The sequence below is a fragment of the Lelliottia sp. GFLA7 genome (assembly GCF_056490165.1).
The window spans coordinates 343,806-395,938 of sequence record NZ_JBWLAQ010000004.1 but is presented as its reverse complement, the minus strand read 5'-3'; the positions used below and the strand labels follow the sequence as shown (position 1 = coordinate 395,938).

50 protein-coding genes, 1 tRNA gene and 1 riboswitch (1 of these 52 only partly in view) are annotated in these 52,133 nt (G+C 55.3%); of the genes, 23 read left to right on the top strand and 28 right to left on the bottom strand.

Going from position 1 to position 52,133, the window contains the following annotated elements:
- Positions 1–196 precede the first annotated feature (196 nt).
- The 3 genes from AC07RN_RS14960 to lsrR all read right to left on the bottom strand — a co-directional run bounded on the left by AC07RN_RS14960 (position 197) and on the right by lsrR (position 5,458).
- Entirely contained in the window at positions 197–2,218 is a 2,022-nt protein-coding gene (locus AC07RN_RS14960; RefSeq protein ID WP_478336719.1) for an oxidoreductase, read from the bottom strand.
- A gap of 649 nt (positions 2,219–2,867) precedes the next feature.
- The gene (gene lsrK, locus AC07RN_RS14955) at positions 2,868–4,454 is read right to left on the bottom strand and encodes an autoinducer-2 kinase (protein WP_478336718.1); all 1,587 of its coding nucleotides are present in this window, start codon (positions 4,452–4,454) and stop codon (positions 2,868–2,870) included.
- Between the two features lie 32 nt (positions 4,455–4,486).
- On the bottom strand, positions 4,487–5,458 hold the full coding sequence (gene lsrR, locus AC07RN_RS14950; protein WP_478336717.1) for a transcriptional regulator LsrR: 972 nt from the start codon (positions 5,456–5,458) through the stop codon (positions 4,487–4,489).
- 216 nt (positions 5,459–5,674) lie between these two features.
- On the opposite strand from lsrR, the gene lsrA reads away from it, so the two are divergent.
- From lsrA to lsrG, 6 genes are read left to right on the top strand one after another with little or no spacing between them, the layout of a single operon-like run.
- Entirely contained in the window at positions 5,675–7,162 is a 1,488-nt protein-coding gene (gene lsrA, locus AC07RN_RS14945) for an autoinducer 2 ABC transporter ATP-binding protein LsrA (protein WP_478336731.1), read from the top strand.
- Positions 7,159–8,190 carry an autoinducer 2 ABC transporter permease LsrC gene (lsrC, locus tag AC07RN_RS14940; RefSeq protein WP_449545181.1) on the top strand — a complete coding sequence of 344 codons (1,032 nt, stop codon included), beginning with the start codon at positions 7,159–7,161 and terminating at the stop codon, positions 8,188–8,190. The genes lsrA and lsrC overlap by 4 nt, the downstream gene beginning before the upstream one ends.
- On the top strand, positions 8,191–9,174 hold the full coding sequence (gene lsrD / locus AC07RN_RS14935; protein WP_133631499.1) for an autoinducer 2 ABC transporter permease LsrD: 984 nt from the start codon (positions 8,191–8,193) through the stop codon (positions 9,172–9,174). It begins immediately after the preceding gene.
- Positions 9,171–10,172: an autoinducer 2 ABC transporter substrate-binding protein LsrB gene (gene lsrB, locus AC07RN_RS14930; RefSeq protein WP_015960517.1), complete on the top strand. Its 1,002-nt coding sequence runs from the start codon at positions 9,171–9,173 to the stop codon at positions 10,170–10,172. Before lsrD ends, lsrB begins: the two co-directional genes overlap by 4 nt.
- 11 nt (positions 10,173–10,183) lie before the next feature.
- Entirely contained in the window at positions 10,184–11,071 is an 888-nt protein-coding gene (lsrF, locus tag AC07RN_RS14925) for a 3-hydroxy-5-phosphonooxypentane-2,4-dione thiolase (protein WP_015960516.1), read from the top strand.
- On the top strand, positions 11,068–11,361 hold the full coding sequence (gene lsrG, locus AC07RN_RS14920) for a (4S)-4-hydroxy-5-phosphonooxypentane-2,3-dione isomerase (protein WP_015960515.1): 294 nt from the start codon (positions 11,068–11,070) through the stop codon (positions 11,359–11,361). The genes lsrF and lsrG overlap by 4 nt, the downstream gene beginning before the upstream one ends.
- A gap of 38 nt (positions 11,362–11,399) precedes the next feature.
- Here lsrG and AC07RN_RS14915 read toward each other — a convergent pair whose 3' ends face one another.
- Positions 11,400–12,086 (bottom strand): B3/B4 domain-containing protein, encoded by a 687-nt coding sequence (locus tag AC07RN_RS14915; protein WP_478336716.1) that lies wholly within the window; start codon positions 12,084–12,086, stop codon positions 11,400–11,402.
- Between the two features lie 42 nt (positions 12,087–12,128).
- On the opposite strand from AC07RN_RS14915, the gene AC07RN_RS14910 reads away from it, so the two are divergent.
- Complete coding sequence (locus AC07RN_RS14910) at positions 12,129–12,731, top strand: helix-turn-helix domain-containing protein (protein ID WP_015960513.1); 603 nt, start codon at positions 12,129–12,131, stop codon at positions 12,729–12,731.
- A gap of 35 nt (positions 12,732–12,766) precedes the next feature.
- Here the strand turns inward: AC07RN_RS14910 and ygjG are convergent, their stop codons facing one another.
- Positions 12,767–14,146 carry a putrescine aminotransferase gene (gene ygjG / locus AC07RN_RS14905; protein ID WP_478336715.1) on the bottom strand — a complete coding sequence of 460 codons (1,380 nt, stop codon included), beginning with the start codon at positions 14,144–14,146 and terminating at the stop codon, positions 12,767–12,769.
- A 434-nt stretch (positions 14,147–14,580) separates the two neighbouring features.
- On the opposite strand from ygjG, the gene AC07RN_RS14900 reads away from it, so the two are divergent.
- Together AC07RN_RS14900 and AC07RN_RS14895 are read left to right on the top strand one after the other, a co-directional pair.
- Entirely contained in the window at positions 14,581–16,101 is a 1,521-nt protein-coding gene (locus AC07RN_RS14900) for a methyl-accepting chemotaxis protein (protein WP_478336714.1), read from the top strand.
- Between the two features lie 339 nt (positions 16,102–16,440).
- Positions 16,441–18,000 carry a methyl-accepting chemotaxis protein gene (locus AC07RN_RS14895; RefSeq protein WP_478336713.1) on the top strand — a complete coding sequence of 520 codons (1,560 nt, stop codon included), beginning with the start codon at positions 16,441–16,443 and terminating at the stop codon, positions 17,998–18,000.
- Here the strand turns inward: AC07RN_RS14895 and AC07RN_RS14890 are convergent.
- The gene (locus tag AC07RN_RS14890) at positions 17,997–18,542 is read right to left on the bottom strand and encodes a PadR family transcriptional regulator (RefSeq protein WP_478336712.1); all 546 of its coding nucleotides are present in this window, start codon (positions 18,540–18,542) and stop codon (positions 17,997–17,999) included. The two genes, AC07RN_RS14895 and AC07RN_RS14890, sit on opposite strands and share 4 nt — an antisense overlap.
- 233 nt (positions 18,543–18,775) lie before the next feature.
- Between AC07RN_RS14890 and AC07RN_RS14885 the strand changes: the two genes are divergently transcribed.
- Positions 18,776–19,540 (top strand): siderophore-interacting protein, encoded by a 765-nt coding sequence (locus AC07RN_RS14885; RefSeq protein WP_478336711.1) that lies wholly within the window; start codon positions 18,776–18,778, stop codon positions 19,538–19,540.
- Here AC07RN_RS14885 and AC07RN_RS14880 read toward each other — a convergent pair whose 3' ends face one another.
- Positions 19,541–20,716 (bottom strand): DNA repair protein, encoded by a 1,176-nt coding sequence (locus AC07RN_RS14880; protein WP_235134100.1) that lies wholly within the window; start codon positions 20,714–20,716, stop codon positions 19,541–19,543.
- A 77-nt stretch (positions 20,717–20,793) separates the two neighbouring features.
- Between AC07RN_RS14880 and AC07RN_RS14875 the strand changes: the two genes are divergently transcribed.
- Positions 20,794–20,916, top strand: a complete 123-nt coding sequence (locus tag AC07RN_RS14875; protein WP_478336710.1) for a hypothetical protein — start codon at positions 20,794–20,796, stop codon at positions 20,914–20,916.
- Between the two features lie 124 nt (positions 20,917–21,040).
- Positions 21,041–21,340, top strand: coding sequence for a DUF1889 family protein (locus tag AC07RN_RS14870; protein ID WP_407440147.1), 300 nt, complete (start codon positions 21,041–21,043; stop codon positions 21,338–21,340).
- 122 nt (positions 21,341–21,462) lie between these two features.
- Here the strand turns inward: AC07RN_RS14870 and AC07RN_RS14865 are convergent, their stop codons facing one another.
- Together AC07RN_RS14865 and AC07RN_RS14860 are read right to left on the bottom strand one after the other, a co-directional pair.
- Entirely contained in the window at positions 21,463–22,038 is a 576-nt protein-coding gene (locus tag AC07RN_RS14865) for a hypothetical protein (protein ID WP_478336709.1), read from the bottom strand.
- Positions 22,039–22,097: 59 nt separating this feature from the next.
- Positions 22,098–22,670 (bottom strand): TetR/AcrR family transcriptional regulator, encoded by a 573-nt coding sequence (locus tag AC07RN_RS14860; protein WP_478336730.1) that lies wholly within the window; start codon positions 22,668–22,670, stop codon positions 22,098–22,100.
- A 153-nt stretch (positions 22,671–22,823) separates the two neighbouring features.
- Between AC07RN_RS14860 and AC07RN_RS14855 the strand changes: the two genes are divergently transcribed.
- On the top strand, positions 22,824–23,219 hold the full coding sequence (locus tag AC07RN_RS14855) for a RidA family protein (protein ID WP_478336708.1): 396 nt from the start codon (positions 22,824–22,826) through the stop codon (positions 23,217–23,219).
- A gap of 105 nt (positions 23,220–23,324) precedes the next feature.
- Here the strand turns inward: AC07RN_RS14855 and AC07RN_RS14850 are convergent, their stop codons facing one another.
- Positions 23,325–24,278 carry an MBL fold metallo-hydrolase gene (locus tag AC07RN_RS14850; RefSeq protein ID WP_478336707.1) on the bottom strand — a complete coding sequence of 318 codons (954 nt, stop codon included), beginning with the start codon at positions 24,276–24,278 and terminating at the stop codon, positions 23,325–23,327.
- Positions 24,279–24,358: 80 nt separating this feature from the next.
- Between AC07RN_RS14850 and AC07RN_RS14845 the strand changes: the two genes are divergently transcribed.
- On the top strand, positions 24,359–25,285 hold the full coding sequence (locus AC07RN_RS14845) for a LysR family transcriptional regulator (protein ID WP_478336729.1): 927 nt from the start codon (positions 24,359–24,361) through the stop codon (positions 25,283–25,285).
- Positions 25,286–25,547: 262 nt separating this feature from the next.
- Here AC07RN_RS14845 and AC07RN_RS14840 read toward each other — a convergent pair.
- Positions 25,548–25,623, bottom strand: a tRNA-Ile gene (locus AC07RN_RS14840).
- 125 nt (positions 25,624–25,748) lie between these two features.
- Here AC07RN_RS14840 and mug point away from each other — a divergent pair.
- Positions 25,749–26,255 carry a G/U mismatch-specific DNA glycosylase gene (mug, locus tag AC07RN_RS14835; protein WP_015960460.1) on the top strand — a complete coding sequence of 169 codons (507 nt, stop codon included), beginning with the start codon at positions 25,749–25,751 and terminating at the stop codon, positions 26,253–26,255.
- A gap of 114 nt (positions 26,256–26,369) precedes the next feature.
- Here the strand turns inward: mug and rpoD are convergent, their stop codons facing one another.
- The 3 genes from rpoD to rpsU form a co-directional block, all read right to left on the bottom strand.
- Entirely contained in the window at positions 26,370–28,265 is a 1,896-nt protein-coding gene (gene rpoD / locus AC07RN_RS14830) for an RNA polymerase sigma factor RpoD (protein ID WP_015960459.1), read from the bottom strand.
- A gap of 214 nt (positions 28,266–28,479) precedes the next feature.
- The gene (dnaG, locus tag AC07RN_RS14825) at positions 28,480–30,225 is read right to left on the bottom strand and encodes a DNA primase (protein WP_478336706.1); all 1,746 of its coding nucleotides are present in this window, start codon (positions 30,223–30,225) and stop codon (positions 28,480–28,482) included.
- Positions 30,226–30,407: 182 nt separating this feature from the next.
- The gene (gene rpsU, locus AC07RN_RS14820) at positions 30,408–30,623 is read right to left on the bottom strand and encodes a 30S ribosomal protein S21 (protein ID WP_001144069.1); all 216 of its coding nucleotides are present in this window, start codon (positions 30,621–30,623) and stop codon (positions 30,408–30,410) included.
- 351 nt (positions 30,624–30,974) lie between these two features.
- Between rpsU and tsaD the strand changes: the two genes are divergently transcribed.
- Positions 30,975–31,988, top strand: a complete 1,014-nt coding sequence (gene tsaD, locus AC07RN_RS14815; protein ID WP_133631456.1) for a tRNA (adenosine(37)-N6)-threonylcarbamoyltransferase complex transferase subunit TsaD — start codon at positions 30,975–30,977, stop codon at positions 31,986–31,988.
- A 39-nt stretch (positions 31,989–32,027) separates the two neighbouring features.
- Here tsaD and ureG read toward each other — a convergent pair whose 3' ends face one another.
- The 8 genes from ureG to plsY form a co-directional block, all read right to left on the bottom strand.
- A complete protein-coding gene (gene ureG / locus AC07RN_RS14810; RefSeq protein WP_186752148.1) occupies positions 32,028–32,645 on the bottom strand; it encodes an urease accessory protein UreG in 618 nt (205 codons plus the stop codon).
- 9 nt (positions 32,646–32,654) lie between these two features.
- Positions 32,655–33,329 carry an urease accessory protein UreF gene (locus AC07RN_RS14805; RefSeq protein ID WP_015960455.1) on the bottom strand — a complete coding sequence of 225 codons (675 nt, stop codon included), beginning with the start codon at positions 33,327–33,329 and terminating at the stop codon, positions 32,655–32,657.
- 7 nt (positions 33,330–33,336) lie between these two features.
- Positions 33,337–33,795, bottom strand: coding sequence for an urease accessory protein UreE (ureE, locus tag AC07RN_RS14800; RefSeq protein ID WP_133631453.1), 459 nt, complete (start codon positions 33,793–33,795; stop codon positions 33,337–33,339).
- A 9-nt stretch (positions 33,796–33,804) separates the two neighbouring features.
- The gene (gene ureC, locus AC07RN_RS14795; RefSeq protein WP_478336705.1) at positions 33,805–35,508 is read right to left on the bottom strand and encodes an urease subunit alpha; all 1,704 of its coding nucleotides are present in this window, start codon (positions 35,506–35,508) and stop codon (positions 33,805–33,807) included.
- Entirely contained in the window at positions 35,501–35,821 is a 321-nt protein-coding gene (locus AC07RN_RS14790) for an urease subunit beta (protein ID WP_235134086.1), read from the bottom strand. The genes ureC and AC07RN_RS14790 overlap by 8 nt, the downstream gene beginning before the upstream one ends.
- Positions 35,822–35,829: 8 nt before the next feature.
- Positions 35,830–36,132 carry an urease subunit gamma gene (locus AC07RN_RS14785; RefSeq protein WP_015960451.1) on the bottom strand — a complete coding sequence of 101 codons (303 nt, stop codon included), beginning with the start codon at positions 36,130–36,132 and terminating at the stop codon, positions 35,830–35,832.
- A gap of 9 nt (positions 36,133–36,141) precedes the next feature.
- Positions 36,142–36,966 carry an urease accessory protein UreD gene (locus AC07RN_RS14780; RefSeq protein WP_478336704.1) on the bottom strand — a complete coding sequence of 275 codons (825 nt, stop codon included), beginning with the start codon at positions 36,964–36,966 and terminating at the stop codon, positions 36,142–36,144.
- A gap of 135 nt (positions 36,967–37,101) precedes the next feature.
- Entirely contained in the window at positions 37,102–37,713 is a 612-nt protein-coding gene (gene plsY / locus AC07RN_RS14775) for a glycerol-3-phosphate 1-O-acyltransferase PlsY (protein WP_015960449.1), read from the bottom strand.
- 107 nt (positions 37,714–37,820) lie between these two features.
- Here plsY and folB point away from each other — a divergent pair, with 107 nt between their 5' ends.
- Positions 37,821–38,189, top strand: coding sequence for a bifunctional dihydroneopterin aldolase/7,8-dihydroneopterin epimerase (gene folB / locus AC07RN_RS14770; RefSeq protein WP_015960448.1), 369 nt, complete (start codon positions 37,821–37,823; stop codon positions 38,187–38,189).
- A gap of 106 nt (positions 38,190–38,295) precedes the next feature.
- Positions 38,296–39,117 (top strand): undecaprenyl-diphosphate phosphatase, encoded by an 822-nt coding sequence (gene bacA / locus AC07RN_RS14765; protein WP_015960447.1) that lies wholly within the window; start codon positions 38,296–38,298, stop codon positions 39,115–39,117.
- A 10-nt stretch (positions 39,118–39,127) separates the two neighbouring features.
- Here the strand turns inward: bacA and AC07RN_RS14760 are convergent, their stop codons facing one another.
- Complete coding sequence (locus tag AC07RN_RS14760; RefSeq protein ID WP_478336703.1) at positions 39,128–40,369, bottom strand: multifunctional CCA addition/repair protein; 1,242 nt, start codon at positions 40,367–40,369, stop codon at positions 39,128–39,130.
- Between the two features lie 61 nt (positions 40,370–40,430).
- Positions 40,431–41,051 carry a TIGR04211 family SH3 domain-containing protein gene (locus AC07RN_RS14755; protein ID WP_041689721.1) on the bottom strand — a complete coding sequence of 207 codons (621 nt, stop codon included), beginning with the start codon at positions 41,049–41,051 and terminating at the stop codon, positions 40,431–40,433.
- A gap of 229 nt (positions 41,052–41,280) precedes the next feature.
- Between AC07RN_RS14755 and AC07RN_RS14750 the strand changes: the two genes are divergently transcribed.
- The 3 genes from AC07RN_RS14750 to hldE all read left to right on the top strand — a co-directional run bounded on the left by AC07RN_RS14750 (position 41,281) and on the right by hldE (position 47,049).
- Complete coding sequence (locus AC07RN_RS14750; RefSeq protein WP_478336702.1) at positions 41,281–42,582, top strand: CYTH domain-containing protein; 1,302 nt, start codon at positions 41,281–41,283, stop codon at positions 42,580–42,582.
- 20 nt (positions 42,583–42,602) lie between these two features.
- Entirely contained in the window at positions 42,603–45,443 is a 2,841-nt protein-coding gene (gene glnE / locus AC07RN_RS14745) for a bifunctional [glutamate--ammonia ligase]-adenylyl-L-tyrosine phosphorylase/[glutamate--ammonia-ligase] adenylyltransferase (protein ID WP_478336701.1), read from the top strand.
- Between the two features lie 175 nt (positions 45,444–45,618).
- The gene (gene hldE, locus AC07RN_RS14740) at positions 45,619–47,049 is read left to right on the top strand and encodes a bifunctional D-glycero-beta-D-manno-heptose-7-phosphate kinase/D-glycero-beta-D-manno-heptose 1-phosphate adenylyltransferase HldE (protein ID WP_478336700.1); all 1,431 of its coding nucleotides are present in this window, start codon (positions 45,619–45,621) and stop codon (positions 47,047–47,049) included.
- Positions 47,050–47,138: 89 nt separating this feature from the next.
- On the opposite strand, the gene ubiK is transcribed toward hldE, so the two are convergent.
- On the bottom strand, positions 47,139–47,435 hold the full coding sequence (gene ubiK, locus AC07RN_RS14735) for a ubiquinone biosynthesis accessory factor UbiK (RefSeq protein ID WP_449554001.1): 297 nt from the start codon (positions 47,433–47,435) through the stop codon (positions 47,139–47,141).
- A gap of 179 nt (positions 47,436–47,614) precedes the next feature.
- Positions 47,615–47,765, top strand: a riboswitch (FMN riboswitch).
- Between the two features lie 105 nt (positions 47,766–47,870).
- Between ubiK and ribB the strand changes: the two genes are divergently transcribed.
- Positions 47,871–48,524, top strand: coding sequence for a 3,4-dihydroxy-2-butanone-4-phosphate synthase (ribB, locus tag AC07RN_RS14730; protein WP_235134080.1), 654 nt, complete (start codon positions 47,871–47,873; stop codon positions 48,522–48,524).
- 30 nt (positions 48,525–48,554) lie between these two features.
- Here the strand turns inward: ribB and zupT are convergent, their stop codons facing one another.
- Positions 48,555–49,328 carry a zinc transporter ZupT gene (gene zupT, locus AC07RN_RS14725; protein ID WP_235134079.1) on the bottom strand — a complete coding sequence of 258 codons (774 nt, stop codon included), beginning with the start codon at positions 49,326–49,328 and terminating at the stop codon, positions 48,555–48,557.
- 196 nt (positions 49,329–49,524) lie between these two features.
- On the opposite strand from zupT, the gene ygiD reads away from it, so the two are divergent.
- Entirely contained in the window at positions 49,525–50,313 is a 789-nt protein-coding gene (ygiD, locus tag AC07RN_RS14720; protein WP_015960438.1) for a 4,5-DOPA-extradiol-dioxygenase, read from the top strand.
- A gap of 34 nt (positions 50,314–50,347) precedes the next feature.
- On the opposite strand, the gene AC07RN_RS14715 is transcribed toward ygiD, so the two are convergent.
- Together AC07RN_RS14715 and AC07RN_RS14710 are read right to left on the bottom strand one after the other, a co-directional pair.
- Entirely contained in the window at positions 50,348–51,508 is a 1,161-nt protein-coding gene (locus AC07RN_RS14715) for a glutathionylspermidine synthase family protein (RefSeq protein WP_478336699.1), read from the bottom strand.
- Between the two features lie 2 nt (positions 51,509–51,510).
- Positions 51,511–52,133: the 3' portion of a DUF1190 family protein gene (locus AC07RN_RS14710; protein ID WP_235134078.1), read on the bottom strand. The gene runs 43 nt beyond the window's last position; 623 of the gene's 666 nt are visible here — the last part of the coding sequence; its start codon lies beyond the right edge, outside the window; the stop codon is at positions 51,511–51,513.

Genomic DNA, 52,133 nt, shown 5'->3' with positions numbered 1-52,133 from the left:
TACGTAATGACATGGTATCTCTCGCATCCCACGGCATAAGCGACTCCGGAAAAGGGGTTCGTATGCCTTAGTTGTAAGTGTCTACCATGTCCCCGAACAAGTGTTCATGATGTCCCCGGACCGTACACCCGGGGAGAGGGTGCAAAGACTAAAAACGGTCACGGTTGTGACCGTTTTGCTTTTACCTCCAGAAATGCTAAATAGTCAGCGCCAGTTTCGTACCCTGCGCAATCGCGCGCCGGGCATCCAGCTCCATCGCCACGTCGCACCCGCCAATCAAATGCACCGTTATTCCCGCTTCGCGAAGCGGATCCGCCAGCTCACGACGCGGCTCCTGTCCGGCACACAAAATGACCTGATCCACGCGTAACAGCTGCGGCTCCCCGCCGATCGATACATGCAATCCGTCGTCATCGATCTTCTGATAACTCACCGCCGGGATCATCTTCACGCCGCGTGAAAGCAGGGTAGTGCGATGGATCCAGCCGGTGGTTTTGCCCAGCCCTTCGCCCGGTTTGCTGGCTTTACGCTGCAGCATCACAATCTGGCGCGGGCTTTTTGGCAACTGCGGGCCTTCCGGGCGCAGGCCGCCGGACTGATTCAGGCTGGTGTCGATCCCCCATTCCACGCAGAACTCGGCGATATTCTGACTGGTCGCCTCGCCCGGCTGGCTGAGGTACATCGCGGTATCAAAGCCGATCCCGCCGCAGCCGATAATCGCCACTTTTTCACCCACAGGCACTTTGTCGCGTAAGACATCGAGATAACTTAGCACCTTAGGATGATCGATACCCTCGATCTCTGGCATGCGTGGGGCGATCCCGCTGGCTAAGATCACTTCGTCAAATTCCGTCAGATCCGCTGAGGTCACGAAATGATTGAGGCGCAAATCCACACCCGTTAGCGCGATCATTTTGCGGTAATAGCGCAGCGTCTCGTAAAACTCCTCTTTGCCGGGGATCTGTTTGGCGATATTAAACTGCCCGCCGATCTCCGCGGCGGCATCAAACAGCGTGACCGCATGCCCACGCGACGCGGCATTCACCGCAAAGGCCAGGCCTGCCGGGCCTGCACCCACCACCGCCAGACGCTTGATTTTCACTGCCGGCACAATCGGCATTTTGGTTTCGTGACAGGCCCGCGGGTTGACCAGACAAGAAGTGACTTTGCCGACGAAAATCTGATCCAGACAGGCCTGATTACAGCCGATGCAGGTATTAATCTCATCGGCGCGATCGCTTTGCGCTTTGGACAGCAGCTCGGCATCGGCGAGGAACGGACGCGCCATCGACACCATATCCGCATCGCCATTTGCCAGCACATCGTCTGCGACCTGCGGATCGTTAATGCGGTTAGTGGTCACCAGCGGAATCGACACTTTGCCTTTCAGCTTGCGCGTCACCCAGCTAAACGCCGCGCGAGGTACGGCGGTGGCGATGGTGGGAATACGCGCTTCGTGCCAGCCGATGCCGGTATTAATGATCGTTGCTCCCGCCGCTTCGATCGCCTGCGCCAGCCGTACGGTTTCGTCAAACGTTCCGCCGCCTTCCACCAGATCGATCATCGACAGGCGGAACACGATAATAAAATCGGTGCCGACGCGCACGCGCACGGCACGTACCACTTCGATGGCAAAGCGCATTCGGCGCGCATAATCGCCACCCCATTCGTCGTCGCGCTGGTTTGTGCGTGCGGCCAGAAATTCGTTAATCAAATAGCCTTCGGACCCCATGATTTCGACGCCGTCGTAGCCTGCTTCACGTGCCAGCGCAGCGCAGCGGGCAAAGTCATCAATCAGCGTGAGAATTTCGTCATGCGTCAGGGCGTGGGGTTTGAAACGGTTGATCGGCGCCTGAATCGCTGAGGGCGCGACCAGATGCGGCTGATAGCTGTAGCGCCCGGTATGCAGAATTTGCAGGGCGATTTTGCCGCCCTCTTTGTGGACCGCGTCCGTCACTACGCGATGATGCGGCAGCTGGCTGACATCGTTCAGCACCGCACCGCCTTCCATGCCGACGCCCGACAGCGCAGGCGCGACGCCACCGGTCACAATCAGTGCCACGCCGTGACGGGCGCGCTCGGCGTAAAACGCCGCCAGCCGTTCAGCGCCATCCGGGTGTTCTTCCAGACCGGTGTGCATCGAGCCCATTAACACGCGGTTTTTGAGCGTAGTAAAGCCCAGATCAAGCGGGGCGAATAACGACGGGTAGCGGCTCATAATCTCTTCCAATGTAAAATTATTGTTATGTGGTCGGATGAGTTACTAATTTAGCCAGTCGCCGGGAAAAGGGAAAAGGGGAGTGTGGCGAATGTGATGGGATTCAAAGATTGCTTTCCCCTCACCCCGGCCCTCTCCCCATAGGGGCGAGGGAGAAAGGCCGACGGAGCAGTTCCCTCTCTTCTGTGGGGAGAGGGGTAGGGCGAGGGAGAAAGGCCGCACGGAGCAGTCCCCTCTCCTCTGTGAGGAGAGGGGTAGGGCGAGGGAGAAAGGCCGACGGAGCAGTTCCCTCTCCTCTGTGGGGAGAGGTGTAGGGCGAGGTAGAAAGGCCGCACGGAGCAGTCCCCTCTCCCCTATGGGGAGAGGGGTAGGGCGAGGGAGAAAGGCTGACGGAGCAGTTCCCTCTCCTCTGTGGGGAGAGGGGTAGGGCAAGGGAGTAAGGCCGACGGAGCAGTTCCCTCTCCTCTGTGGGGAGAGGTGTAGGGCGAGGGAGAAAGGCCGCACGGAGTAGTCCCCTCTCCTCTGTGGGGAGAGGGGTAGGGCGAGGGAGAAAGGCCGACGGAGCAGTTCCCTCTCTTCTGTGGGGAGAGGGGTAGGGCGAGGGAGAAAGGCCGCACGGAGCAGTCCCCTCTCCCCTATGGGGAGAGGGTTAGGGTGAGGGGCGAGTGTCACGCACCAGCCCCGGAGCTTGCCACATCGACGTGGTCAGGCCGCTATCGACCAGGCCAAGCTGATCGGCATACACCGCCTGCCACTTCTGCATCATCCCGTCGTACAGCTCGCGATGGTCTGGATTCGGCGTGAATTCCCGGCTCCATTTCACTAACTTTTCACCCGTTGCAGCCATATCGCCATACAGCCCCGCGCCCGTTCCCGCCGCGATTGCACAGCCGAGCGCTGTCGCTTCTTTGACTTCCGGCACGCGCACCGGCAAGCCGGTGACGTCGCTTAAAATCTGGCTCCACAGCGCGCCTTTCGCGCCGCCACCGGCGAACACCAGGCTCTCAAAGGTCACGCCGGAAAAGCGTGAAATCTGCACCAGATTGCAGGCTGAGACAATCGCCGCGTTCTCTTCCAGCGCGCGGAACAGCGTCGCTTTGTTGCACTTTTCCGGGTCAATGGAAAGATTAATAAACGACGGCGCAGCGTGATACCACTGCTTAAAATGCATGGCGTCAGAAAATATCGGCATCACGCCGTGGGAACCTGCCGGAACGCGATGGGCCATCTCCTCAAGCAGAGCATAGGCGTCCATTCCCATGCGCTCGGCAATCAGTTTTTCTTCCGCACAAAAGGCGTCGCGGAACCAGCGCATCGTCAGTCCGGTAAAGAAACTGATCGACTCCGCCTGCGCCATGCCGGGAATCACGTGAGGATTCACCCGAATGTTCATGTCTGGATCGGTACGCACCTGCGGCAGATTCACCACCTGCTGCCAGAACGTTCCGCCGAGAACCGCCGTTTGCCCGGCACGCACGACTCCCAGGCCCAGACAGCCCAACTGCACATCGCCGCCGCCCATCACCACGGGCGTGCCTTCGCGCAGGCCACTTTGTGACGCGGCGGCTTTTGTGACCGCCCCCAGCACGGTGCCCGTTTCTTTAACCGGAGAGAGAATATCGGCGCGCAGCCCGGCCATATCCAGCAGGGCTGGACGCCAGTCGCGGCTGAACAGATCGAGCATGCCGGTGGTGCCGGCATTCGACGGGTCCACCGCCAGTTCGCCGGACAGCTTCGCCGCCAGCCAGTCGCTGATCATGGTGATGGTCGCCGCGTTGCGATAAATATCAGGGCGATGATGCGCTAGCCACAGCAGGCGCGGCATGGCGCTCAGCGCCAGCGTTTGGCCGGAGACGTCATACACTTCGGATTCGAAGCGGTAGTCGTGAATTTCTTTGAGTTCTGCCACTTCGCGGCTGGCGCGAGCGTCGACGTTGGCGCAAGCCCAGATGGCGTCGCCGTTGCGATCGTATAACACGATGCCTTCGCGCATGGAGCAGCAGGCGACGGATTGAATATCGGCGGCATTAAGGTGCGCGCGCTCCAGCGCCTGGTGAATGCACTGACAGGCGAGCCGCCAGTTGGTGTCGAGATCAAACTCCATTGAGCCGGGCACGTTTTCCACGCTCAGGTGTTTCCACTCCGCCTGCCCGACCGAAATCTGATTGCCGTGCAAATCAAACACAACGGCGCGAACGCTTCCCGTCCCTGCATCTAACGCTAAAAGGTAACTCATCAGCTTGCCTCGTGTCAGGCGCAGGGCGACTCTTATCCAGCCAGAGCCAGCACCGCGCGGGCTGTCGTCTCTTCCGTCACCAGGCCATTGATAAGGCGACCTTTCAGTGCGGCATAAATCGCATCTGCTTTTTCTTCCCCTCCCGCCACGCCGACGATGGTAGGCAACTGCGCCAGTTCATCGAGCGTCACGCCGAGTAATTCGTGGTGGATCTCAAGATCGGATACCCGTTCGCCCGCGGCATTCAGGAAATAGCCGAGGATATCGCCCACTGCGCCTTTGCGGGCGTACATCAGCTGTTCACCTTCACTGATATAACCGGCGCGTAAAATCGTTGCATCACGACGCTGATTAACCGAGCCAATGCCAACGACGGCGGCGTCGGCTGCGGTTGCCGCAAGGATCACGTCCCGCACGCTGGCTTCGCGTTTTAAAATTCCCGCCACTTCTGCGGAGGAAACGCGCAGCGGGGCAGGGATCATACTGACGCTACAGGCGGCATCTAGCTGGCCGATGCCGGTCATATACGGCCCCACACCGCCCGAGAGCGTCACCAGCCGCACCTGCTGCGAGCTAATAAAACCGCTTAAGTGCTGAATACAGCTCATGGTGGTTTCACCAAATCCAACGGCCAGCAATTGCCCCGGTTCCAGCACGCCCATCAATGATTGCGCTGCGCCAATCCCCAGACGCACGTTCATGGGGACGGTGTTCAATGCGGGCAGCACGCGAATCAGCTTCAGCCCAAAACGCTGCTGTAATTCGGTTTCCAGCGCCAGACAACCCTCGTACCGAGAATTTATCTGTACGCGAATCACGCCTGACTGACGCCCTTTTTCCAGCAAGCGCGAGATTTTCAGGCGCGGCAGACCCAGGCGCTCGCCAATATCGTTCTGCGTTAAACCGTCGTGGTAATAACACCACGCCACCCGCGCCACCAGTTCCTCTTCCGTTAGCGCCAGTCCGGCAAATCGACTCTCTTCGGCAATGCGTTTATCGCTCATAAGTGAACTCTTATAAAAATTTAGATCATATGTTCGTGATGACGCGGATTGAAAATGTGAGCCACGCGGCAAAACGGATCTTTTAAAAAGGTTTTTAGCTGAATTGGATCCTAATCAATAAAACTGTGATCCCTGCACGGTTGTAAATATAGTTCACCGTCTACGCTTTTGAACATTATTAAATCAAAAAATCATTTGTTCAATAGCGGAGCGATGATGACAGTACTAATCGAAGCGCACGGCATCCACAAACAGTTCTCCGGTGTCCCGGTGCTAAAGGGCATTGATTTCACTCTGCTTTCCGGCCAGGTGCATGCCCTGATGGGCGGCAACGGCGCCGGAAAATCGACGCTGATGAAAATCATCGCCGGGGTGGAAACCCCCGACAGCGGTGAACTTAACGTCGAAGGCAAACCCTTTGCGCGTCTCAAACCTGGCCAGGCGCATCAGTTAGGCATTTATCTTGTTCCGCAGGAGCCGATGCTGTTCCCCAATCTCACGGTGCGCGAAAACATTCTCTTTCGCCTACCGCGCGGCAACGATCCTGAAAAACGGCTTGCCGATAAGCTCCAGCAGTTGCAGTGCCAGCTCAATCTCGATGCCGCCGCCAGCACGCTGGAAGTGGCGGATCAGCAGATGGTGGAGATCCTGCGCGGGCTGATGCGTGACGCGAAGATCCTCATCCTCGACGAACCGACGGCGTCGCTCACGCCGGGCGAAACCGAACGCCTGTTCCGCCAGATCCGCGCGTTGCAGGATCTGGGCGTCGGCATTGTTTTTATCTCGCATAAATTGCCGGAAATTCGCCAGCTCGCCAGCCACGTTTCGGTGATGCGCGACGGTGCAGTAGTGCTGAGCGGCGAAACCACCCAGTTTGACGACACGGCGCTGATTACCGCCATGACCCCCGTCAGCCGTGAGCAAGGCTTAAGCGACACGCAAAAGCTGTGGCTGGCGCTGCCGGGAAATCGCCGCACGCAGGCGCAGGATTTCCCGGTGTTACGCGTGGAAGATCTGACGGGCGAAGGGTTTATCGATCTGAGTCTTGAGATCTACGCCGGCGAGATCGTGGGCCTCGCCGGGCTGGTGGGATCCGGACGGACTGAATTTGCCGAAACGCTGTACGGGCTGCGACCGACGCGTGGTGGACGGATCTGGCTTGAAAATCAGGAGATTGGCGGGGACTCGGTGCTAACCCGGCTGGAAAAAGGGCTGGTCTATTTGCCGGAAGATCGGCAGGTTTCCGGTTTGTTCCTGGATGCGCCTGTTCGCTGGAATACCGTCGCGCTGAATGAGCCGTCGCTGTGGCAGCAACGCAAGCGCGAAGCGGCGGTGGTTGAGCGCTACCACCGGGCGCTCGGGATCAAACTTAATCATCCGGATCAAATCGTGCGCACGCTGTCCGGCGGCAATCAGCAAAAAGTGCTGCTGGCGCGCTGTCTGGAGGCAAATCCCCTGCTGCTGATCGTCGATGAACCGACGCGCGGCGTGGACGTTTCGGCGCGTGCCGACATTTATCAACTGATCAAAAGCGTGGCGGCACAAAATGTGGCGGTCCTGATGATCTCCAGCGATCTCGACGAATTCCCCGGACTGGCGGACCGCGTGCTGGTGATGCATCAGGGCATGTTCAGCGGCGAACTGCCGCGTCACGTCGTGAGTCTGGATCGGATGATGGCGCTGGCCTTTGGAGGGCAATCATGAAGACGTTGCTAAAAAACCGCGAGCTGAGCGCTTTCCTGGCCATTCTGGCACTGTTTGGCGTGCTGGTGGCACTGAATCCGGCGTATTTGAGCTTTCAGACGCTGGGGATGATTTTTGCCAGTTCGCAGATTTTAATCCTGCTGGCGCTGGGTGCGACGCTGGTCATGCTCACGCGCAATATCGACGTGTCGGTGGGGTCGACCGTGGGGCTGTGCGCCATTGCCGTCGGGGTGGCGTTGAATAACGGCTACAGCCTGCCGGTGTCGATGCTATTTGCGCTGGCGATCGGCGCGCTGGCGGGGGCGTTTAACGGCCTGCTGGTGGTGGGATTACGCATCCCGGCGATCGTCGCCACACTCGGGACGCTGGGGCTGTATCGCGGCGCAATGCTGTTGTGGACGGGCGGAAAGTGGATCGAGGGGCTGCCGTCGAGCCTGAAATCGCTCTCGGAACCTGTTGCGCTGGGCGTTTCACCGCTCGGGATGGCGGTGCTGTTTCTCGTACTCATCGGCGCGTGGACGCTGTCGCGCACGGTGTCTGGCCGCGATTTCTACGCCGTGGGCGACAATCTTGCTGCCGCACGCCAGCTCGGCGTCGCGGTGAATCGCACGCGAATGCTGGCCTTCACGATCAACGGCATGCTGGCCGCCTGCGCCGGAATTGTCTTTGCCTCACAAATTGGATTTGTGCCGAATCAGACCGGCAGCGGGCTGGAAATGAAAGCGATCGCCGCCTGCGTGCTGGGCGGGATCTCGTTGCTCGGCGGAACGGGTACGCTGATCGGCGCATTTCTCGGCGCGTTCTTCCTGACGCAAATCGACACCGTACTGGTGCTGTTCAGACTGCCGGCCTGGTGGAACGATTTTATCGCCGGACTGGTTTTGCTGGGCGTGCTGGTGCTTGACGGGCGACTACGCCAGGCGCTGACGCGTCATCAACGCGCGCTGAAATACAGCCGGTTCCAGCCGGGCAATAAAGGGGGAAAGCACGTCACCCCGTTTCCCAAACGCAAAAAAGAGGTGGCGTAAATGAAGCTTAACTGGGAATCCACGCTGTTGATTTTGCTGGTGCTCGAAATCCTGCTCTTCGGGGCGATTAACCCGCGCATGCTGGATATCAACATGCTGCTGTTTAGCACCAGCGACTTTATCTGCATAGGCATTGTTGCGCTGCCGCTGACGCTGGTGATTATCAGCGGCGGGATCGACATTTCGCTCGGCTCGACCATCGGCCTGTGTGCTATCGCGCTGGGCGTCATGATGCAGTTTGGCCTGCCGATGTATCTGGCGGTTCCGCTGACGCTGCTGCTCGGCCTGCTGTGCGGTTTGTTCAACGCCGCACTGATCCATTACACCGGCATCAGCCCTTTGGTTATCACCCTCGGTACGCTGTATCTCTACGGCGGCGGGGCGTTGCTGCTCTCCGGTTTTGCCGGCGCGACTGGTTACGAAGGCATCGGCGGCTTCCCCGACAGTTTTACCGCTTTCGCTAATCTGACGGTGTTGGGCCTGCCGATCCCGCTGGTGCTGTTCGCGGTGATTACTTTCTTTTTCTGGCTGATCACCCATCGCGGGCGTTTCGGTCGACATCTTTTCCTGATCGGCCAAAACCCGCGCGCGGCGCGCTATGCCGCTCTGTCGGTCAACGGCATGCCGTACGCCCTGTATGGCCTGGTAGGCGTGGCATCGGCCATTGCTGCGCTGGTGATGGTCTCTTATTTCGGCTCGGCGCGTTCCGATTTAGGGCGTGATCTGCTGATGCCTGCGCTGACTGCGGCCGTGCTTGGCGGCGCGAATATTTACGGTGGTTCAGGTTCGGTTATCGGTACTGCGCTGGCGGCGTTGCTGGTGGGGTATCTGCAGCAAGGTTTACAGATGGTCGGCATCCCTAACCAGGTGTCGAGCGCGCTGTCAGGGGCGCTGTTGGTGGTGGTGGTCATGGGACGTTCGCTGAGTTTGCACCGTGAATGGGTGCGTAATTTCTTCACAAAACATACCCGGAGCTTGAGATGAAAACAAAACTGTTAGTCCTGGCGGTAGCGCTCAGCGTGGCGTCGGCACAGGCCGCCGATCGTATCGCCTTTATCCCAAAACTGGTGGGCGTTGGCTTCTTTACTAGCGGCGGAAACGGTGCGAAAGAGGCCGGTAAAGAATTGGGTGTGGATGTCACTTACGATGGCCCGACTGAGCCGAGCGTTTCCGGGCAGGTGCAGCTGATCAACAACTTCGTCAACCAGGGCTTTAACGCGATTATTGTCTCCGCGGTGTCGCCAGACGGGCTGTGCCCGGCGCTGAAGCGCGCGATGCAGCGCGGTGTCAAAGTGCTGACCTGGGATTCCGACACCAAACCCGAATGCCGCAGCATCTACATCAACCAGGGTACGCCGGAACAGCTCGGCAGTTTGCTGGTCGATATGGCGTCAAAACAGGTGACGAAACCCGCGGCCAAAGTGGCGTTTTTCTACTCCAGCCCGACCGTGACCGACCAGAATCAGTGGGTGAAAGAGGCGAAGGCCAAAATCGAAAAAGAGCATCCTCAGTGGCAAGTGGTGACCACGCAGTTTGGCTATAACGACGCCACCAAATCCCTGCAAACCGCCGAGGGGATTTTGAAAGCTTACCCGGATTTGGACGCGATTATCGCCCCGGACGCCAACGCGCTGCCAGCCGCTGCGCAGGCAACGGAAAACCTCAAGCGTGAAGGCGTAGCGATTGTCGGATTCAGTACGCCAAACGTGATGCGCCCTTACGTGGAACGTGGCACGGTGAAAGCCTTTGGTCTGTGGGATGTGGTGCAACAGGGCAAAATTGCGGTCAATGTCGCCGATCATTTACTGAAAAAGGGCGATCTTAACGTAGGTGATAGCGTGGACGTCAAAGGCATTGGTGTGCTGAAGGTCGAGCCGAACAGCGTGCAGGGCTATCAGTATGAAGCGAAGGGTAACGGCATCGTGCTGCTGCCGGAGCGCGTGGTCTTTACCAAAGAAAACATCGACAAATACGACTTCTGACGGGGGAAGCAATGGCTGATTTAGATGACATCAAAGACGGCAAAGATTTTGGTATTGGCACGCCGCAGACAAACACACCCTACACCCTGAAGGGCTGCGGTGCGCTGGACTGGGGCATGCAGTCCAGGCTCGCGCGCATCTTTAACCCAAAAAGCAATCGTACGGTGATGCTGGCCTTTGATCATGGCTATTTTCAGGGACCGACTACCGGGCTTGAGCGTATCGATCTGTCGATAGCGCCGTTGTTCGCTGAAACCGATGTGCTGATGTGTACGCGCGGAATTTTGCGAAGCACCGTGCCGCCCGCCACCAATAAACCGGTGGTGCTGCGCGCATCTGGCGGTAACTCGATTTTGGGCGAGCTGTCGAACGAATGCGTGGCGGTGGCAATGGAAGATGCGCTGCGCCTGAACGTCTGTGCGGTGGCGGCGCAGGTGTATATCGGCAGCGAATTTGAGCACCAGTCGATCAATAACATTATCAAGCTGGTGGATGCGGGCAATCGCTACGGCATCCCGACGCTGGCTGTGACCGGTGTGGGCAAAGAGATGGCACGCGACGCGCGCTATTTCTCACTCGCCAGCCGCATCGCCGCTGAGATGGGGGCCCAGGTCGTTAAAACCTATTTCGTGGAAGAGGGGTTTGAAAAAGTGACTGCCAGCTGTCCGGTGCCGATTGTCATCGCCGGAGGCAAAAAACTGCCGGAACACGAAGCGCTGGAGATGTGCTTCCGCGCCATCGATCAGGGCGCATCCGGCGTCGATATGGGACGCAATATTTTCCAGTCCAGCGCGCCGCTGGCGATGCTGAAGGCCGTTAAAAAAGTGGTTCACGAGAACATGAGCGCCCGCGAGGCGTTCCAGTTCTGGCAGGAAGAAAAACAGGGAGAAGGGCAATGAACGTGACGCTAGTGGAGATCAACATTAAGCCGGAGCGCGTGGACGAGTTTCTGGACGTGTTCCGCGCCAATCATGAAGGCGCGATTCAGGAGCCGGGCAATCTGCGCTTTGATGTCCTGCAGGATCCGCGCGTGAAAACGCGATTCTTTATCTACGAAGCCTACAAAGATGAAGAGGCGGTCATGGCGCATAAGAAAACGCCGCACTATCTGGCCTGCGTGGATAAGCTCGAAGCATTGATGTCGGAGCCGCGCAAGAAGCGCTGTTTTGTGGGGCTGATGCCGGAATAAAAAATAGCCGGGCAAGCCACGTGCTGCCCGGCCACGTATCAAAGAGCAATGATTTCGCGGTGTGCCACGGCACCAGGCATGAGCTGTTGCAGGTGGTTGATTAACGCCTCACCCGCCGCTTCCAGCGCTTCGTAAGGCATCGCGGGCAGGCTTTCAAGAATGAACCACATCGTTTTGGCCTGACTATCCAGACGCGTTCTCACGCCCTGTCGCCAGTTCCAGCGGCGACAGGTTACGCCGATGTCATCGCGCCAGATAACTTCTCCCGCATCCGGGTATTCGACAATCGGCTGGCCCTCTTTCAGGGTATCAAACGGTTCGCTGCCGTCGGCAATCGTCAGGCGAGGCACTCCGGAATACGCTGCGAAATTTTCGCCACCCACAGGGATGGCGTAGCGTACGCTGATGGCATTGTAGATATCGACTATCGGATCGAGCGAAGGCAATTCGCCCTCTTTCAGCACGCGTTTTCGCAGGGCGTTAGCTGAACAAGGTGTACGTTTAGGCTTTGCGCCAAAGGTTTTGAAGACGTCGTCCCAGGCGGTGAGATGCGCATCAGCCCAGGCAACATCATCGTTTAAAACCTGCTGACAGGCGCGCGCTAGCGCTGCGGGGGCGACCTCGGGATGAAGAATGGGCGCAGCCTCAACCATGATGCTCAGGGCGCGGAACCCTGGCGCGATTGACGCAAGACGAGGATCTATTGACGGCGTGACAAGAGACATAAATAATCCTGTAATGACTGTTTTATACCATGGTAGTGACCAATGACTGATAAAGTCAATATAATGACCGAATCGGGTGCTGATATCGCCCAAGTGAGTTTGGCTGTCGCCAGCCGTATCCGCAGCTGGCGTAAAGATAAAAAGTTGTCACTGGATGAGCTGTCCCGCCGCGCGAGCGTCAGTAAAGGGATGCTAGTGGAGATCGAAAAAGGGGCTGCCAATCCCAGCATTGCGATTCTCTGTAAGCTGGCGGCGGCGCTTGGCGTTTCGGTGGCTGACATTGTGAATGTGTCCAGTGAACCGCTGGTGCATGTTATCGAGGAAACGGCTATTCCCGTGTTGTGGCAGGGGGAGCAGGGCGGTAGCGCGAAACTGCTGGCGGGAACGGCGGGGCCTGACATGATTGAGCTCTGGTGCTGGGAGATGTATCCGGGGGAACGTTTTCACTCATCCGGGCATCCAGCCGGAACTGTCGAGTTACTGCATGTAAATGCCGGTGAATTGACGCTCACGGTGGGCGAGACGGTGACGAAAATCACGGCGGGCGCATCGGCAGTGGCTAAAACGGAATCGACGCACAGCTACGCCAATCAAGGGGAAAGCGTGTTGCGCTTTACCATGACCGTCGCGGAGTATCACCGCTAAGAAACCCCCTCTCAGGACCGAGAGGGGGCCGAATACTAAGCCTCTTCAACGGATACACGCAGTGCGGCCAGCGCTGTACGCGTCGCTTTCAGTACTTGCTCACACTGCTCAATCGTCAGCGTTAACGGCGGTTCGATACGAATGGTTTTCGAGTTGTTGAGCGTTCCGGCCACCAATATCCGCTGGCGGAACATCTCGCTCGCGAAGCTATAGCCGATTTCGTTATCCACAAATTCAATCGCCATCAACATCCCTTTGCCGCGTGCGTCCTGCACCAGATCCGGGTATTCGCGGCCTAACTGCAAGAACCCATCCAGCAGCATGTCACCTTTCTGTTCTGCCTGAGCGGGTAAGTTCTGCTCAAGTAAAACATTGATGGTGGCCAGCGCCGCCGCACAGGAGAGCGGGTTGCCGCCAAACGTAGTGGTGTGCAGGAACGGGTTATCGAACAGTACCGAGAACACCTCTTCAGTGGCCACCGTCGCCCCAATCGGCATCACGCCGCCGCCGAGCGCCTTCGCCAGACAGAGAATGTCGGGCTGGACGTTTTCATGCTCGCAGGCAAACATTTTGCCCGTGCGGCCCATACCGGTCTGGACTTCATCCAGTATCAGCAGCGCGTCGAACTCGTCACACAGCTTACGGACCGCCGGTAAATAGCCTAACGGTGGCAGGATCACGCCGCCTTCACCTTGGATAGGTTCCAGGATCACCGCTGCCACGTCATCACCGGTTTTACGGCATTCGGTCAGCATGGTGCGCATCGCGTTGATATCCCCGAACGGCACATGGAGGAAACCCGGCAGCAGCGGCATAAACGGTTTGCGGAAAGTGGATTTGGCGGTTGCCGAGAGTGCACCCAACGATTTACCGTGGAATGCGCCGCTGGTGGCGATAAAGGTAAATTTGCCGCGCGGAGACTGGTAGGCTTTGGCGAGTTTAAGCGCCGCTTCGACCGATTCCGTGCCGCTATTGCTGAAGAAGCTGTATTTCAATTTGCCAGGCGTGAGCGCCGCCAGCGTTTTCGCGAGCATCGCGCGAAGCGGGTCGAGCAATTCCTGGCTGTGAAGGGGTTGTTTGGCGAGCTGATTCTGTACGGCGGAAACCACAACTGGATTACGGTGCCCCACGTTGAAAATTCCAAAACCACCCAGGCAATCGATAAATTCCTGTCCTTGGGTGTCAACAAGCGTATTCAGACTTCCCGCTTGCCACTCTACGGCTCCGTAATCCCCGCCAGCGGTAACAGATTTTCGGTACTCTAAAAAACCCGGGTTCACATGTTCTTTGAAGTAATCAATCACCTCTCGGTTAAGTTGTTTCATCTCCTCATGATCAAGCGTTCGCTTTTCAATGAGATTCAGTGCGTGCGCGGTGCAGGCAAGAGCCGAGGCGCTGGAAGGTAACCTGTTCAAAATAAGCTCCGGGGTATCGCGTATCACATGATACTGAATTAATTATTGCAGGGTTTACGCCACATCTCGGGGCACGCTGAAAATCGGGATAAACGCCAGGTTAAAATAATGTTGCGCAAAATTTAATCGCGCCGGGCAGTGAATTCGAGGTTTGCGGGTGGGCTTTTTTGCGGACCATTTGCTCCGAATAAGGTCAATTGCACTGTAGTAGTGCATAATCACATTATTAAGGGGTGCTTAACAGTTAGGTCTTTGTGGGTAATTTCTGAAGGAAAGTATTACAAATCAATTAATTATAAAAGCGTACAAAAAGTGCGGTTTAAACGCAAATTGCGATCTGGATCAATTTTAACAACTAAAGATAAATTGGTAACCGCCGAAAAAGGATCAAGACACAAAATTAACAATCAAATAACCTGCAAGGTATAGCCATAATGTCCTCTCAAACGTATGTCACTCAGAATGAATATCCTCTGAACGACGATACCACCTTGATGTCCACCACCGATCTCAACAGTTATATGACTCACGCCAACGATACGTTCGTAAAAGTGAGTGGCTACCAACTGGAAGAGTTGATGGGACAACCGCACAACATGGTGCGCCATCCGGATATGCCAAAAGCGGCCTTTGCTGACATGTGGTTCACCCTGCAACAGGGCGAGCCGTGGAGCGGAATTGTTAAAAACCGTCGCAAAAATGGCGATCACTATTGGGTGCGTGCCAATGCCGTACCGATGGTGCGTGGTGGGAAGGTGACAGGCTATATGTCCATTCGTACCCGCGCCAAAGCGGAGGAGATCGCGGCCGTAGAGCCGCTGTATAAAGCCCTCAACGAAGGACGATGCAATAAGCGTGTGCACAAAGGGCTGGTGGTCAGTAAGGGCTGGCTGGGGAAATTACCGGCGATGCCGCTGCGCTGGCGTGTGCGCGGTGTGATGACGGGATTATTTGCCATGCTCGTTGTGTCGTTGGTCGCGACGAATGCCAGTTGGGCTGCACTGGGCGTGAGTGCAGCGGTGATGCTGCTCGGCACAATGCTCTTTGAGCAGCAAATTGTGCGTCCGGTTGAAAACGTTGCGCGTCAGGCGCTAAAAGTCGCCACGGGCGATCGCAACAGCGTCGAGCATCTTAATCGCAGCGATGAACTGGGATTGACCCTGCGCGCCATCGGCCAGTTAGGCCTGATGTGCCGCTGGTTGATCAATGATGTGTCAAACCAGGTGGTCAGCGTGCGTGACGGGAGCGATCGTCTGGCTAAAGGCAATGAAGACCTGAACGATCGCACCCGTCAGACGGTCGAAAATGTGCAGCAGACGGTGGCGACCATGAATCAGATGGCCGCATCGGTGCAGAGCAATTCTGAAACCGCCGCGGCAGCAGACAAACTCTCGATGGTGGCCAGCGGTGCGGCGTCTGAAGGCGGGAATGCGATGCAGACCGTGGTGAAAACAATGGACGAAATCGCCGACAGCACCCAGCGCATCGGTTCTATCACCAAGTTGATTAACGATATCGCTTTCCAGACCAACATTCTGGCGCTGAATGCGGCGGTTGAAGCGGCACGCGCGGGGGAGCAAGGGAAAGGTTTTGCCGTCGTGGCGGGTGAAGTGCGTCACCTGGCGAGCCGTAGCGCCAATGCTGCCAATGATATTCGCAAGCTGATCGACGCCAGCGCCAGCAAGGTGCAGTCGGGGTCCGATCAGGTTCATGCTGCGGGGCGCACGATGGATGACATCGTCGAGCAGGTGCAAAACGTCACGCGCCTGATCGCGCAAATCAGCCATTCAACGTCTGAACAGGCGACCGGGCTTTCTGACCTGACGCGTGCGGTGGCAGAGCTGAACAGCATTACGCAGAAAAATGCCGATTTGGTAGAAGAAAGCGCGCGCGTTTCGGCGATGGTGAAGCAGCGCGCAGGCCGACTTGAGGATGCGGTTACCGTGCTCCATTAAGTGAAATTATGTTCCAAAAAGCCGTTTATTTCGTATGGAATAAACGGCTTTTTACGTTGCAAATAGAGTTGTGATATTTATTGATTATTGTTGATTTAATATTAAATAACTAAAAAAAGTTCATCAGTTTTATATCCCAACCTAAGCCAACTTATCCAAGCGCTATTTCAAAAACAGCAGAACTTAGGGTTCTGTATCGATCAATGGGCGATTATTAATAGATTGCGCCTATCCATTTCTAGGGTTATGAAATATAAAAACGATCAAAGTCATAAAGTTAGCGCGTAAGTTACCGATAACGCTGATCGTCTGAGAAATAATCACATTGATGGAGTATATATGTTTTTACATGGCGTAAAGATCGGCACGAAATTATTTCTGGCTTTTGGGTTCTTAATTTTACTCATGGTGGTGAGCGCCAGCCTGTCGCTCATGAGCCAGAACCGAGCAAATAACGGGATGCAGTCCATCATTAACAACGATTATCCGACAACGGTGAAAGCCAATCAGTTAATCGAAAACTTCCAGGAGTTTGTAAGCACTCAGCAAATCATGCTGCTGGACGAACAGGGTCGCTATACGGAACAGTCTCAGCAGCATTTGAAAGAGCTGAGCGAGCGTATCACCGTGATCCTCACCGACCTGAATCGCTCCCTGCAAGATAAAAAATCGCAGCAAATCTTGGCGGGCATCGCTGCAGTGCGTCAGGAATATCTGGACTCCCGTTACCGTATTTTACAGGCCGTGCAAAACAACGACCGTGCGGGCGCAATCCAGGAAATGATGACCAAAACCGTGGACCTGCAACAAGCCTACAAGACGAAAGTGCAGGAGCTGATCGCAGTGCAGAACAACGAGATGCAAAACGCGGGTCAGCAGGTCGACAGTGATTTTAAATCTAACCGCCTGCTGCTGGTGTTATTGACGGTTCTCAGTGTGATCATTGGCAGCACGATTGGCTGGTTTATCGTGCGTTCCATTACGCGTCCGCTGGGCGAGGCGGTCTCCTTTGCAGAAGCCATCGCAGAAGGGGATTTGACGCGCAATATCACCACGCGTTCTAAAGACGAAACGGGTCTGCTACTGCATGCGCTGATGGAAATGAAAACGCGTCTGCTGGAAATTGTGCAACAGGTGCAAACCGGCTCGGAGAATATCTCCAGCGCGGCAGCGCAGATTGTGGCAGGCAATCAGGATTTGGCGGCGCGTACCGAAGAGCAGGCCAGCTCTGTTGAACAGACTGCTGCATCCATGGAGCAGATTACCGCGACGGTGAAAAACACGGCGGCGCATACGGGTGAAGCCACGAACCTCTCCGCAGACGCTGCAACGGTGGTGAAAAGCAACGGCGAGATGATGAAGCAGGTGACGCAAAAAATGCGCCTGATTAACGAAACCTCCAACCGGATGTCCGATATCATCAACCTCATTGACGCCATTGCTTTCCAGACCAATATTCTGGCGCTAAATGCGGCGGTGGAAGCGGCGCGTGCGGGCGAACACGGTCGTGGTTTTGCGGTGGTGGCGGGTGAAGTTCGCCAGCTTGCACAGAAGAGCGCCTCCTCAGCCAGCGAAATCCGCCAGTTAATCGAAAGCTCAAGCAGCCAGACTCAGGACGGTATGAGCCTGGTCGAAAAAGCCAGCGCGCTGATTAACGGTATGGTCGGAAATGTGGAAGGGATGGATCTGATCCTGCGCGATATTCGCCAGGCCAGCCACGAACAGACCGAAGGCATTTCGCAGATCAACAGCGCAATTGGTCTGATCGACTCGACCACTCAACAGAACTCCGCGCTGGTGGAGGAGTCTGTGGCCGCAGCGGCATCCCTGAACGATCAGGCCATGCACCTGAAAGAGCTGGTCAAAGTGTTCCGCGTGCGCGAGGACGCGTTGGTTTAATCCAGCTGGGAGATCTCTAGCGCCGCACGGTCGATTACGCCGATAATCTGCTTGATCTGTGCGTCGCTGATTTCTCCCTGATTCACTCTCAGGTCCAGCACCGCTTTAAAGTTATCCAGCGCCCGTTTCATCTGCGGATTTTTACGCAACTGGAACCCTACGCAGCGCGCTTTGATACGCGTCTGAATGTGCTCCAGATGTTCCTGATTTTCATCCAGCCAGTGCTGTCCGGCAACGGTGATGGCGATCTTTTTGCGCCCGTTTTCTTCTTCCGAAATGGTGATAAACGTCTGATCCTGCAAAAAATCGAGGGTAGGGTAAATCACGCCGGGACTGGGGGTGTAATTCCCCTGCGTCATGCTTTCGATCTCTTTGATCAGCTCATAGCCGTGGCTGGCGTTACGCGTCAGGATGTCCAGAATCACCAGTCTTAACTCTCCGTGACCAAAAAACCGCTGACGGCGTCCGCCGCCGCCGTGATGTTCCCCGCCGCGCCCGTGGTGGCGGTGGCTTCTGTCGTCATCGTCGTGTGTGTGTCTCATAGTTTCCCTCCTTAATTTGATATATCTAATTTATATCTAAATTAGATAAATTAGCAATTATCTTTGCTGGTTATTGTTTAACTAATTGAATTTTAATATTTTAATTTGATTATAACATTGCGGTTTTTCGCGGAATTCACTGTATCAAAAAAAACTTGCAATCCGGTTTGTTAGCAATCATTATCATTTAAAATATATTTAGATATATCGTATTCACATTTAAAGGCAGAGAAATGACATCAACCCGCTATCCACAACGTGTCCGTAATGAACTGCGTTTTCGCGAGCTAAACGTGCTGCGCGTAGAGCGTGTCAGTCCTGGTTTCCAGCGCATTGTCTTAGGCGGCGAGGCTCTGGCAGGTTTCAGCTCCCAGGGTTTTGACGACCACACCAAAGTCTTTTTCCCGGCTCCTGGTACGACGTTTTCACCGCCGGTGGTGACCGACGAAGGCATCGACTGGGGTGATGGCGTACGCCCGCAGGCACGCGATTACACACCGCTGTACGATGAGGCGCGCCACGAGCTGGTGCTGGATTTCTTTGTTCATGAGGAAGGCCTGGCGAGCAACTGGGCTGTCCAGGCGAAAGAGGGCGATAAGCTGACCATCGGCGGCCCGCGCGGCTCTCTGGTGGTGCCGGAAGATTACGCATGGCAATTGTACGTGTGCGATGAATCAGGAATGCCAGCTTTGCGCCGCCGTCTCGAAGCGATTGCTCAGTTGCCGAACCGTCCGGAGATTCATGCCGTCGTCACCGTGGGCGATGCGTCTTACAAAGACTATCTGGCGCACCTGAGCGAGTTTGAGATTACCTGGATTGTGGGTCACAGCGAGCAGGCAGTGGCTGACCAACTGGCGGCGCTGAGCGTGCCAGCAGCAGATTACTTTATCTGGCTGACCGGGGAAGGGAAGGTGGTTAAAAACCTGAGCCGCCAGTTTGAAACCGACGCCATTGATCAGCAACTGGTGCGTGCCAGTGCATACTGGCACGCTAAGTAGCTAAGCTGCGGAATCCAGCTGCGCTTCGTTGACCTGCAGCTCGAGCGCTGTGCGGACCTCGCGCAGCGCCTTTTCCTGCTGGGTGAAATAGGATTCCATATTGTTCAGCGTGGAGACCAGCAGCCAGGATTCTTCTTTTTCCAGCTCGGCCAGCTCGCTGACCAGCGTGTCGATTTGCTCGCGAACCTGTGCCATCTTTTTGCGAATACGCTCAAGATCGTTCAACCTGTCGCTGGCCATTATCGGCTCAAAGCCCTGTTGCAGGCGGGCGACCAGTGAGCGAATCGCTTTCACATCTCCGCGCTGTTTGGCCTGATTCAGCTGCACCATCATGGTATTGGCTTCGTCTTTCAGATCGTCCGCCACCAGATCCGGGTGGCAGAGTTTACTCGCCTGACGCCAGAGCCGTTTTAGCTCGTTCTGATCTTCTTCCGACAACGCTTTGCCTTTGCGCAGACGCACTTCGGCGTCGTGATGCTGCTCGCGGTATTTTTCGTACTCTTCGTTGGCTTCGTCGCGTGCCTGACGCGCTGGTTCCTCTTCTTCTTCACGCGTTAAGCCCCTCTCCAGCTCTTGCGCTTCGGCCAGCAAATTGGCAATCAGGTCGCTTTGCTGCTGCAGGAGTTTACGCGCATCGGCGGCCTGAACGGAATCGGCTGGCAGTTCACGCCAGCGCTGTGTCAGCGTCGCTAGCACCTCGACGGCCTGCGACATATATTGCTGACAGCGACGATAATCCTCTTCGCGACGGCGCGCTTCCGCCTGCTGACGGCGTAGATTCAGTTCCGCGAGCGTTTTACGCAGCTGAAGGATTTGCGACATCAGCGGGCCGAGACGGGAGAAATAGAGATCGTTGAACTCATCCAACTGCTGAACGCGCGCATTACGACGGTCAATCAGGTCGCGCAGGCGCTCTTCCAGCGCTTTGAGTTCAAGCTTGCTCGCAGCCACCTGCGGATCGCGCCACTGCGTCATCGCCCGCTGGCTCTGCAGCCATGCGGTGATCGCTGCCATTGCCGCGGTATAGTTTTGATTCTCAAGCGCCGTGACGATCGCCAACAGCTCGTCATCAAACGCTTCGCTTCTCAGTCGTGCCAGCTGGCTCAGGATGATGTCGTCATCTTCCAGTTCAATGGCATTTTTAATGATTTCTAGCCGTTTGATCGGTGTGCTCATGATGCCTTTCGCTTTGGCGCTTAAGTATTTGAGTTAAAGTTAGTTGTTGTCACAGCTACAGGAAATAATACACACGGATGATGATCGGCGCGATGGGGGATTTCTTTAGTTTTGAAGTGGGTTTTGTCTTTAGGGGCGGACTTACCACAGAGCAGGTCGATTACCCGGCCTGGCTGCAACCTTCCAGCGGCTTGTCATAAAGGGACAAAACGGCACCCTTTCTGAGCCGAAATGTAAAAGTGTTAGCGATCTCCTGGTATTGAAAGCGAATTTGGGCCATACAAGAAGCTTATTCGTTACGTGGTTAATTTTAAGGATAAGACTATGCCTGCAGTAATTGATAAAGCATTGGATTTCATTGGTGGGATGGATACCTCCGCATCAGCGCCACAGTCAATGGATGAAAGCACCGCGAAGGGGATGTTTAAGTATTTGAAAGAGATAGGTGTCCCCGCTAGCGCAGACGATGTCACCGCACGCGGCGCCCAAGAGGGATGGGATGCCGGTTTTACTCAGAAGGTGGCGGGGTGGGCTGAAAAAATTGAGTCCGGGAGCCACATCGTGATCAAAAACCCTGAATATTTTTCTGCCTATATGCGTGAGCAACTCCGCGCCCTGGTGTGAGTTGAAACATCACCCATCGTTATCAATTCGGACGCTCCAGAGCGTCCATTCTCCCTTCTGAATCAAGATACCATTTGTGATGACATGACAATACGAAACCGTACGCGGCGGCGGTTTTTGTCTTATTCGCTTGTAAGAAAATCCAACCATTCGTTATCTGACAGCACGCGATAAAATGGCGTTGTATGGCTTTTGATGTAAGACAGCAACGCGGAGTCACTCATCTCTGAGGCTAACGTTTGATATTCACCGCCGAGATCGTCATAGAGACGGTAATACAGCCAATTGAAGTAGCGGCATGTTCTGGTGAAAAACGGTGGCGGGAAATCCAGATACGCGATGGCGAAATCATATAACACCGTTTCCGCTTTTTTGGCGTCTTCACACTGAATAATATTCCACAGCTGTAATTTGAGCCAAATCAACGCGCTGATTTTTGCATCCGGCAAGGATTGGCCCGATTCAAGCAAATAACGGTCGAGATACATTCTGACTTCATCTGAATTGGGATGCTTATCCAGATTTAATGAGGCAAGAATCAGCACTGTTTCAGAGTCATTGCCCTGCATAACCTGTCGCTCCGCCCATTCGACAATCTCTTTATCACTGGCTTCTGTGTGCAAAGCGCCGTGGATCTCATTGAATTGACGAAGACAGAGAAGATCGTGGAGCGTGTAGGGATACGAAAATGTTGTCATCTTGACCTCAAAAGCCAGACCCACTCAGTCGCACAGATGTGGGGTCTTCTATCTGTTCATTATACTTGAGCAGACTTGCACAAGCCGCTTGCCAGCTGGGTAAACACCTCGATAATGCGCGGAAGCGCCTTCTCGGGATCGTTACTCGCCGCGACCCACAGAGCAGCATTCATCGCGGCGCTATTTAACATATGGGCTGCAGCGTCAGCATCCACCGCTTTAAGAACCCCTCGCTCGAGCATTTTTTTAACGGTCTGGCGGGTGGATTCAAGACAATTATTCTGACTGGGCCACTGAGCGGGATCCCCGAGAAAGGCCGGGCCGTCGAGCAATACGATACGGCGCACTTCGGGGTCTAACGCCATCTTGATATAGGCGACGCCTTCAGCCAGTAGCCGTTCCCAATCGTCGCTGGCATGTGCGGCGTCGGCTTTGGCACGTTGCGCCATCTCACCGTCCATCTGGGCAACAACCGCGGCCAGCAATCCCTTTTTATCGCCAAAATTGTGGTAGAGCGCTCCGCGTGTCAGGCCCACGCTGGCCGTTAATTCATCCATGGATGACGCGGCAAAGCCTCTTTCAGCAAACGCTTTACGCGCTGCCATGACTAACTTTGCACGGTTCTCTTCCATCGTTTCAGTACGACGTTTAGCCACCCTATCTTCTCCATCTTCATTTGACATACGACGCGTATGTGTTATTAATTCAACATACGCAGCGTATATTAAATCATCTGTCCGTGCTGCGCTGACGTTTTCTCACATTGGCAAAGTACAGGATATCCTATGATTAAGCGCGAACCGATTTTCCCTGCCAGCCGGCACGCTCTCTATGAAGAGCACGGTTATTCTGCCGCGATCCGTTCCGGTGATTTGCTGTTTGTTTCCGGCCAGGTAGGAAGCCGCGACGATGGCACGGCAGAGCCAGATTTTACCGCTCAGGTGCAGCTGGCGTTTGATAACCTGAAAGCAACGCTTGCTGCAGCGGGGTGTACTTTTGACGATCTGATTGATGTCACCACCTTTCATACCGATCCGGAAAATCAATTTTCAACCATCATGCAGGTAAAGCAGGCTATTTTCCCGCATCCCCCTTACCCAAACTGGACGGCCGTTGGCGTGACCTGGCTTGCGGGATTTGATTTCGAAATCAAAGTGATTGCCCGGATTCCTGCGCATTAACTTCCGTCTTTTTGCGACCGCCGGATAACCACATTCCTGTTCTGAATTCGTATGAGCAAGTGGTTTTCCGGCATCCAATGCTTTTACTCGTACGGAGTGAAGACGTTATTGCGCGAGCTGGGTCGTATAATTTGTTGCCACCCAGCGGTAACCGCTGCCTTCATGCTTCACGTGGCCTAGCCCCGGAAATGAAATATGTGCGGCAGCGACCAAAACGTTGTGATCTGCAGCTTGTTTGAGTACGCGTTCCCGCGTTGTCACTGCCTGCTGGCGATTGACGTCAAAGTGGATAGCGACGTGCGGATCGGGCATTTGTGCCGCTTTGGCGTGAATAATATCGCCCCATAAGATCAGCGTCTGGCCTTCGCTTTCCACACGATACAGCACGCTACCCGGTGTGTGGCCCGCAGTAGATTCAGCACGGATCCCCTCCGGGAGCGTTGCAGGCGCCAGGAAGGTTTTCAACCGACCGGCATTGATGACCGGGCGAAGGGTTTTTTCACTCTCCGCAAAGGTGTGTGCCTGGCTGGCCTCCACCTGATTTATGTTGGACGGATTAAGCCAGAATTCCACGTCTCGTTTATCCACATACACGTCTGCGTTTGGAAAGGCCGGTTTGCCCGAGCGTGATACTCCGCCGGAGTGATCGGCGTGAATATGGGTGAGCAATACGGCATCAATCGAATCAGCCGGATAGCCTGCGGCGGCAAGATTTTTCTGCAGATGCCCACCCGCGCTGCCAAATAGTTCACCTGCACCGGTATCTACCAGAATGCGCTTTTTGCCATCGTCAATAACGTAAGCATTGATCGACGTCTCGGCTTGCGGCGTCATGGCATCTTTGGCCATCGCCAGACGTAATGTGTCCGGTGTGATGTTGGTGAGCAGTTTATCCAATGGAACCGTCACCGTGCCGTCAGAGACGGCTGTGATGCGCAGTTTTCCCAGTGTCATTCGATAATATCCGGGAGCCTGTTCACCCAGAGGGTTAGCCTGCGTGGCCGCCAGAAGCGGACTGGAAAAGAGGAGTGACGTCATCAGTGCCAGTATCATTTTCATAAAATTGTCGTACTCAATGTTATTTGAATGTGCTGAGCAGTATCCTGAACCCATCACTATCACTCAAATTGATTAAGATAATGTTCACTATTAGAGAAAATGATTTTCATCGTATCGATCTGAATTTGCTGACCGTGCTGTTAGTCCTGCAGCGGGAAGGCAGCGTGTCACGTGCAGCCGAAAAATTGCATCTGGGGCAGCCGGCGGTCAGCAATGCGCTGGCGAGATTGCGTGAAATGTTTAACGATCCGCTGTTTGTTCGCACCGCAGGCGGCATGATTCCTACGCCGCGCGCCGAAGCGTTAATCGCTGAACTCGGGCCCTTGATGGAACAGATGCAGCATGTTCTTTTTCAGCCAGCGTCATTCACACCGGCGAGTGCAAGCCATGTTTTTCGGCTGGGTATGAGCGACTGGGTGGAAAGTTGGCTGATGCCGGAATTGCAGGCATATGTCATACGTAAGGCTCCAGGAATCACTCTGCAGGTCAGTGCCAGCGATCCTTTCCGGGATGGTAAACAAGTGCTGCAAAGGGAGATAGACCTGGCGATTTCGGTGGGGCAGAGCACCGCCGCTACGTTGAGGCGCGAAAATATCCGTTCACTCAACTTTAGTACGCTCTGGCACCCCGAACAGCTTTCGCTGGCAGCGCCGCTGACGGTGAAAAATTACGTGGAGCACGATCACGTGCTGGTGTCCTATCGAGGATCGACATGGAGCGCCATTGACGATCAATTAGCATTGCAAGGGCAATCACGAAAGGTGCGTTACGTTACGCCGCATTTTTCCTCCTTACCGCCTCTTTTGAAACGCATACCGGCTTTAGCGACCGTCCCGTCTGGTTTGGCGGCCGATTGGGTGACTCATTACGGCTTACGCTGTAGCCCGGTTCCGATACAGACGCCTGAGATTCCGCTCTCGCTGCTGTGGCATAAAAAATCCGATAACGATATGCCTCTGAACTGGCTGAGGGGCGTTTTAGGAAGGGTTATAAAAGCTCTGCCCTGAATCGGCCGCGTGGTTGGAGTGGTGAGCGGACATAGTGATTCTTTGGGGCAACGTATCAGCTCATCGTGTTGTTCAGCGGGTGTGTCACTTTGCAGCAGGTCAGCTTTCTATTGACTCGAGTTTTACCAAACCCTCTGCGTCTTGCTGGTGCAAAGCGTATGTGCCGGATCGCATAACACTCTAATAGTTGCAGCAAATATCCCCGGCATATCCCCAAAAAAAGCAAAAGGGCCGAAGATTTCTCTCCAGCCCTTGCTGTGTTTGGTGGCCCCTGCTGGACTTGAACCAGCGACCAAGCGATTATGAGTCGCCTGCTCTAACCACTGAGCTAAGGGGCCGTGGCGGTGAATTATAAAGTAACTCTGCCGCGCAATCCAGCCATTCACACCTGCCTGCTGTTTTTATAAACAATGCATAATCAATCCTTTATACTAACTACATGATGTATTGATGGGAGAATGGGATGATCAACGATATTCTTGCGCCCGGGCTGCGGGTGGTGTTCTGCGGGATCAACCCGGGGAAGTCATCGGCGCACACGGGTTTTCACTTTGCCCATCCAGGGAATCGTTTCTGGAAGGTGATTCATCAGGCCGGCTTTACCGACAAACTTCTCAAGCCAGAAGAGGAGCAGCATCTGCTGGATACCCGCTGCGGCATTACCATGCTGGTCGAACGGCCCACGGTGCAGGCGAATGAGGTGAATTTGCATGAATTGCGCAGTGGCGGCAGGGAGTTGGTCAAAAAGATTGAGGACTATCAGCCTGCAGCGCTGGCGATCCTCGGTAAGCAGGCGTATGAGCAGGCGTTTAGCCAGCGCGGGGCGCAGTGGGGCAAGCAAAGAATCACGATCGGCATGACGCAGGTGTGGGTGCTGCCCAATCCAAGCGGACTCAACAGAGCGACGCTGGATAAACTGGTGGAAGCCTATCGGGAGCTGGATGAAGCGCTGGTGGTGCGGGGGCGTTAATGACGTCTTCTCCTGATCATTTTCAGGACGGGAAATTTAGCCATAGAACTAGCTCTATTCTATAGAGATATAAAAAAAGCTCCCCGTAGGGAGCTTTTTTAATTCCAGGACCGATTAATCGTCCAGGAAGCTACGCAGAACTTCAGAGCGGCTAGGGTGGCGCAGTTTGCGCAGTGCCTTCGCTTCGATCTGACGAATACGTTCGCGGGTTACGTCGAACTGTTTACCCACTTCTTCCAGCGTGTGGTCGGTATTCATGTCGATACCGAAACGCATACGCAGGACTTTCGCTTCACGGGCGGTCAGGCCAGCCAGAACGTCGTGAGTGGCAGCACGCAGGCTCTCGGTCGTCGCAGAGTCCAGCGGCAGTTCGAGGGTAGTATCCTCGATGAAATCACCCAGATGCGAATCTTCATCGTCGCCGATTGGCGTTTCCATGGAGATTGGCTCTTTCGCGATTTTCAGCACCTTACGGATCTTGTCTTCCGGCATTAACATGCGTTCAGCCAATTCTTCCGGCGTTGGCTCGCGGCCCATCTCTTGCAGCATCTGGCGAGAAATACGGTTGAGCTTGTTAATCGTCTCAATCATATGCACCGGAATACGGATGGTGCGCGCCTGATCCGCGATAGAGCGGGTGATCGCCTGACGAATCCACCAGGTTGCGTAAGTGGAGAATTTATAACCACGACGGTATTCAAACTTATCTACCGCTTTCATCAGACCGATGTTGCCTTCCTGAATCAGATCCAGGAACTGCAGACCGCGGTTGGTGTATTTCTTCGCAATAGAAATAACCAGACGCAAGTTCGCCTCAACCATCTCTTTCTTCGCACGACGGGCTTTCGCTTCGCCGATAGACATACGACGGTTGATGTCTTTCACTTGCTCGATGGTCAGGCCGGTCTCTTCTTCAATCTGACGCAGTTTCTGCAAGCCACGCTGAACATCATCAGAGACGTCGTGCAGCTTTTCAGACCACGGTTTGTTCATGGCGATAGCAGCGTTGAACCAGGTTTCGCTGGTTTCGTTGCCGGTGAACAGTGTGATGAAGTTTTTCTTCGGCATTTTGCACTGTTCAACGCACAGTTTCATGATGATGCGTTCCTGAGTACGCACGCGATCCATCATGACGCGCATACTGTTGACCAGGTAATCAAACTGCTTTGGTACCAGGCGGAACTGCTTGAACACGTCAGACAGCTTCTGGATCTCTTCCTTCGCAGCGGCGTGACTACGGCCTTTTGCTTTGATGGTGTCGCGGGCCAGTTCGTACTGCGTACGCAGTTCGCCAAACTTCTCGCGAGCCAGCTCAGGATCGATGCTGTTGTCGTCTTCTTCTTCTTCGTCTTCTTCGTCTTCTTCCTCGTTCTCTTCACGCTCTTCTTTCGTGAGCTCAGAACCAACGTGAGTAGCAGTCGGAGCGACTTCTTCTTCAGCGTTAGGATCGACGAAACCGGTAATGATGTCGGAAAGACGCGCCTCTTCTGCTTCTACGCGATCGTACTGTTCCAGCAGATAGGTGATCGCTTCCGGGTACTCGGCAACAGAACACTGAACCTGGTTGATCCCGTCTTCGATGCGTTTCGCGATGTCGATTTCGCCTTCGCGGGTCAGCAGTTCAACGGTTCCCATTTCGCGCATGTACATACGCACCGGGTCAGTGGTACGACCGATTTCAGATTCAACGCTGGACAGAACCTGTGCAGCGGCTTCTTCAGCATCTTCATCGGTGTTGTTGGAGTTTTCAGCCAGCAACAGATCATCGGCATCAGGTGCTTCTTCCATCACCTGAATACCCATGTCATTGATCATTTGGATGATGTCTTCGATTTGATCTGAATCGACGATATCTTCCGGCAGATGGTCATTGACCTCGGCATAGGTCAGATAGCCTTGCTCCTTACCGCGTTGGACAAGAAGTTTCAGCTGTGACTGCGGGTTTTGCTCCATAAGACGGTATCCACACTTATTTCGTTTGATTGGTGTCGGCGGTGCAGCTACCAACATTTAAAGCGAGGGCGTACTTATATTTGTGCCGCTGCCTCTCAGTGCGGCTGCCGGGGGCTTCCCGATCGATATTCGGCACTTAAGCCGTTAAATACTTCATCCTTCACGTTGTCTCTGCGTTAGCTGCATTCTCGAATCCTGGTCATGTACTTGTGTACACTCCGAGGCATTCTTTTTCTTGCTGCCTTGATACAACGTGAATGATTTTGTCTTTTTATTTCCTGGCCAGTTCCTGGTTTAACATCCAGAGTTCCCGGCGTTCTTCGCTGCTCAAACCGTGTGTGCGCTCGCGAGCGATTAACTCTTCCTGGCGCAGCTCAAGCATCGAATCAAACATATGGTTCAGCGAGTCGGTGAACGTTTTTTCTGCAATATCCTTATCTGCTATATCGTCCCACATCGACAGTTTTTCAAGGGTAGCGGACTCTTTTGTGCCGCGATAATGCTCTAAAAGTTGTCCCGTCGTTAGACCTGGCTGTGACAAACACGTATTAACCAGTTCTGAGAACAAGCCTAGTCCAGGCAACCTCTCGTGATTCAATCCGACCAGCGACGGTACCTGCGGTGCCAGCTCCGGGTTTTGAACCAGTAACCCTATCAGTATACGCATGGTTGTGCGTTTTAGCTGTGGAGCGGGGCGAACCGCGCCGTTTTCAGACAGTTTCGGCATTAAACGTTCAAGCTGGCTGTCATCCAGAATGCCAAGCTTGTTGCCAAGTTCCTGTCGCAAATAGATACGTAGCGTTTCGCCTGGAACCTGAGTAATCAACGGCAGCGCCAGCGTACTGAGCTGCGCACGACCATCCGGAGTACTCAAATCCACCTGCGGCATCAGGCTGTTAAACAAAAACGTGGAGAGCGGCTGAGCCACTTCCATCCGCGCTTCGAACGCCTCTTTGCCTTCTTTACGCACCAGCGTATCGGGATCTTCACCGTCGGGCAGGAACATAAAGCGTAACTGACGCCCATCGGTCATGTAAGGCAGTGCTGTTTCCAGCGCGCGCCAGGCGGCTTCGCGTCCGGCACGGTCTCCGTCGTAACAACAGATAACGTTATTCGTCGCCCTGAACAGCAGCTGAATGTGGTCGGCAGTGGTGGACGTTCCCAACGACGCAACCGCGTAGTTGATGTCGAACTGTGCCAGTGCAACCACGTCCATATAGCCTTCGACCACCAGTAAACGCCGGGGTTCAGCATTATCCTGTTGGGCTTCATAAAGGCCATAAAGCTGACGACCTTTGTGGAAAATATCGGTTTCCGGGGAGTTGAGGTACTTCGGCAGGGCATCGCCCAGCACGCGTCCACCAAAACCAATCACCCGGCCTCGCTTATCGCGAATGGGGAACATCACCCGCTCGCGGAAGCGGTCGTAGCTTCGTCCCTGGTCATTAGTGACCAGCATGCCCGCATCGATCAACGATTTACGATCTTCGCTATTGCCGCCAAAACGCTTTAACACGTTGTCCCAGCCGGGCGGGGCGTAACCAATAGCGAAACGCGCAATAACGTCGTCGCTTAATCCGCGCTGGTTCAAATATTGACGCGCAGGCTCAGCGGCAGATTGCTTCAAAGACTGTTGGTAAAAAGAATTCAGGCCTTCCATCAACTGATACAGCGTTTGCCGTTGATGGCGCTCTATCTGTGTTGGACCGCTGCCCGCTTCATAAGGCACTTCAAGGTTATGCATCGCGGCCAGTTCTTCGACGGTTTCTACGAACTCAAGTTTGTCGTAGTTCATCAAAAAATCGACAGCGTTACCGTGTGCGCCACAGCCGAAGCAGTGGTAAAACTGTTTTTCACCGTTCACGGTGAAAGAAGGGGTTTTTTCGTTATGGAACGGACAGCACGCGTGGTAGTTCTTGCCCTGTTTTTTTAGCTTTACCCGCGCGTCGATGAGATCGACGATGTCGGTTCTGGCCAACAGGTCATTGATAAATACGCGTGGAATTCGTCCAGCCATAGGCCCCGTTAATTACACGTTTTATCAGGCGGTCTCTGCGCAAACAGCGCGCGGTGAACCAGCGTGAATAATTTCGTGTAAGTGCTGATGCATAAACGAAAATAAGCCGCGCATTCCTTTCGGAAGCACGGCCTTACGACTACAACTCGGTCTGACAATTGAGGGCGGAAGCCCCCAACAGATTAGTACAGACGAGTACGGCGTGCGTTTTCGCGAGCCAGTTTCTTCGCGTGACGTTTCACAGCAGAAGCTTTAGCGCGTTTACGTTCGGTAGTCGGTTTTTCATAGAACTCACGACGACGAACTTCCGCCAGAACACCTGCTTTCTCGCATGAACGCTTGAAGCGACGCAGTGCTACGTCGAACGGCTCGTTTTCACGTACTTTAATTACCGGCATGTAACTCTCACCTTTAATAAATTCGGTTTGCCGCTGGCATCAACGCCAGCTTATTTCAAAATGGTGCGGAATTTTACTGCAATTGCTGCTGCTTTGTAAAGCACCGGCGCGATTTTGAAAGGGACTTTTATAAGGAAAGGGAGTATACACGACCGATCTTCCTGGGGCGAACAAAGTTTTACCCCTTTTGCCTGTCAAACGACAGGCCCGATGGCTTGCCTTTCTCACCCCATTTACCTCGTTGTTCCTGCGCTACCGCGGATCCGCGCTGTCGACGCTGCAATCCTGAGGGTATACATCACCTCGCAATCGACCTAAACTGCGCGGTATTGAAAAGAGGTAAAATTAGCCATGCGTGTACTGGGTATTGAAACATCCTGCGATGAAACCGGCATCGCCATTTACGACGACGAAAAAGGTCTGTTAGCCAACCAACTGTATAGTCAGGTGAAATTACACGCTGATTACGGTGGCGTGGTGCCTGAACTGGCCTCTCGTGACCATGTGCGTAAAACGGTTCCGCTGATTCAGGCGGCATTAAAAGAGTCGGGTTTAACCGCGAAAGATATCGATGCGGTCGCTTACACCGCAGGCCCTGGCCTGGTGGGCGCACTTTTAGTGGGCGCGACGATTGGCCGCTCGCTGGCGTTTGCGTGGGATGTGCCTGCGATTCCAGTTCACCACATGGAAGGGCATCTTCTGGCGCCGATGCTCGAAGAGAATCCACCTGAATTCCCGTTTGTGGCGCTGCTGGTGTCTGGCGGTCATACCCAGCTTATCAGCGTGACGGGTATTGGCGAGTATGAACTGCTGGGCGAGTCCATTGATGATGCCGCCGGTGAAGCATTCGACAAAACCGCCAAACTGCTCGGCCTGGATTATCCAGGCGGCCCGATGCTCTCTAAACTGGCGTCACAGGGTGTTGAAAAACGCTTTGTCTTCCCGCGCCCAATGACCGACCGTCCAGGGCTGGATTTCAGTTTCTCCGGTCTGAAAACATTCGCCGCGAACACGATCCGTAATAACGAAAACGACGATCAGACTCGCGCTGATATTGCTCGCGCTTTTGAAGATGCCGTCGTGGATACGCTGATGATCAAATGCAAACGCGCGCTGGATCAGACCGGTTTTAAGCGTCTGGTGATGGCGGGGGGGGTGAGTGCTAACCGCACGCTGCGGACCCGGCTGGCGGAGATGATGCAAAAACGTCGTGGAGAAGTGTTTTACGCGCGTCCGGAGTTTTGTACTGATAACGGTGCAATGATTGCCTATGCGGGCATGGTGCGCGTGAAAGGCGGTGCGACGGCTGATTTGAGCGTGTCCGTGCGTCCGCGCTGGCCGCTGGCGGAACTGCCAGCAGCGTAACGGTTTTGCCCGGCGGCACCCTGCTGACCGGGCAACTCACTACACCTTCAACATCCCTTTATCTTCCAAAAATCCAATAATCTTATTCAGGCCGTCGCCCACTTTCAGATTGGTAAACGTCCACGGGCGTTCGCCGCGCATACGATTCGTATCGCGCTCCATTACCTCAAGCGATGCGCCGACGTAAGGGGCCAGATCGGTTTTATTGATCACCAGGAAATCGGATTTCGTGATCCCCGGCCCGCCTTTACGCGGGATCTTCTCGCCTTCCGCCACGTCGATGACGTAAATCGTCAGATCCGCCAGCTCCGGGCTGAACGTCGCGCTTAAATTATCGCCGCCGCTCTCGACAAAAATCAGATCCAGATTGCCGAATTTTTCGCTGAGCGCTTCGACGGCCGCGAGGTTCATCGAGGCATCTTCGCGAATGGCGGTATGCGGGCAACCACCCGTTTCCACGCCGACGATCCGATCCGGCTCCAGCGCGCCTGCTTCGGTCAGGATGCGCTGATCCTCTTTGGTGTAAATATCGTTGGTCACCACCGCCAACTGGTATTGGTCGCGCATTGCTTTGCACAGCGCTTCCAGCAGCGCGGTTTTTCCCGAACCCACCGGGCCACCCACGCCAACGCGCAGGGGATGTTTGTAATCAGCCATTGTGAAACCTCATGATCGGAATAACCGTGAATATTGTGTTTCGTGACGCGCCGAGGCAATGGCCGAAAGCGGTGTTGCCGCGCCCAGTTCGTCATCGCCGCGTCGCCACGCGTGTTCAAGCCCTGCGGCAAAATGGTCGCTCAGTTCGATAATCAAACGCTGGGCGGCCTGTTGCCCGAAGGGCACCAGTTTGACGCCCGCCATCACCGCACTTTCGATCCAGCTATAGCCCAGGCTCAACGCCAGCTCGTGAGCGCTTATTTCCCAGCGCACGCCCAGCCACGCCATACCGCACAGCTGACTTTGCGAAAACAGCGGCAGCCATTCTTGCGGGCAGTCTGGTTCCCAGCTTTTAATCAGTCGGGTAAACGCGGCACCGCGATTGCGTTCTTCTTCACGCAGCTCGCGCGTTTCGCGACAGGCCAGCAGATACGCGGTCCAGCGTCTGGCGCTCACCGCGTCGTTCTGCTCGCAGGCGCGATACAGGCGGATGAACAGCGGCAAATCGACGCAGAAAAAACTCTGCTCCATCTGCTGGATCTGCCAGCGCTTAAATTCGGCGTCGGTCGTTATCCAGCCCGCCTCTACCGCCCATTCCAGCCCCTGCGACCAGGTGAAAGAGCCCACCGGCAAACTGCTGCTGGAAAGCTGCATCAGGCGCAACTGCTGGCGGTTGTGTTCCATTGTGTTCCTAATGCGAATGCGCGTGAGAATGACTGTGGGCGTCGCTGGTATACGCCCCAGCTTCCGGTTCAAACGGCAGATGCGCAAAAGTCACGTCAAGATCAAACTGACGCAGCATGTCGTCAAGGACGTGATCGTGGTGATAGCGCAGTTCGCCTGGCATGATTTGCAGCGGTACGTGACGGTTGCCGAGGTGATAACAGGCGCGGGCGAGCAAATAAGGATCGGCGCAGCGCACGACGGACACCGATTCTGGCGCGGCGATCACTTCGATAATCTCGCTGCCGTCGTCTGTGGAGAGCAAATCGCCACCGCGTAACAACAGGCCGCGCGGCAGCATCAGCCCCGCTTCGCGGCCATCGTTCAATTCCACTTTGGCGCGGCTTTTCACCCGGATATCAATTGGCAGCGTGACGCTGGCGGTCACGGGGTGCGCATGGTCAAGGCGTTGGGTTAAGGTGATCATCGTCGCTCCTCAAAACAGAAAATAACGTTGCGCCATCGGCAATACGTCTGCCGGTTCGCTGGTAATGAGTTCGCCGTCGATACGCACCTCGTAGGTTTGTGCATCGACGGTGATATTCGGTTGCAGGCCGTTGTGGATCATGTCGGCTTTTTTCACCGTCCGGCAGCCTCTCACGACTGCAATCGCGCTTTGCAGATTGAGCTGTTGCGGGATGCGGTTGGCGTCCGCGGCTTGTGAAATAAACGTCAGGCGCGTGGCATGACGTGCCGCGCCCAGCGAGCCAAACATCGGGCGATAATGTACGGGCTGCGGCGTAGGAATAGATGCGTTGATATCGCCCATCGGCGCGCAGGCAATCATCCCGCCTTTCACGATCGTGGCGGGTTTCACGCCAAAGAACGCGGGGGACCAGACCACCAGATCCGCCAGTTTCCCCGCCTCAACGGAGCCGACTTCATGGGCGATGCCGTGAGTCAGAGCCGGATTGATCGTGTATTTTGCGACGTAACGCTTCACGCGGAAGTTGTCGTTATCGCCGGACTCTTCCGCCAGCGCACCGCGCTGCACCTTCATCCGATGCGCGACCTGCCAGGTGCGGATAATCACTTCGCCGACGCGCCCCATGGCTTGCGAATCCGATGACGTCAGCGAGAACGCGCCGATATCGTGCAGGACATCTTCCGCGGCGATGGTTTCGCGGCGAATGCGCGATTCAGCGAATGCCACGTCCTCGGCGATATCGGGATCGAGATGATGGCAAACCATCAGCATGTCCAGATGCTCGTCGATAGTGTTCACCGTGTACGGCAGCGTGGGGTTGGTGGAGGAGGGCAAAATATTCGGGTGCGCGCAGGCAGTGATAATATCAGGCGCATGGCCGCCGCCCGCGCCTTCGGTATGAAACGTATGAATGGTGCGACCGTCAATGGCGGCCAGCGTGTCCTCGACAAAACCCGCCTCGTTCAGCGTGTCGCTGTGCAGCGCCACCTGAATATCCATCTCCTCGGCGACGCTCAAAGAGCAGTTGATCGCCGCAGGCGTAGAACCCCAGTCTTCGTGAATTTTTAGACCAATGGCCCCCGCTGCGATTTGCTCGCGCAGCGCGTCAGGATTCGAGCCGTTGCCTTTGCCGAGCAGACCAATATTCACGGGTAATGTATCCGCGGCCTGGAGCATACGCGCGATATACCACGGCCCTGGCGTGCAGGTAGTGGCATTCGTGCCCGCCGCCGGGCCAGTTCCGCCGCCAATCATGGTGGTCACGCCGGAAACCAGCGCTTCTTCCGCCTGCTGCGGGCAGATCCAGTGGATGTGCGTGTCGATCCCACCTGCGGTGACGATCTTACCTTCGGCGGCGATCACTTCGGTTGCGGCACCAATCGGGATCGTCACGCCGGGCTGAATATCCGGATTACCGGCTTTACCCACGGCGAAGATCCTGCCGTCTTTGACGCCGATATCCGCTTTCACGATCCCCCAGTGATCGACGATCAGCGCGTTGGTCAGCACCAGATCTACACAGTCCTGCGCCGTCATTTGCCCCTGGCCCATGCCGTCGCGAATTACTTTTCCGCCACCGAACTTCACCTCTTCACCATAGATCGTGAGATCGTTTTCGACCTCGATCCACAGGTCTGTATCGGCCAGTCGCACTTTGTCGCCCGTCGTTGGACCGAACATATCGGCATATGCCTGGCGTGAAATCTCAGCCATTTTTTATCTCCAGATCGCCCATCACATCGCCGCGAAAACCGAAAATGCGCTGTGCGCCAGCCACCAATACCAGCGTTACTTCGCGCTTTTGCCCTGGCTCAAAACGCACGGCGGTGCCAGCAGGAATATTAAGGCGATAGCCTTTGGTGGCTTCGCGATCAAACTTCAACGCGGGATTCACCTCGTAAAAATGGTAATGAGATCCCACCTGGATCGGCCGATCGCCATGGTTTTCGACGATCGTGCTTTTGGTTTCACGCCCCGCGTTGATGGCGATCTGTCCGGATTTAATCTGATATTCGCCTGGGATCATGCTTCCCCCTATACGATCGGATTGTGAACGGTGACGAGCTTCGAACCGTCCGGAAACGTGGCTTCTACCTGAATATCCGGGATCATTTCTGGCACGCCTTCCATCACCTGCGCGCGCGTCAGCACATGACGACCGGCTTCCATGAGTTCCGCCACGGTTTGCCCGTCGCGGGCGCCTTCCATAATGAAGGCGCTGATCAGCGCGACCGATTCCGGGTAGTTCAGCGTGACGCCACGGGCCAGGCGACGTTCCGCGACCAGCGCGGCGGTAAACAGCAACAGCTTGTCTTTTTCTCTTGGGGTCAGTTCCATAAAGGTCTCTCAGGTCTGCCAGATTCGAGGCGGGTGGGGCGTTTTGGCGATGACGTGCGGGCGAAGCCACTGCCAGATTTCGCGCATCGCCCGCTGGCAAATCAGGTTGTCGTGCGAAAGAAAGCGTACCGACAGCAGGCCATCGGTGAGCGTCGCGCCCGCAAAATTATCCAGCGTGACGAGTTTTTCCCGCACGCCTTCCAGCAGTGCGTCGCTGGCCGGATAGCAGAGCAGCGTACCGATCCACGGGTAATTGGCGACGGTCGTGAGATCGCCGTCGGCAAGATGCTGGCGCTCAATTAACAGCGGTTCATCGTCCAGCCACACCTCCAGTCGGCTTTCAATGGTGCCGTGACTAAAGGTTTCGTTGATCACCGGACGGCCCAGGCAGAACAGCTCCCAGGCCAGTAGCCGGCTGGAATGATGCAGGTGAAAAACAGATTGCAGCGCGGCGTTAGCGCCGGGGAAAAAAATCGTGTCCTGCGGCAGCCATTCCAGCGTGGCGTTCTCTTCCAGAAAGAAGTGCTGATTCAGCCGCGCCAGCGGACCGCTGCTGCGGTAGAACTTGCTGGCGCCGGGCATGGTGATAAGCGCATGGCTGTTTGGATCAAGCTGAACGGAAATGTTGAGTTCATCGCCACCCACAATGCCGCCCGGGGGATGCAAAAGGTAAAGGTGGCAGGTCTCTTCTTCGGGATAAAACGGGCGTTGAACGGTGAGGGGGCCGACGTGTCGCGCCGAGTGTAGAACCGTTTTTTCAGGGGTGTGACAAAACTGCAACGCGAGCGAAGCCTGCCAGCCGTGGGTGTGCTTTTTTGCTGGTGTGCCCTGCAAGATTTCGCCCCTGTGAACGCATTCCCGAATCGTTCGAGTATGGATCAGCCGTTGGCGTTTTTTGTCATAGGAAAAGATGATGATGCGAGGAAGGAAACGCCCGATATCGTTATACGTACCGGGCTTAGAGAATTTTTATTTCGGTGCTTTTTTCTTTTTTAACTTGGTCCAGATTTTAGTTTCCTGGCGACGCCACAGACGCTGAATATTGTCGTGATGGCGCAGCAGGATAAGGCAAGAGAGCATCGAAACGGGGAAAGTGAACTGGGGTTTAAACCACCAGACGTAGAACGGGGCGATAAGCGCGCTGACAATCGCGCCGAGCGAGGAATAGCCGCTCAGTAAGACGCTTAAAAGCCAGGTTCCCGCCATCACGCCGGTTAAATCCCAGCCAATGGGCGCGATAGCACCAAAGGCCGTTGCAACGCCTTTGCCACCTTTAAAATGGAAGAAAACAGGCCAGATATGGCCCACGCAGGCGGCGATAGCGATAAGCCCCAGCCAGAACGGCGTGACGCCCAGCATGTATGCGCCCCAGACGGGAAGCATCCCTTTCAGAACATCAAAAACCAAAACCGCTACGGCTGCTCTCTTGCCGCCAATTCGAAGTACATTGGTCGCCCCCGGATTCCCGGAACCACTGACGCGCGGGTCAGGTAATCCGGCGATGCGGCAGACCAGAATGGCGCTGGAGATGGAGCCGCAAAGGTAAGCGAGGAAGATCATTCCAGGCGCGATTGCACTCATAACGCTGTTCCGTTTTGAAAATGTATCTGTATTCTCTGCATCTGTGGATAATACGCATAATTCGCCGGGAGTGGTATCCGGTTTAGCCAAAAACCAGGCAGGTCGTGATGGATATTGTATTTATAGAGCAACTTTCGGTAATCACCACAATTGGTGTTTACGACTGGGAACAGACCATCGAGCAGAAGCTGGTGTTCGATATCGAAATGGGCTGGGATAACCGCCTCTCCGCCAAAAGTGACGATGTAAAAGATTGCCTGAGCTACGCGGATATCAGCGAAACGGTCGTGAAGCATGTCGAAGGGCAGCGTTTCGCGCTGGTGGAGCGCGTGGCCGAAGAGGTGGCGGATCTGCTGTTAAGCCGGTTCAATTCACCCTGGGTGCGCATCAAACTCAGCAAGCCTGGCGCAGTGGCACGCGCGACAAACGTCGGCGTGATTATCGAGCGTAGCCAAAATCTTAAAGGCAACAATTAACGTCATCATTGTTAAACCATTTTCGGTTATACCGGTCTTACAGCTGTATCTTTCGCGGCTACCCCTGTGGTGAGCCGTTTTTTACTTTTTAATAAGGGTTGATGAGATGAGCGATATGCACTCGCTGCTGGTGGCGGCAATATTGGGTGTGGTCGAAGGATTGACGGAGTTTTTGCCGGTTTCCAGTACCGGGCACATGATCATCGTCGGTCATTTGCTGGGCTTTGAGGGAGAGACAGCCAAAACATTCGAAGTGGTCATTCAGTTAGGTTCTATCCTGGCCGTGGTGGTGATGTTCTGGCGACGCCTGTTTGGTCTCATCGGCATTCATTTTGGTCGTCCGCCGCAGCACGAAGGCGAAGGGAAAGGCCGCCTGACGCTCATTCATATCCTGCTGGGTATGGTGCCAGCCGTCGTGCTGGGGCTGATTTTCCACGACGCTATCAAATCGCTGTTTAACCCTATCAACGTGATGTACGCGCTGGTAGTGGGCGGTGTGCTACTGATAGCCGCAGAGCTGCTGAAACCCAAAGAGCCGAAAGCGCCGGGTCTGGATGACATGACCTATCGTCAGGCGTTTATGATTGGCTGCTTCCAGTGTCTGGCGCTGTGGCCGGGCTTTTCGCGTTCGGGCGCAACCATTTCCGGCGGGATGCTGATGGGCGTGAGCCGCTATGCGGCCTCGGAATTCTCATTCCTGCTGGCGGTGCCAATGATGATGGGTGCCACCGCACTGGATCTCTATAAGAGCTATCACTTCCTGACGGCGGCGGATTTCCCTATGTTTGCCGTGGGCTTTGTGACCGCGTTCCTCGTGGCGCTGGTGGCGATTAAAACCTTCCTGCAGCTCATCAAACGTATCTCGTTCATTCCGTTTGCTATCTACCGCTTTATCGTCGCGGCAGCTGTGTACGTGGTCTTCTTCTGATCCACGGCCCTCAGTCTTTCGGCTGAGGGCAACGCTTTTCCTTCCAGTCTGCAACGGCCTGCACGCGTCTTTTCGTTAACTCTTCCCGAATCTCTGGCCCTTTAAATCCGGCTTCAACCACGTCTTTCGTCGGCACGGCTTTGGCGATTTCCCACGCTTCACGCAGTAAACGTCCTTGTGAATAATCGCAGGCTTCAAACCCGGTGCGTCCGCGCACGTCTGCTTCGCTGGTCACCGCAATTTGCTCCACGCGCTGCGGCTTGCGCCAGGCGTCGATGTTATCGAACAACTTCACGATAGTGGCGGGTTTCAGAATCGGGAAGGTATGAATTAAATCGTGGAATTCAGCGACCAGCTTAGCCAGGTCTCGAATGTCGTTTGGCACGCGCAGGCGCTGGCAAATCCCTTCAACCAGTTTTACGCCCGCCGGGCCGTGTCCGTGGTGGCGCGGCCAAAACTCTTTTGGCGTTAAGCCTTTGCCCAAATCGTGACACAGTGTGGCAAAGCGCACGTCCACTTCCGGGCTGAGCATTGCTGCCATGCTCAGCGTCATTAGCGTGTGAATACCGGTATCAATTTCCGGATGCCACTTCGCGGGCGCAGGCACGCCAAACAGCGCGTCGATTTCCGGGAACAGCACTTTCAACGCGCCACAGTCGCGAAGCACCTGGAAAAAGACCTGCGGATTGCGCGTCGTTAGGGCATTTTCCGTCTCTTTCCACACGCGTTCTGGCGTGAGGTGTTCCAGCTCGCCTGCCGCGGTCATTGCGGTCATCAGCGCCAGGGTTTCATCGGCAATGCGAAAGCTCAGATGGGCATAACGCGCAGCAAATCGCGCTACGCGCAGAACGCGTAGCGGATCTTCAGAAAAAGCCGGGGAGACGTGACGCAGAAGGCGGTTTTGCAGATCGCGCTTACCGCCGTACGCATCAATGATATGGCCTTCATCATCTTGCGCCAGCGCGTTGATGGTGAGATCGCGGCGCAACAAATCTTGCTCAAGCGTGACGTCCGGTGCGGCATAGCACGTAAAACCGGTATAACCCAAACCGGCTTTACGTTCCGTTCGCGCCAGGGCGTACTCTTCGCGGGTTTTTGGGTGAAGAAACACGGGGAAATCTCGGCCTACCTGCTGATAGCCCGCGTTAAGCATCTCTTCTGGTGTGGCACCAACCACAACCCAGTCTTTATCTTTGACCGGCAGACCCAACAACGCATCACGTACCGCACCACCGACCAGATAAATCTTCACGCCTCAAACTCCCGTATTCATTTTTCTCAAGATGATACGTAAGTCTGGCAGAGAAGACGAATTAGTTCATCCAGCGGTCTTTGCGTTTACGGCTGGGGATCAGATGTGGCAGAACCAGACCCAGCACCAGACCTACGCCCAGCACGCCGCCGCCATACATAAACCACTGCATAATGATGGTGCGCTGTTTGTCGTCGAGCTGCAGATTGGCAGCGCTGACTTTTTTCTGCGCCACAATCAGCTCATTTTTGAGCTTCTGGTTCTCTTCTTTCAGGCCGTTGATCACCCCGTCGCTCTGCGCCACTTTCTGCTGCATTTCAGCGGTGCGCTGGTTCCAGGTGGTGTCGATATTGTTCAGCTTATCGGTCAGGGTTTTCACCTGATTTTCCAGGTCCGGCACGCGGGTGCGCAGGCTTGGCACGTTGCTGAGTTCTTTCAACGGGATCCAGGAGGTGCGGCCGGTGCTGTCGCGGACCTGACCATAGCTGGTGTCCTGATTCGTCTGTAACAAAACCACTTCCTCGCCGGCATTTACCGTACCCACGAGGCGATAATTGTCTCCAGGACCGCTACGGACCCAGGTATTCAGTTCGTCAGAAACGTAACGTTTCTCTTCAGCGTGGACCGCAGTCGCGGCGCTCAATGTCAGTAAAGCGAGTCCAATCAGGCGAAATTTAAGCATCATCAGTCGTTATTTTCGTAAAAAGTGGAACGATAGTAGAGGCAACAGTGTCTCCACGCAAAGCATTCATCAGCAATCGGAATCATCTGTGTCGCCCCTGCAAACTTTTACGCCCGTCAAATTGTTCATTGCGTGGCAATTTGGCGCAAAATACTATGTACTGACACATATATGGCGAGGAAGTTCGCCCTCATTGATGCGGCTGTGACGCAACCCAAAGTAGAAATCTATGGCTCAAGAAATAGAATTAAAATTTATCGTCGAAAATGACAGCGTTGATGCGCTGCGAACCCACCTTCATCAGCTCTCCGGTGAATACCACGATCCGGTACAGCTGCTCAACATCTATTACGAAACGCCGGACAACTGGCTGCGCAGCCATGATATGGGGTTACGTATTCGCGGTGCGAACGGCCAATACGAGATGACGATGAAAATCGCCGGACGCGTGGTCGGCGGCCTGCATCAGCGTCCTGAATACAATATCGACATTGCAAAGCCAGAGCTTGAACTGGATCGCTTCCCGGCAGAGGTCTGGCCGAACGGCGAGCTACCAGAAAACCTGGCTGCGCAGGCAGCACCGCTGTTTAGCACCGATTTCGTACGCGAAAAGTGGCTGGTAAACGAAGGCAAAAGCCGCATTGAAATTGCCCTTGATTTAGGCGAAGTGAAAGCCGGTGAGTTCCAGGAACCGATTTGCGAACTGGAACTTGAGCTGCTCGAAGGCGATGCGGATGACGTGCTGAAGCTGGCGCGTAAGCTGGTGGGCCTGTCTGGTTTGCGTCAGGGCAGCCTGAGCAAAGCCGCACGCGGCTACCATCTGGCGGCCGGGAATGAAGTGCGGGTACTCAAACCGACCACTATTCTGCGCGTTCCTGCGAAAGTCAGCGTTGAGCAAGGCCTTGAAGCTGCGCTGGAGCTGGCGCTGAGCCAGTGGCAATACCATGAAGAGCTGTGGATTCGTGGCGTCAAAGAGGCGAAAGCCAACGTATTGTCCGCTATGGGTCTGGTGCGCAGCACGCTGACGCTTTTCGGCGGCGTGGTTCCGCGTAAAGCGAGCGCTCACTTACGTGATTTCCTGACGCAGACGGAAGCGCTCATGGCGACCGATGTCTCTGCGCAAACGGCGGTCTACAGCCCGCAAACCGCTGCGGCAAAACTGGCGTTAACCGAATTTCTGGTCACGCGCGGCTGGCAGCCATTCCTCGATGATAAAGCGCAGAAAAAAATCGCGGATTCGTTCAAACGCTTTGCGGATACGCATATGTCCCGCAGCGCCGCTGAGCTGAAAACGATTTTTGACCGTCCGCTTGGCGATCAATACAGCGATCAGCTGATTCGTCTGACGCGCGATATCGACAGCATCCTACTGCTGGCAGGCTCCTACGACGGCGTGAGAGCGCAGGCGTGGCTGGAGAACTGGCAGGGGCTGCGTCACGCCATCGAAACGCGGCAACGTATTGAAATTGAACATTTCCGTAATGAGGCTATTTCGCAAGAGCCGTTCTGGCTGCACAGCGGAAAACGTTAACTCAGGCAAGGAACCCCAGAATGCCGCTTTCTTCACTGTTACAGCAGCACTGGCAGACGGTTTGTGAACGTCTGCCAGAATCGTTACCCGCTTCATCTCTAAGCGAGCAGGCGCAGCAAGTGCTTACCTTTAGCGATTTTGTTCAGGAGAGCATTACCGCCAATCCTGAATGGCTGGCAGAACTTGAGACGACGCCGCCGGAGGCGGATGAGTGGCAGCATTATGCGCAGTGGTTGAGCGAGGCGCTTGCTGATGTGGCCGATGAACCGACGCTGATGCGCGTGCTGCGCCAGTTCCGTCGTCGAGTGATGGTCCGCATCGCCTGGGCGCAATCGCTGGAGCTGATCAGTGAAGAAAGCACATTACAGCAGCTGAGCTGTCTGGCGGAGACGCTGATCGTCGCGGCGCGCGACTGGCTGTACGACGCGTGCTGTAAAGAGTGGGGCACGCCGTGCAGTGAAGAGGGCACGCCGCAGCCGCTGATGATTTTAGGCATGGGCAAGCTGGGCGGCGGCGAGCTGAATTTCTCGTCGGATATCGACTTGATTTTTGCCTGGCCGGAAAAGGGTGCAACGCGCGGTGGTCGCCGCGAGCTGGATAACGCTCAGTTCTTTACCCGTCTGGGGCAGCGACTCATTAAAGCTTTGGATCAGCCCACTCAGGACGGCTTTGTCTATCGCGTGGATATGCGTTTGCGTCCGTTTGGCGACAGCGGCCCGCTGGTGTTGAGCTTTGCGGCGCTGGAAGATTATTACCAGGAGCAGGGCCGCGACTGGGAACGCTATGCGATGGTTAAAGCGCGCATCATGGGTGATAACGGCGATGTGTACGCCAGCGAGCTGCGCGCCATGCTGCGCCCGTTCGTGTTCCGCCGTTATATCGACTTCAGCGTGATTCAGTCGCTGCGTAATATGAAAGGGATGATCGCCCGTGAAGTGCGTCGTCGCGGTTTGAAGGACAACATCAAACTCGGTGCGGGCGGCATTCGCGAAATCGAATTTATCGTTCAGGTATTCCAACTGATTCGCGGCGGACGCGAACCGTCGCTGCAATCCCGTTCCCTGCTGCCGACGCTTGAGGCGATTGATCAACTGCATCTGCTGGCGGAAGGCAACGCGCAAACCCTGCGCGACGCGTATCTTTATTTACGCCGTCTGGAAAACCTGCTGCAAAGCATTAACGATGAACAAACCCAAACGCTGCCGGGCGACGACCTGAATCGCGCGCGTCTGGCCTGGGGCATGCGCGTCGACGACTGGCAGGCGCTGACCGAAAAACTGGATGCGCACATGGCCGGTGTGCGGCGCATTTTTAACGATCTCATTGGCGATGACGAGAGCGACACGCAGGACGATACGCTGTCTGAGCACTGGCGCGAGCTGTGGCAGGATGCGTTGCAGGAAGACGACACCACGCCGGTGCTGGCGCACTTAAGTGACGACGATCGCCATCGCGTGGTCGCGCTGATCGCCGATTTCCGTATGGAGATGAACAAGCGCGCCATTGGGCCGCGCGGACGCCAGGTGCTGGATCATCTGATGCCGCATTTGTTGAGCGACGTCTGTTCGCGCGCCGATGCGCCTGTTCCGCTGTCTCGCGTGACGCCGCTCCTGACGGGGATTATTACGCGCACGACCTATCTTGAGCTGCTCAGTGAATTCCCTGGGGCGCTCAAACATCTGATTTCGCTCTGCGCGGCATCGCCGATGGTCGCCAGCAAGCTGGCGCGTTATCCGCTGCTGCTTGATGAACTGCTCGATCCCAATACGCTGTATCAGCCGACCGCGATGGATGCTTATCGCGATGAGCTGCGCCAGTATCTGCTGCGCGTTCCGGAAGACGATGAAGAGCAGCAGCTTGAAGCGTTGCGCCAGTTCAAGCAGGCACAGATGCTGCGCGTGGCGGCCGCGGATATCGCTGGCACGCTGCCGGTGATGAAAGTCAGCGATCATTTAACCTGGCTTGCCGAAGCGATGATCGACGCGGTGGTGCAGCAGGCATGGGGGCAAATGGTGGCGCGCTACGGCCAGCCCAAGCATCTGACCGATCGCGAGGGACGCGGTTTTGCCGTAGTGGGTTATGGCAAATTGGGCGGCTGGGAGTTGGGCTACAGCTCCGATCTGGATTTGATCTTCCTTCACGATTGCCCGGTTGACGTCATGACCGATGGCGAGCGCGAAATCGACGGACGCCAGTTCTATTTGCGTCTTGCTCAGCGCGTGATGCATCTGTTCAGCACTCGCACGTCGTCCGGGATTCTGTACGAAGTTGACGCGCGTCTGCGCCCGTCCGGTGCGGCGGGCATGCTGGTCACCTCTACCGAATCCTTTGCGGAATATCAGCAACATGAAGCGTGGACCTGGGAGCATCAGGCGCTGGTTCGCGCGCGCGTAGTGTATGGCGATCCGCAGCTTAAAACGCAGTTTGATGCCATTCGCCGCGATGTGCTGATCGCCACGCGTGAAGGCGAAACGCTGCAAACCGAAGTGCGCGAAATGCGCGAGAAAATGCGGGCACATTTAGGCAATAAACATCGCGATCGCTTTGATATCAAAGCCGATGAAGGGGGAATTACCGATATCGAGTTTATTACGCAATATCTGGTGCTCCGCCACGCGCACGCAAAACCGAAGCTGACGCGCTGGTCTGATAACGTGCGCATTCTGGAGCTGCTTTCGCAAAACGACATTATGGATGAGCAGGAAGCGCAAGCGCTCACCCACGCGTACACCACGCTTCGCGACGAGCTGCATCATCTGGCGTTACAGGAACAGCCGGGCCATGTGGCGCTGGACTGTTTTACCGCTGAGCGTGCTCAGGTGTCTGCAAGCTGGCAGAAGTGGCTGGTGGACCGTGCTTAACCATTCCCCGTCATCCTTCGAGCTAAAGATGCGTTGGCTTTCCTCGCTCATCCCAGTCATTTACTGGCGTAAGCTCCTGGGATTCGCTGCGTTGCCGCCCTCCTGCAGCTCGAATGATTTAGGGGACAAGTGTGATATTATCGCGCGCAAATTGTGAATCTTTCTGGAGTCAGGAATGAAAGTAACACTGCCAGAGTTCGAACGTGCTGGGGTTATGGTTGTCGGTGATGTGATGCTGGACCGCTACTGGTATGGGCCGACCAGCCGCATTTCCCCTGAAGCGCCGGTCCCGGTCGTCAAAGTGGACACCATCGAGGAGCGTCCTGGCGGCGCGGCAAACGTGGCGATGAATATTGCCTCCCTGGGCGCGCATTCGCGTCTGGTGGGCTTGACGGGCATTGACGACGCGGCGCGTGCGCTCAGCAAAACGCTGGCCGACGTTAACGTGAAGTGTGATTTCGTTTCTGTGCCAACGCATCCGACGATCACTAAACTGCGCGTGCTTTCTCGTAACCAGCAGCTGATTCGCCTCGACTTTGAAGAAGGTTTTGAAGGCGTCGATCCCGAGCCGATGCACGAGCGTATCGCGCAGGCATTGGGCAGCATTGGCGCGCTGGTCCTGTCTGACTACGCCAAGGGCGCACTGGCCAGCGTGCAGCAGATGATCCAGCTGGCGCGAAAAGCGGGCGTTCCGGTTTTAATCGATCCAAAAGGCACTGAGTTTGAGCGCTATCGCGGTGCGACGCTCCTGACGCCAAACTTATCTGAGTTTGAAGCGGTTGCCGGTAAATGCAAAAACGAAGAAGAGATCGTTGAGCGCGGGATGAAAATCATCGCTGATTTCGACTTCTCCGCGCTGTTAGTCACCCGCTCTGAGCAAGGTATGACGCTGTTACAGCCGGGTAAACCGCCGCTGCATATGCCAACGCAGGCACAGGAAGTTTATGATGTGACCGGCGCGGGCGATACGGTGATTGGCGTGCTGGCGGCGACGCTGGCGGCCGGGAATTCGCTGGAAGAGGCGTGCTATTTCGCTAATGCGGCCGCCGGTGTGGTCGTGGGTAAACTGGGGACATCAACCGTTTCTCCGATTGAGCTGGAAAACGCGGTGCGCGGTCGGGCTGAGACCGGCTTTGGCGTGATGCGCGAAGACGAGCTGAAAGTAGCGGTCGCGGCGGCGCGTAAGCGCGGCGAGAAAGTCGTTATGACCAACGGCGTATTCGACATTCTGCACGCGGGTCACGTTTCGTACCTGGCAAACGCGCGCAAGCTTGGCGATCGTCTGATTGTTGCGGTGAACAGCGATGCATCCACCAAACGTCTCAAAGGCGAAACGCGTCCGGTGAATCCGCTGGAGCAGCGCATGATCGTGCTCGGCGCGCTGGAAGCCGTTGACTGGGTGGTCTCCTTTGAAGAAGACACACCGCAGCGCCTGATTGCCGGGATTCTACCCGATCTGCTGGTAAAGGGCGGGGATTATAAGCCGGAGCAAATCGCGGGTAGCGAAGAGGTCTGGGCGAACGGCGGCGACGTGATGGTGCTGAATTTTGAAGATGGGTGTTCAACCACCAACATCATTAAGAAGATCCAGAAAGACAATCAGTAAGTTGGGCACACATTCTGGATAATAAAAACGGGCCGAGCGGCCCGTTATTTTTTCGCCCTTTCTCTGTGGGTGAGGGCATCAGGCGGCACTTAATCCTGCTCGTCTACCGGTGGGATTGCCGGGGCCGGTTTGACTTCCTCATTCACACTGCGATTTTCCAGCTCGGTCAGACGCTGTTCCAGCAGCGCGATTTTTTCGCGGGTGCGGAGTAAAACTTGAGTCTGCACATCAAACTCTTCGCGGCTCACCAGATCAAGACGCGTCAGCTGCGACTGCAACACCTGGCGGATTTTCTTTTCGACGTCATCACCAAATTCACGAATGCCTTTTGGCATGGACTCATGAACCTGACGGGCAATTTGTTCAATTTTTTTCGGGTCAATCATTGTCGTTTCCCTTGATCAGAAGGTGTTAGCGACCATTGTAGCGTGTAATTTCTTATCAGATACACAAAATCATTCAGGTCGTAGATAACTCAGCGCAGGCTGCTGAACCAATTATATAAACCAGAATTGTTTGAAGCTTATGCATTGCCCGGGTTAATCAATAGCGTTATAGTTATCTCGCTTATTCTCAGGGCGGGGCGAAATTCCCCACCGGCGGTAAATCAGCCTTGCGCTGAAAGCCCGCGAGCGCTTTGGGTGAAAACCTAAAGGTCAGCAGATCCGGTGTAATTCCGGAGCCGACGGTTAGAGTCCGGATGGGAGAGAGTAACGATCAAGTCGGGCACGGCCCGCTCACGTTATCTTTTTGCCGCTTATACGGCGCTCCTAAGACTGCCCTGATTCTGGTAACCATAATGTTAATGAGGTTTTTTTACCATGAATCAGACGCTACTTTCCTCTTTTGGCACTTCTACTGAACGTGTTGAACACGCACTTGATGCACTGCGCGAAGGCCGCGGTGTGATGGTGCTCGACGATGAACATCGTGAAAACGAAGGTGACATGATCTTCGCCGCAGAAAACATGACCGTTGAGCAGATGGCGCTGACCATCCGTCACGGCAGCGGCATTGTGTGCCTGTGTATCAACGAAGAACGCCGCAAACAACTCGACCTGCCAATGATGGTTGAGAACAACACCAGCGCTTTCGGCACCGGTTTTACCGTGACGATTGAAGCTGCGCACGGCGTGACAACCGGCGTTTCTGCCGCTGACCGTCTGACGACCGTTCGTGCCGCTATTGCGGATGGCGCGAAACCGTCTGACCTGCATCGCCCGGGCCACGTGTTCCCGCTGCGTGCGCAGGCGGGTGGCGTGTTGACTCGCGGTGGTCACACCGAAGCGACTCTCGATCTGGTGACGCTGGCCGGCTTTAAGCCAGCAGGCGTTTTATGCGAACTGACCAATGATGACGGTACGATGGCGCGTGCGCCGGAGTGTGTCACCTTTGCCCGTCTGCATAATATGCCGGTGGTGACGATCGAAGATCTGGTGGAGTATCGCCAGGCGCACGAGCGTAAAGCCAGCTAAAGAAAAACGCCGGGTTATCCCGGCGTTTTTTTATCCAAATCCTGCTGTTTGCAACAGCACCAGACTTAAGCCCATCACCGACATCCCGCACAACACGCCGTAGCTGGGGTTGTTGTTAGGATCGATCTCTTTTGCCAGCGGCATCAGTTCATCCACCGACAAGGCAACCATAATGCCTGCCACGGCCGCCATAATCGCTGCCATCACCACCGGGGAGATCATGCTGCCCAGAATCAGCCACGCCAGCACGCCGCCTAAAATTTCAGCCAGCCCCGAAATCCCGGCCCACAAAATTGCCGTGCGTTTTGAACCTGTCGCCGCATAAACTGGCCCTGCTACCGCCAGTCCTTCAGGAATATTGTGTAAAGCGACGGCCAGCGCGATTCCAAAGCCCAGTTCAAGGTTATTACTGGCCGTCACGTAAGTCGCGACCCCTTCCGGGAAGTTATGCAGGCTGATGCCTAGCGTGAGTAAAATGGCGGTGCGTTTGATATTACCGCGAGTGGGTTTGGCGTTTTTTTGCATCAAATCTTGCGGATGTGCGTGCGGGAGCATTTTGTCGAGAGCAAAATAACCCAGCAGCCCCACGACAAACATGCCGTAGCCCATGACGGGCGACATGCCGTCGGTCCGAAGTGCTGCAGGCAGCATTTCCATCAGGGAAATCAACAGCATAATCCCCGCTGCGAAACCCAGAGAAAACGCCAGCACGCGGTTAGACGGTTTCTGACCGATCACGCCAAGAATCGCACCAATAAAGGTCGCGGCCCCCGCAAGCAGGGTCAGAATCAGCGGTACTGACATTCACGTCTCCTTATGAAAATGAATCTTTACCATGCTAATAATGAATCCGCTGCAAAGCGAGAGGGCATTCTCTGCTTTACAGACTCCTTACATTCAAAATTTCTGAAGATCATCATCATGCTTATCTGAGTTCATCTTCAGACGATAGCGCGTAATGTAGCGTTATTAAATCGACACCTTATGTAAGGATATCACCATGACTTCTCCTCGTATGCCAGCACTGTTTTTGGGCCACGGTAGCCCGATGAACGTTCTGGAAGATAACGTTTATACGCGTGCCTGGCGTGAGCTGGGTGAGACGTTGCCGCGTCCAAAAGCGATCGTGGTGGTATCTGCACACTGGTTTACACGCGGTACTGGCGTGACGGCAATGGAAGCGCCTAAAACTATTCATGATTTTGGCGGTTTCCCTCAGGCGCTTTACGACACGCATTATCCCGCGCCAGGATCGCCTGAGCTTGCGCAGCAACTGGTGGATCTTCTGGCTCCCGTTCCAGTAACGCTTGATAAAGAAGCCTGGGGCTTTGACCACGGTTCGTGGGGCGTGCTGATCAAAATGTATCCGGATGCCGATATCCCCATGGTGCAGTTGAGTATCGACAGCACCAAACCGGCAGCGTGGCACTTAGAGATGGGGCGCAAACTGGCGACGCTGCGCGATGAAGGCATCATGCTGGTCGCCAGCGGTAACGTCGTGCATAACCTGCGCACGGCGCGTTGGCACGGTGAAAATACTCCGTATCCGTGGGCCATATCGTTCAATGATTTTGTTAAAGCGAATTTGACCTGGCAGGGCCCGGCGCAAGAGCATCCGCTGGTGAATTATCTGGATCATGAAGGCGGTGCGTTGTCTAACCCGACGGCGGAACACTTCTTACCGCTGCTGTATGTTTTGGGCGCGTGGGATGGTCAGGAACCCGTGAGCATACCGGTGGACGGCATTGAGATGGGCAGTCTAAGTATGTTGTCAGTGCAGGTGGGGTAATAATTCTCTCTCCCGTGGGGAGAGAGAATCGGTATTACTCGACGAAAATGTGCGGATAGAAGCGCGATAGATCCTGTGTGATCAGCGCGCGATCTTCACGAATGCCAATCCCGGCTGGCTGATCGTTGATGAGCCAGCTGCCAATCAGGACGTAGCTGTCACCAAATTTCGGCAGCGGGTAAAACTCCTGAACGATCATGCCTTCTTCGCCATACGGCCCTTCGGCAGCTTCCAGGGTTTTGCCGTTTTCGATAATCGAAACGTTGGCCCCTTCGCGTGAGAAGATCGGCTTGATGACGTATTTTTCCATCGGCGGATGATCGTCTTCAGCGAAGTACGCTTGCAGCAAATTCGGGTGATTAGGGAACATCTCCCACAGCATGGGCAGCAGCGCTTTGTTGGAGATAATGCTTTTCCATGCAGGCTCCAGCCAGCGTACGCCAGCATCTTCGAGTTTGGTCGAAAACACTTCGCGCAGCATGAATTCCCACGGATAGAGTTTGAACAGGTTGCTAATGACCTGATCTTGCGTATCCGTAAACTGTCCGCGCTCGCCTAAACCGATATCTTCGATGTACAAGAATTCAGTGGCGACTTCCGCTTCGGCCGCGCAATCCTGCAAATACTGCACTGTTCCACGATCTTCAACCGTGTCACGACAGCAGGCAAGATGCAGCAGATTGAACCCGTGCTGCTCGCGCAGTTCGGCGAAACGTTCGATCAGCTTTTCCTGCAGACTGTTGAATTGATCGCTGCCTTCCGGCAGGTTGCCCGCTGCGACCTGATCTTCGAGCCAGATGTACTGAAAGAACGCCGCTTCATACAGTGAAGTCGGGGTATCAGCGTTATTTTCCAGCATTTTAGGATCGCCTACGCCATCCCACGCCAGATCGAGGCGGGAATAGAGAGAAGGCTGATTGGTCTGCCAGGCGTGACGCACAAAGCCCCAGGTATGCTTAGGGATGCGGAATTTGGTCATCAGCTCATCGCTGGCGATCACTTTTTCCACGACTTTGAGGCACATCTGATGCAGTTCGGCGGTGACGTCCTCGAGTTTCTCAACCTGAGCGAGCGTCAATTTGTAGTAAGCATCCTCACACCAGTACGGTTCGCCATACATGGTGTGAAAATTAAAGCCGTATTCGGTCGCTTTTTCGCGCCAGTCCGGGCGCTCAATAATACTGACTCGTTCCATTATCAGCCGCCCATTGAGCGAGTAGAAGAACCTGTCGCGCTACGCTGCATGGTGGACTGTTTTGCCACCGAGTCGCCAAAGCCGCCGCGCGTCACGGTGCTGGTGGTTGCTGGTTTTGGTGCCATTGCGGTTTTTGGAACGGTCGCCGTACGGCCTGGCTGTGCTGCGCCGTAGCCTTTGCCGCTGGCGTCGGTGTATTTACCGTATGCCGGGCTATTTGGATTTTTGGAGCTGAAAAGAGGCTGCTGCTGGAAGCCCGCGCCGCCGCTCATCATACGGCCCATCATGTAGCCCGCCATCAGCGGCATCCAGAAGCTGCCGCTGGATTGTGCTTGCGCCTGGTTTTCTGGTGCCATGCCTGCCTGTGCAGGCGCTTGCTGACACTGACCTTCACCGAACTCCGCGATACAGTCTTCACGCGTCGCATATTTCGGCGCGGTGCGTTCGGCTTCTTTCAGCGCATTGTTGTATGCAGTAGTACATTCTGCGCTTTTGCCGGTGGCGCTTGAGCAGTCATCGGCATTCTGATACATCGATACCGTTTCGTCGGATTGCTCACATCCCGCCAGCAAAAATACGGCGGTGATCGCCAGGGCGACAGGAGTGAGATGGCGTGCGTTCCAGT

Coding starts and splice junctions, on each gene's coding strand:
- AC07RN_RS14960 (WP_478336719.1), bottom strand. CDS start 2,218: ATGAGCCGCTACCCGTCGTTATTCGCCCCGCTTGATCTGGGCTTTACT.
- lsrK (WP_478336718.1), bottom strand. CDS start 4,454: ATGAGTTACCTTTTAGCGTTAGATGCAGGGACGGGAAGCGTTCGCGCC.
- lsrR (WP_478336717.1), bottom strand. CDS start 5,458: ATGAGCGATAAACGCATTGCCGAAGAGAGTCGATTTGCCGGACTGGCG.
- lsrA (WP_478336731.1), top strand. CDS start 5,675: ATGACAGTACTAATCGAAGCGCACGGCATCCACAAACAGTTCTCCGGT.
- lsrC (WP_449545181.1), top strand. CDS start 7,159: ATGAAGACGTTGCTAAAAAACCGCGAGCTGAGCGCTTTCCTGGCCATT.
- lsrD (WP_133631499.1), top strand. CDS start 8,191: ATGAAGCTTAACTGGGAATCCACGCTGTTGATTTTGCTGGTGCTCGAA.
- lsrB (WP_015960517.1), top strand. CDS start 9,171: ATGAAAACAAAACTGTTAGTCCTGGCGGTAGCGCTCAGCGTGGCGTCG.
- lsrF (WP_015960516.1), top strand. CDS start 10,184: ATGGCTGATTTAGATGACATCAAAGACGGCAAAGATTTTGGTATTGGC.
- lsrG (WP_015960515.1), top strand. CDS start 11,068: ATGAACGTGACGCTAGTGGAGATCAACATTAAGCCGGAGCGCGTGGAC.
- AC07RN_RS14915 (WP_478336716.1), bottom strand. CDS start 12,086: ATGTCTCTTGTCACGCCGTCAATAGATCCTCGTCTTGCGTCAATCGCG.
- AC07RN_RS14910 (WP_015960513.1), top strand. CDS start 12,129: ATGACTGATAAAGTCAATATAATGACCGAATCGGGTGCTGATATCGCC.
- AC07RN_RS14900 (WP_478336714.1), top strand. CDS start 14,581: ATGTCCTCTCAAACGTATGTCACTCAGAATGAATATCCTCTGAACGAC.
- AC07RN_RS14895 (WP_478336713.1), top strand. CDS start 16,441: ATGTTTTTACATGGCGTAAAGATCGGCACGAAATTATTTCTGGCTTTT.
- AC07RN_RS14890 (WP_478336712.1), bottom strand. CDS start 18,542: ATGAGACACACACACGACGATGACGACAGAAGCCACCGCCACCACGGG.
- AC07RN_RS14885 (WP_478336711.1), top strand. CDS start 18,776: ATGACATCAACCCGCTATCCACAACGTGTCCGTAATGAACTGCGTTTT.
- AC07RN_RS14880 (WP_235134100.1), bottom strand. CDS start 20,716: ATGAGCACACCGATCAAACGGCTAGAAATCATTAAAAATGCCATTGAA.
- AC07RN_RS14875 (WP_478336710.1), top strand. CDS start 20,794: ATGATGATCGGCGCGATGGGGGATTTCTTTAGTTTTGAAGTGGGTTTT.
- AC07RN_RS14870 (WP_407440147.1), top strand. CDS start 21,041: ATGCCTGCAGTAATTGATAAAGCATTGGATTTCATTGGTGGGATGGAT.
- AC07RN_RS14865 (WP_478336709.1), bottom strand. CDS start 22,038: ATGACAACATTTTCGTATCCCTACACGCTCCACGATCTTCTCTGTCTT.
- AC07RN_RS14860 (WP_478336730.1), bottom strand. CDS start 22,670: ATGGAAGAGAACCGTGCAAAGTTAGTCATGGCAGCGCGTAAAGCGTTT.
- AC07RN_RS14855 (WP_478336708.1), top strand. CDS start 22,824: ATGATTAAGCGCGAACCGATTTTCCCTGCCAGCCGGCACGCTCTCTAT.
- AC07RN_RS14850 (WP_478336707.1), bottom strand. CDS start 24,278: ATGAAAATGATACTGGCACTGATGACGTCACTCCTCTTTTCCAGTCCG.
- AC07RN_RS14845 (WP_478336729.1), top strand. CDS start 24,359: ATGTTCACTATTAGAGAAAATGATTTTCATCGTATCGATCTGAATTTG.
- mug (WP_015960460.1), top strand. CDS start 25,749: ATGATCAACGATATTCTTGCGCCCGGGCTGCGGGTGGTGTTCTGCGGG.
- rpoD (WP_015960459.1), bottom strand. CDS start 28,265: ATGTTGGTAGCTGCACCGCCGACACCAATCAAACGAAATAAGTGTGGA.
- dnaG (WP_478336706.1), bottom strand. CDS start 30,225: ATGGCTGGACGAATTCCACGCGTATTTATCAATGACCTGTTGGCCAGA.
- rpsU (WP_001144069.1), bottom strand. CDS start 30,623: ATGCCGGTAATTAAAGTACGTGAAAACGAGCCGTTCGACGTAGCACTG.
- tsaD (WP_133631456.1), top strand. CDS start 30,975: ATGCGTGTACTGGGTATTGAAACATCCTGCGATGAAACCGGCATCGCC.
- ureG (WP_186752148.1), bottom strand. CDS start 32,645: ATGGCTGATTACAAACATCCCCTGCGCGTTGGCGTGGGTGGCCCGGTG.
- AC07RN_RS14805 (WP_015960455.1), bottom strand. CDS start 33,329: ATGGAACACAACCGCCAGCAGTTGCGCCTGATGCAGCTTTCCAGCAGC.
- ureE (WP_133631453.1), bottom strand. CDS start 33,795: ATGATCACCTTAACCCAACGCCTTGACCATGCGCACCCCGTGACCGCC.
- ureC (WP_478336705.1), bottom strand. CDS start 35,508: ATGGCTGAGATTTCACGCCAGGCATATGCCGATATGTTCGGTCCAACG.
- AC07RN_RS14790 (WP_235134086.1), bottom strand. CDS start 35,821: ATGATCCCAGGCGAATATCAGATTAAATCCGGACAGATCGCCATCAAC.
- AC07RN_RS14785 (WP_015960451.1), bottom strand. CDS start 36,132: ATGGAACTGACCCCAAGAGAAAAAGACAAGCTGTTGCTGTTTACCGCC.
- plsY (WP_015960449.1), bottom strand. CDS start 37,713: ATGAGTGCAATCGCGCCTGGAATGATCTTCCTCGCTTACCTTTGCGGC.
- folB (WP_015960448.1), top strand. CDS start 37,821: ATGGATATTGTATTTATAGAGCAACTTTCGGTAATCACCACAATTGGT.
- bacA (WP_015960447.1), top strand. CDS start 38,296: ATGAGCGATATGCACTCGCTGCTGGTGGCGGCAATATTGGGTGTGGTC.
- AC07RN_RS14755 (WP_041689721.1), bottom strand. CDS start 41,051: ATGCTTAAATTTCGCCTGATTGGACTCGCTTTACTGACATTGAGCGCC.
- AC07RN_RS14750 (WP_478336702.1), top strand. CDS start 41,281: ATGGCTCAAGAAATAGAATTAAAATTTATCGTCGAAAATGACAGCGTT.
- glnE (WP_478336701.1), top strand. CDS start 42,603: ATGCCGCTTTCTTCACTGTTACAGCAGCACTGGCAGACGGTTTGTGAA.
- hldE (WP_478336700.1), top strand. CDS start 45,619: ATGAAAGTAACACTGCCAGAGTTCGAACGTGCTGGGGTTATGGTTGTC.
- ubiK (WP_449554001.1), bottom strand. CDS start 47,435: ATGATTGACCCGAAAAAAATTGAACAAATTGCCCGTCAGGTTCATGAG.
- ribB (WP_235134080.1), top strand. CDS start 47,871: ATGAATCAGACGCTACTTTCCTCTTTTGGCACTTCTACTGAACGTGTT.
- zupT (WP_235134079.1), bottom strand. CDS start 49,328: ATGTCAGTACCGCTGATTCTGACCCTGCTTGCGGGGGCCGCGACCTTT.
- ygiD (WP_015960438.1), top strand. CDS start 49,525: ATGACTTCTCCTCGTATGCCAGCACTGTTTTTGGGCCACGGTAGCCCG.
- AC07RN_RS14715 (WP_478336699.1), bottom strand. CDS start 51,508: ATGGAACGAGTCAGTATTATTGAGCGCCCGGACTGGCGCGAAAAAGCG.